This is a genomic window from Acinetobacter puyangensis, from assembly GCF_900096995.1.
Classification (GTDB): domain Bacteria; phylum Pseudomonadota; class Gammaproteobacteria; order Pseudomonadales; family Moraxellaceae; genus Acinetobacter; species Acinetobacter puyangensis.
In genome coordinates this window covers 288,358-346,028 of the sequence record NZ_OANT01000002.1, presented here as the reverse complement: position 1 = coordinate 346,028, position 57,671 = coordinate 288,358, and the positions used below count along the sequence as shown (strand labels likewise).

63 protein-coding genes and 2 tRNA genes (2 of these 65 only partly in view) are annotated in these 57,671 nt (G+C 40.8%); 21 read left to right on the top strand and 44 right to left on the bottom strand.

Annotation, left to right across the window (positions count from 1 at the left end; genetic code table 11):
• The 7 genes from CRO21_RS06070 to CRO21_RS06045 form a co-directional block, all read left to right on the top strand.
• On the top strand, positions 1 to 52 hold the final stretch of the coding sequence (locus CRO21_RS06070) for a YqaJ viral recombinase family nuclease (RefSeq protein WP_097078424.1). The gene continues 929 nt to the left of window position 1, outside the view; the window shows 52 of its 981 coding nt (coding positions 930–981); its start codon lies off the left edge, out of view; its stop codon occupies positions 50 to 52.
• Positions 53 to 63: 11 nt separating this feature from the next.
• On the top strand, positions 64 to 1,098 hold the full coding sequence (locus CRO21_RS06065) for a RecT family recombinase (RefSeq protein WP_097078423.1): 1,035 nt from the start codon (positions 64 to 66) through the stop codon (positions 1,096 to 1,098).
• A gap of 53 nt (positions 1,099 to 1,151) precedes the next feature.
• On the top strand, positions 1,152 to 2,657 hold the full coding sequence (locus CRO21_RS06060; protein WP_097078422.1) for a 3'-5' exonuclease: 1,506 nt from the start codon (positions 1,152 to 1,154) through the stop codon (positions 2,655 to 2,657).
• Between the two features lie 202 nt (positions 2,658 to 2,859).
• Positions 2,860 to 3,075: a helix-turn-helix domain-containing protein gene (locus tag CRO21_RS06055; protein WP_097078421.1), complete on the top strand. Its 216-nt coding sequence runs from the start codon at positions 2,860 to 2,862 to the stop codon at positions 3,073 to 3,075.
• Between the two features lie 11 nt (positions 3,076 to 3,086).
• Positions 3,087 to 3,368: a hypothetical protein gene (locus tag CRO21_RS06050; protein WP_097078420.1), complete on the top strand. Its 282-nt coding sequence runs from the start codon at positions 3,087 to 3,089 to the stop codon at positions 3,366 to 3,368.
• Between the two features lie 20 nt (positions 3,369 to 3,388).
• Positions 3,389 to 3,748, top strand: coding sequence for a hypothetical protein (locus CRO21_RS17645; RefSeq protein ID WP_228150372.1), 360 nt, complete (start codon positions 3,389 to 3,391; stop codon positions 3,746 to 3,748).
• Between the two features lie 23 nt (positions 3,749 to 3,771).
• Entirely contained in the window at positions 3,772 to 4,731 is a 960-nt protein-coding gene (locus CRO21_RS06045) for a tyrosine-type recombinase/integrase (RefSeq protein ID WP_228150371.1), read from the top strand.
• A gap of 119 nt (positions 4,732 to 4,850) precedes the next feature.
• Here CRO21_RS06045 and CRO21_RS06040 read toward each other — a convergent pair.
• The 10 genes from CRO21_RS06040 to CRO21_RS05995 form a co-directional block, all read right to left on the bottom strand.
• A tRNA-Trp gene (locus CRO21_RS06040) sits at positions 4,851 to 4,924 on the bottom strand.
• 89 nt (positions 4,925 to 5,013) lie between these two features.
• On the bottom strand, positions 5,014 to 6,894 hold the full coding sequence (locus CRO21_RS06035) for a M48 family metallopeptidase (protein ID WP_097078418.1): 1,881 nt from the start codon (positions 6,892 to 6,894) through the stop codon (positions 5,014 to 5,016).
• A gap of 97 nt (positions 6,895 to 6,991) precedes the next feature.
• Positions 6,992 to 8,536 (bottom strand): amidophosphoribosyltransferase, encoded by a 1,545-nt coding sequence (gene purF / locus CRO21_RS06030; protein WP_097078417.1) that lies wholly within the window; start codon positions 8,534 to 8,536, stop codon positions 6,992 to 6,994.
• 27 nt (positions 8,537 to 8,563) lie between these two features.
• Entirely contained in the window at positions 8,564 to 9,148 is a 585-nt protein-coding gene (locus CRO21_RS06025) for a CvpA family protein (RefSeq protein WP_097078416.1), read from the bottom strand.
• A gap of 15 nt (positions 9,149 to 9,163) precedes the next feature.
• Entirely contained in the window at positions 9,164 to 10,180 is a 1,017-nt protein-coding gene (locus CRO21_RS06020; protein WP_097078415.1) for a quinone-dependent dihydroorotate dehydrogenase, read from the bottom strand.
• A 96-nt stretch (positions 10,181 to 10,276) separates the two neighbouring features.
• A complete protein-coding gene (gene gspM / locus CRO21_RS06015; RefSeq protein WP_378234937.1) occupies positions 10,277 to 10,774 on the bottom strand; it encodes a type II secretion system protein GspM in 498 nt (165 codons plus the stop codon).
• Positions 10,775 to 10,776: 2 nt separating this feature from the next.
• Complete coding sequence (gene gspL, locus CRO21_RS06010; RefSeq protein ID WP_097078414.1) at positions 10,777 to 11,925, bottom strand: type II secretion system protein GspL; 1,149 nt, start codon at positions 11,923 to 11,925, stop codon at positions 10,777 to 10,779.
• 18 nt (positions 11,926 to 11,943) lie between these two features.
• Positions 11,944 to 12,405: a phosphohistidine phosphatase SixA gene (sixA, locus tag CRO21_RS06005; protein WP_097078413.1), complete on the bottom strand. Its 462-nt coding sequence runs from the start codon at positions 12,403 to 12,405 to the stop codon at positions 11,944 to 11,946.
• A gap of 42 nt (positions 12,406 to 12,447) precedes the next feature.
• Positions 12,448 to 13,530 (bottom strand): NAD(P)H-dependent glycerol-3-phosphate dehydrogenase, encoded by a 1,083-nt coding sequence (locus tag CRO21_RS06000; RefSeq protein ID WP_097078412.1) that lies wholly within the window; start codon positions 13,528 to 13,530, stop codon positions 12,448 to 12,450.
• Between the two features lie 119 nt (positions 13,531 to 13,649).
• Positions 13,650 to 14,225 (bottom strand): nitroreductase family protein, encoded by a 576-nt coding sequence (locus CRO21_RS05995; protein ID WP_097078411.1) that lies wholly within the window; start codon positions 14,223 to 14,225, stop codon positions 13,650 to 13,652.
• Positions 14,226 to 14,423: 198 nt separating this feature from the next.
• Between CRO21_RS05995 and CRO21_RS05990 the strand changes: the two genes are divergently transcribed.
• Positions 14,424 to 14,795, top strand: a complete 372-nt coding sequence (locus CRO21_RS05990) for a hypothetical protein (protein ID WP_097078410.1) — start codon at positions 14,424 to 14,426, stop codon at positions 14,793 to 14,795.
• A 24-nt stretch (positions 14,796 to 14,819) separates the two neighbouring features.
• Here the strand turns inward: CRO21_RS05990 and rhlB are convergent, their stop codons facing one another.
• Positions 14,820 to 15,971 carry an ATP-dependent RNA helicase RhlB gene (gene rhlB / locus CRO21_RS05985; protein WP_097078409.1) on the bottom strand — a complete coding sequence of 384 codons (1,152 nt, stop codon included), beginning with the start codon at positions 15,969 to 15,971 and terminating at the stop codon, positions 14,820 to 14,822.
• Between the two features lie 116 nt (positions 15,972 to 16,087).
• Positions 16,088 to 16,300 (bottom strand): cold-shock protein, encoded by a 213-nt coding sequence (locus tag CRO21_RS05980; protein WP_087620004.1) that lies wholly within the window; start codon positions 16,298 to 16,300, stop codon positions 16,088 to 16,090.
• Between the two features lie 371 nt (positions 16,301 to 16,671).
• On the opposite strand from CRO21_RS05980, the gene CRO21_RS05975 reads away from it, so the two are divergent.
• The 3 genes from CRO21_RS05975 to CRO21_RS05965 all read left to right on the top strand — a co-directional run bounded on the left by CRO21_RS05975 (position 16,672) and on the right by CRO21_RS05965 (position 18,560).
• Positions 16,672 to 16,747: transfer RNA gene (locus CRO21_RS05975), tRNA-Glu, on the top strand.
• A gap of 86 nt (positions 16,748 to 16,833) precedes the next feature.
• Positions 16,834 to 17,745, top strand: a complete 912-nt coding sequence (locus CRO21_RS05970) for a LysR family transcriptional regulator (RefSeq protein ID WP_097078408.1) — start codon at positions 16,834 to 16,836, stop codon at positions 17,743 to 17,745.
• Between the two features lie 221 nt (positions 17,746 to 17,966).
• Entirely contained in the window at positions 17,967 to 18,560 is a 594-nt protein-coding gene (locus CRO21_RS05965) for a nitroreductase family protein (RefSeq protein WP_097078407.1), read from the top strand.
• Positions 18,561 to 18,628: 68 nt separating this feature from the next.
• Here CRO21_RS05965 and trpB read toward each other — a convergent pair whose 3' ends face one another.
• The 9 genes from trpB to CRO21_RS05920 form a co-directional block, all read right to left on the bottom strand.
• Positions 18,629 to 19,837, bottom strand: coding sequence for a tryptophan synthase subunit beta (trpB, locus tag CRO21_RS05960; RefSeq protein WP_097078406.1), 1,209 nt, complete (start codon positions 19,835 to 19,837; stop codon positions 18,629 to 18,631).
• A gap of 63 nt (positions 19,838 to 19,900) precedes the next feature.
• Positions 19,901 to 21,088 (bottom strand): vWA domain-containing protein, encoded by a 1,188-nt coding sequence (locus CRO21_RS05955; RefSeq protein ID WP_097078405.1) that lies wholly within the window; start codon positions 21,086 to 21,088, stop codon positions 19,901 to 19,903.
• 11 nt (positions 21,089 to 21,099) lie between these two features.
• Positions 21,100 to 21,951, bottom strand: coding sequence for an AAA family ATPase (locus CRO21_RS05950; RefSeq protein WP_097078404.1), 852 nt, complete (start codon positions 21,949 to 21,951; stop codon positions 21,100 to 21,102).
• 68 nt (positions 21,952 to 22,019) lie between these two features.
• Positions 22,020 to 22,412: a hypothetical protein gene (locus tag CRO21_RS05945; protein WP_097078403.1), complete on the bottom strand. Its 393-nt coding sequence runs from the start codon at positions 22,410 to 22,412 to the stop codon at positions 22,020 to 22,022.
• A complete protein-coding gene (locus CRO21_RS05940; RefSeq protein ID WP_097078402.1) occupies positions 22,405 to 22,707 on the bottom strand; it encodes a YcgL domain-containing protein in 303 nt (100 codons plus the stop codon). Before CRO21_RS05940 ends, CRO21_RS05945 begins: the two co-directional genes overlap by 8 nt.
• Before the next feature lie 178 nt (positions 22,708 to 22,885).
• Entirely contained in the window at positions 22,886 to 24,004 is a 1,119-nt protein-coding gene (locus CRO21_RS05935; protein ID WP_097078401.1) for a ribonuclease D, read from the bottom strand.
• Between the two features lie 39 nt (positions 24,005 to 24,043).
• Positions 24,044 to 24,646 carry a recombination mediator RecR gene (recR, locus tag CRO21_RS05930; protein WP_087620013.1) on the bottom strand — a complete coding sequence of 201 codons (603 nt, stop codon included), beginning with the start codon at positions 24,644 to 24,646 and terminating at the stop codon, positions 24,044 to 24,046.
• Between the two features lie 94 nt (positions 24,647 to 24,740).
• Entirely contained in the window at positions 24,741 to 25,070 is a 330-nt protein-coding gene (locus tag CRO21_RS05925; RefSeq protein WP_097078400.1) for a YbaB/EbfC family nucleoid-associated protein, read from the bottom strand.
• Positions 25,071 to 25,129: 59 nt separating this feature from the next.
• Positions 25,130 to 26,338, bottom strand: a complete 1,209-nt coding sequence (locus CRO21_RS05920) for an O-succinylhomoserine sulfhydrylase (protein WP_097078399.1) — start codon at positions 26,336 to 26,338, stop codon at positions 25,130 to 25,132.
• Between the two features lie 135 nt (positions 26,339 to 26,473).
• On the opposite strand from CRO21_RS05920, the gene CRO21_RS05915 reads away from it, so the two are divergent.
• From CRO21_RS05915 to CRO21_RS05900, 4 genes are all read left to right on the top strand, one after another.
• On the top strand, positions 26,474 to 27,583 hold the full coding sequence (locus tag CRO21_RS05915; protein WP_228150370.1) for an alpha/beta fold hydrolase: 1,110 nt from the start codon (positions 26,474 to 26,476) through the stop codon (positions 27,581 to 27,583).
• Between the two features lie 16 nt (positions 27,584 to 27,599).
• Entirely contained in the window at positions 27,600 to 28,472 is an 873-nt protein-coding gene (locus CRO21_RS05910) for an NAD(P)-dependent oxidoreductase (RefSeq protein ID WP_097078398.1), read from the top strand.
• Positions 28,473 to 28,556: 84 nt separating this feature from the next.
• Positions 28,557 to 28,826, top strand: coding sequence for a YARHG domain-containing protein (locus CRO21_RS05905; RefSeq protein ID WP_378234952.1), 270 nt, complete (start codon positions 28,557 to 28,559; stop codon positions 28,824 to 28,826).
• A 10-nt stretch (positions 28,827 to 28,836) separates the two neighbouring features.
• Positions 28,837 to 29,256: an HIT family protein gene (locus tag CRO21_RS05900; protein ID WP_097078396.1), complete on the top strand. Its 420-nt coding sequence runs from the start codon at positions 28,837 to 28,839 to the stop codon at positions 29,254 to 29,256.
• 131 nt (positions 29,257 to 29,387) lie between these two features.
• Here the strand turns inward: CRO21_RS05900 and ygiD are convergent, their stop codons facing one another.
• The 3 genes from ygiD to CRO21_RS17520 all read right to left on the bottom strand — a co-directional run bounded on the left by ygiD (position 29,388) and on the right by CRO21_RS17520 (position 30,936).
• Positions 29,388 to 30,239 carry a 4,5-DOPA-extradiol-dioxygenase gene (gene ygiD / locus CRO21_RS05895; protein WP_097078395.1) on the bottom strand — a complete coding sequence of 284 codons (852 nt, stop codon included), beginning with the start codon at positions 30,237 to 30,239 and terminating at the stop codon, positions 29,388 to 29,390.
• A 255-nt stretch (positions 30,240 to 30,494) separates the two neighbouring features.
• Entirely contained in the window at positions 30,495 to 30,713 is a 219-nt protein-coding gene (locus CRO21_RS05890; protein ID WP_097078394.1) for a hypothetical protein, read from the bottom strand.
• A 61-nt stretch (positions 30,714 to 30,774) separates the two neighbouring features.
• Positions 30,775 to 30,936, bottom strand: a complete 162-nt coding sequence (locus CRO21_RS17520; protein WP_097078393.1) for a hypothetical protein — start codon at positions 30,934 to 30,936, stop codon at positions 30,775 to 30,777.
• A 490-nt stretch (positions 30,937 to 31,426) separates the two neighbouring features.
• On the opposite strand from CRO21_RS17520, the gene CRO21_RS05880 reads away from it, so the two are divergent.
• From CRO21_RS05880 to CRO21_RS05865, 4 genes are all read left to right on the top strand, one after another.
• Positions 31,427 to 31,606, top strand: coding sequence for a hypothetical protein (locus CRO21_RS05880; protein WP_097078392.1), 180 nt, complete (start codon positions 31,427 to 31,429; stop codon positions 31,604 to 31,606).
• Between the two features lie 336 nt (positions 31,607 to 31,942).
• Positions 31,943 to 33,118, top strand: coding sequence for a DUF1615 family protein (locus CRO21_RS05875; RefSeq protein WP_097078391.1), 1,176 nt, complete (start codon positions 31,943 to 31,945; stop codon positions 33,116 to 33,118).
• Positions 33,119 to 33,385: 267 nt separating this feature from the next.
• Positions 33,386 to 34,018, top strand: a complete 633-nt coding sequence (locus CRO21_RS05870) for an HAD-IB family hydrolase (protein WP_097078390.1) — start codon at positions 33,386 to 33,388, stop codon at positions 34,016 to 34,018.
• Positions 34,019 to 34,249: 231 nt separating this feature from the next.
• Positions 34,250 to 35,329, top strand: a complete 1,080-nt coding sequence (locus CRO21_RS05865; RefSeq protein WP_097078389.1) for an OmpW/AlkL family protein — start codon at positions 34,250 to 34,252, stop codon at positions 35,327 to 35,329.
• A 93-nt stretch (positions 35,330 to 35,422) separates the two neighbouring features.
• Here CRO21_RS05865 and rapA read toward each other — a convergent pair whose 3' ends face one another.
• From rapA to def, 9 genes are all read right to left on the bottom strand, one after another.
• Complete coding sequence (gene rapA / locus CRO21_RS05860; RefSeq protein ID WP_097078388.1) at positions 35,423 to 38,263, bottom strand: RNA polymerase-associated protein RapA; 2,841 nt, start codon at positions 38,261 to 38,263, stop codon at positions 35,423 to 35,425.
• A 132-nt stretch (positions 38,264 to 38,395) separates the two neighbouring features.
• Positions 38,396 to 39,040 carry an RluA family pseudouridine synthase gene (locus tag CRO21_RS05855; protein ID WP_097078533.1) on the bottom strand — a complete coding sequence of 215 codons (645 nt, stop codon included), beginning with the start codon at positions 39,038 to 39,040 and terminating at the stop codon, positions 38,396 to 38,398.
• Positions 39,041 to 39,239: 199 nt separating this feature from the next.
• The gene (locus CRO21_RS05850; RefSeq protein ID WP_097078387.1) at positions 39,240 to 40,013 is read right to left on the bottom strand and encodes a Rossmann-like and DUF2520 domain-containing protein; all 774 of its coding nucleotides are present in this window, start codon (positions 40,011 to 40,013) and stop codon (positions 39,240 to 39,242) included.
• A gap of 81 nt (positions 40,014 to 40,094) precedes the next feature.
• Positions 40,095 to 41,129 (bottom strand): alpha/beta hydrolase, encoded by a 1,035-nt coding sequence (locus tag CRO21_RS05845; protein ID WP_097078386.1) that lies wholly within the window; start codon positions 41,127 to 41,129, stop codon positions 40,095 to 40,097.
• A 3-nt stretch (positions 41,130 to 41,132) separates the two neighbouring features.
• Positions 41,133 to 42,251, bottom strand: coding sequence for a YdcF family protein (locus CRO21_RS05840; RefSeq protein ID WP_097078385.1), 1,119 nt, complete (start codon positions 42,249 to 42,251; stop codon positions 41,133 to 41,135).
• A 30-nt stretch (positions 42,252 to 42,281) separates the two neighbouring features.
• Positions 42,282 to 43,325: a UDP-N-acetylmuramate dehydrogenase gene (gene murB, locus CRO21_RS05835; protein WP_097078384.1), complete on the bottom strand. Its 1,044-nt coding sequence runs from the start codon at positions 43,323 to 43,325 to the stop codon at positions 42,282 to 42,284.
• A 95-nt stretch (positions 43,326 to 43,420) separates the two neighbouring features.
• On the bottom strand, positions 43,421 to 43,936 hold the full coding sequence (locus CRO21_RS05830) for a low molecular weight protein-tyrosine-phosphatase (RefSeq protein WP_097078383.1): 516 nt from the start codon (positions 43,934 to 43,936) through the stop codon (positions 43,421 to 43,423).
• Between the two features lie 63 nt (positions 43,937 to 43,999).
• The gene (gene dnaX, locus CRO21_RS05825) at positions 44,000 to 46,189 is read right to left on the bottom strand and encodes a DNA polymerase III subunit gamma/tau (RefSeq protein ID WP_097078382.1); all 2,190 of its coding nucleotides are present in this window, start codon (positions 46,187 to 46,189) and stop codon (positions 44,000 to 44,002) included.
• Positions 46,190 to 46,315: 126 nt separating this feature from the next.
• Positions 46,316 to 46,858: a peptide deformylase gene (gene def, locus CRO21_RS05820; RefSeq protein WP_097078381.1), complete on the bottom strand. Its 543-nt coding sequence runs from the start codon at positions 46,856 to 46,858 to the stop codon at positions 46,316 to 46,318.
• 457 nt (positions 46,859 to 47,315) lie between these two features.
• Here def and CRO21_RS05815 point away from each other — a divergent pair, with 457 nt between their 5' ends.
• Positions 47,316 to 47,762 carry a hypothetical protein gene (locus CRO21_RS05815; RefSeq protein ID WP_097078380.1) on the top strand — a complete coding sequence of 149 codons (447 nt, stop codon included), beginning with the start codon at positions 47,316 to 47,318 and terminating at the stop codon, positions 47,760 to 47,762.
• Positions 47,763 to 47,899: 137 nt separating this feature from the next.
• Complete coding sequence (locus tag CRO21_RS05810) at positions 47,900 to 49,333, top strand: NAD-dependent succinate-semialdehyde dehydrogenase (protein ID WP_097078379.1); 1,434 nt, start codon at positions 47,900 to 47,902, stop codon at positions 49,331 to 49,333.
• A 107-nt stretch (positions 49,334 to 49,440) separates the two neighbouring features.
• Here CRO21_RS05810 and pyrF read toward each other — a convergent pair whose 3' ends face one another.
• From pyrF to sthA, 11 genes are all read right to left on the bottom strand, one after another.
• The gene (gene pyrF, locus CRO21_RS05805) at positions 49,441 to 50,124 is read right to left on the bottom strand and encodes an orotidine-5'-phosphate decarboxylase (RefSeq protein WP_097078532.1); all 684 of its coding nucleotides are present in this window, start codon (positions 50,122 to 50,124) and stop codon (positions 49,441 to 49,443) included.
• 29 nt (positions 50,125 to 50,153) lie between these two features.
• Positions 50,154 to 50,513 (bottom strand): lipopolysaccharide assembly protein LapA domain-containing protein, encoded by a 360-nt coding sequence (locus tag CRO21_RS05800; RefSeq protein WP_097078378.1) that lies wholly within the window; start codon positions 50,511 to 50,513, stop codon positions 50,154 to 50,156.
• Between the two features lie 27 nt (positions 50,514 to 50,540).
• On the bottom strand, positions 50,541 to 50,846 hold the full coding sequence (locus CRO21_RS05795) for an integration host factor subunit beta (RefSeq protein ID WP_087620038.1): 306 nt from the start codon (positions 50,844 to 50,846) through the stop codon (positions 50,541 to 50,543).
• A 148-nt stretch (positions 50,847 to 50,994) separates the two neighbouring features.
• Entirely contained in the window at positions 50,995 to 52,677 is a 1,683-nt protein-coding gene (rpsA, locus tag CRO21_RS05790) for a 30S ribosomal protein S1 (protein ID WP_097078377.1), read from the bottom strand.
• A 116-nt stretch (positions 52,678 to 52,793) separates the two neighbouring features.
• Positions 52,794 to 53,477, bottom strand: a complete 684-nt coding sequence (gene cmk, locus CRO21_RS05785) for a (d)CMP kinase (protein ID WP_087620040.1) — start codon at positions 53,475 to 53,477, stop codon at positions 52,794 to 52,796.
• 25 nt (positions 53,478 to 53,502) lie between these two features.
• On the bottom strand, positions 53,503 to 53,940 hold the full coding sequence (locus CRO21_RS05780; protein WP_087620041.1) for an SRPBCC family protein: 438 nt from the start codon (positions 53,938 to 53,940) through the stop codon (positions 53,503 to 53,505).
• A gap of 8 nt (positions 53,941 to 53,948) precedes the next feature.
• On the bottom strand, positions 53,949 to 54,482 hold the full coding sequence (gene tadA, locus CRO21_RS05775) for a tRNA adenosine(34) deaminase TadA (RefSeq protein ID WP_087620042.1): 534 nt from the start codon (positions 54,480 to 54,482) through the stop codon (positions 53,949 to 53,951).
• Positions 54,482 to 55,603, bottom strand: coding sequence for an enoyl-CoA hydratase/isomerase family protein (locus tag CRO21_RS05770; RefSeq protein ID WP_087620043.1), 1,122 nt, complete (start codon positions 55,601 to 55,603; stop codon positions 54,482 to 54,484). The genes tadA and CRO21_RS05770 overlap by 1 nt, the downstream gene beginning before the upstream one ends.
• Positions 55,604 to 55,609: 6 nt before the next feature.
• Entirely contained in the window at positions 55,610 to 56,320 is a 711-nt protein-coding gene (ung, locus tag CRO21_RS05765) for a uracil-DNA glycosylase (protein ID WP_097078376.1), read from the bottom strand.
• A gap of 24 nt (positions 56,321 to 56,344) precedes the next feature.
• Complete coding sequence (locus CRO21_RS05760; RefSeq protein WP_097078375.1) at positions 56,345 to 56,941, bottom strand: 6-pyruvoyl trahydropterin synthase family protein; 597 nt, start codon at positions 56,939 to 56,941, stop codon at positions 56,345 to 56,347.
• Between the two features lie 155 nt (positions 56,942 to 57,096).
• Positions 57,097 to 57,671, bottom strand: the 3' portion of a protein-coding gene (sthA, locus tag CRO21_RS05755) for a Si-specific NAD(P)(+) transhydrogenase (RefSeq protein WP_097078374.1). The gene runs 844 nt beyond the window's last position; the window shows 575 of its 1,419 coding nt (coding positions 845–1,419); the start codon falls outside the window, past its right edge — the gene reads right to left on this strand; it ends in the stop codon at positions 57,097 to 57,099.

Sequence of the window (57,671 nt, the reverse complement as noted above, 5' to 3'; positions counted from 1 at the left end):
ATCCAGTACCCGTGTTTTCCGTATCTCAAACAAATTTAAAGAAACAATTTAAGGAATTTTATTATGAATACAGCAGTAAGCGTACCAAACAATACTATGCCAGCACCTATCACAGCTTTCGATATTATGATGAATCCCGAAATGATGTCTCGTTTCGAGAAGTTGGCTGAAACGATGGCATCGTCTAAGTTTTCTGTACCAAAGCACCTTCAGAATAACCCAAGTGACTGTCTTGCAGTAATTATGCAGTCCGTACAATGGCAAATGGACCCATTTGCAGTAGCGCAAAAAACACATCAAATCAATGGCACCCTTGGTTATGAAGCGCAGCTTGTAAATGCTGTAATCATTAACCGTGCACCAGTCACAGGTCGCTTGCAATTTGAGTGGTACGGCGATTGGGCAAAAATTAATGGGAAAGAAGATAAGTCGTGGGATAAAGGTGTAAAGGTCTGGGCAACATTAAAAGGTGAGACAACACCACGCGAAATCACTCTATCAATGGGACAAGTAGGTCCTGTTCGCAACTCACCATTATGGCTTGCTGATCCACGCCAACAACTTGCTTATTTAGCTATTAAGCGTTGGTCTCGTTTATATACACCGGATGTAATCCTAGGTGTTTACACCCCTGATGAAATCGTTGAACGTGAAGAAGTAGATGTTACACCTGCTCAATCACAAGTAAAAAAACATCAAGGTGCGGGTGGTCTCAAGGCTCAGATGGCTGAACGTGAGCAGCAACAGGAAGCTACTGTCATTGATATGGAATCTCAGGCACATGATAGTGCACCTTATGATGTAGATGGTGCAATAGATCACATTAAAAAATTGAATACCATTGCCGAACTCAAAGAGTTCTCAAAAGCAATTCCTAGCGATATTGCAGAAGATCAACAAGCCAAAATTAAAGAAACATACAGTACACAATATCGCTTTGTTCAGGTGCTTGATGGTATCGAAGCTGCAAAATCACTTGAAGCATTGGATGGAGTTATGGCTAAAAGCTTTGAACCACATTCCGCAAACTTTAATGATCCTCAGACTAATGCGATTAATTTGAGTTATGAGCAAAAACAAGCAGCTTTAACGGCTTAATCATTGGCATGCGGTGCCCTCAGTTTTGAGGGTGCCAATAGGAAGATAGGAATATGAACCCAACTATTGAACAACAAAATGCCATAGATATGGCATTACGTGGACAATCATGCAAAGTGACTGCCTATGCAGGTGCCGGTAAAACATCTACGCTTAAACTTATCGGGAATGCTAAAACCGGTCAGGCAGGCATGTACCTGGCATTTAACAAAGCTATCGCAACTGAAGCACAGGCAAAGTTTAACCAAAATGTAAAATGCAGAACTTTTCATAGCCTTGCTTATAATTCAGTTCCAAGATGGTTGACCAATAAATTAAAGAATCGTCGCTTGATGTCAAACCAATTGGCATCTCGTCATGATCTTGAAAATTATCAGGTGCCAGTGGCATTGGTCAAACAACGTGGTGAGGATGACCGGAAGCGTTTATTTAATTCTAAACATATGGCTACCGCAATGATGAACGCTGTGGGATATTTCTGCCGTTCCAACCATGTGGAGATCCAGTTAGCACAGGTCTATGCTGCACTACCCGACTGGATGGATGATACATACCGTGCTGAACTTGCCAACATTCTTTTACCTAAGGCTAATGATTACTGGAATGACATTTTAAATCCTGCTGGCATTAATCGTCTCGAACATGACCATTACCTAAAATATTGGGCATTGAGCAATCCAGTGATTAATGCCGACTTCATTTTATTTGACGAGGCACAGGATGCTGATCCAATCATGTTGAATGTTTTGAGCAAGCAACGTGCTCAAGTCATCTATGTAGGTGATCGTCACCAGCAAATCTATGCGTTTCGTGGTGCTGTCAATGCAATGCAATCACTGGAAATTGCTGAAACACGTTTAAGTCAGTCATTCCGTTTTGGTCAAAACATTGCCGACCTTGCCAACAAAATTTTGTTCAATGTGCTGGATGAGGAAATTCCACTACGTGGTTTTAAGCAGATCGATTCCCATGTTTGTGAAATTGGCAATGAAATTGCCGATGCATTTATCTATCGCACCAATGCCGCTGCCCTCTCCAACATGGTTGAGCTGGTCAAAATTGGACGTGAACCACGTCTTGAAGTTGATACAACATCATTATTAAAAAATATTGAAGATGCCAAAAAAGTTAAATCTGGTATCAAAGTACATGATGGTAGCGTGTTTGAAGGCTTTAGTAATTGGGAAGAAATCACTGAGTACACAAACGAAGTTACCGGAAATGATCTTAAACCGCTGGTCAGTCTGATTAATTCAGTAGGTGAAAATGCATTAATTGAAGCATTGCTCAAAAGCAACTCTAGCGATTATGACTGCATTGTCACCACAGCCCACAAATCTAAGGGTCTGGAATTTAACAAGGTCAAACTTGGTGATGACTTCTTCTATAAAGAATCCGCTAGTGATGGTGAGAAAGTCTTAACGGACGATGAAGCAAGACTTTTATATGTCGCTGCAACCAGAGCTAAAAAACAGCTTGATATTACGGCTCTAAATCCGTTGTTCAAAATTATTGGTGGTACCAAGATTCAGAAACTTAACCCTGAATTGGTCGAGTAATTCCACGTTAGCCAGAAAGGATGTTGGCTCTATCTAGGCCGTGTAGGAATCGTGAAAGGTGATCCTGACCAAGCCCACCACTGCAATGGTGCAAGCAAAGAGTAACGAGGTGGAACAACGGTTAGCCAAGCATTCATATTGCAGCATGCCCCACTGTGGCGATACGGGGTAACAGATTAATTTAAATAGATAGGTATTAAAAATGAAAGAAGCAATTTTAACTCATGCAAAGATTGATGAACTGATTCAATCAGATAGTAAAAACCTTTTTCGCGATGTTCTTGCAATTATCGAAAAACCCGTAATTGAGAGCGTTCTTATTCGATGCCGTGGCAATCAAACTGCCGCCGCTGAAATTCTTGGTTTAAACCGAGGCACCATGCGCCAAAAAATGAAAAAACTTGGCATGTTGAAGTGAGGGAAATACAGATGCCTAAAGTAAAAACAGAATATCTCCAAATTGGTGAAATCAGCGGTACACCGGATCAGGTTGCGAAACAGATTTATCATCGAATTATTGGTCCAATGGTAGAGGCAATGGATAAAGAAGATCCAGAACAGGCCAGATTATTTGCGATGCATATTTTCGGGTTAAGCACTTCAATGCTGGCTGATACTTTACCAACAAAGTCTTTTGAAAGATTTGTGACAACAACACGCGACACTGTAGTAGGAATACTCAAAAAAGAGCGTGGCGAGTTAAAAAATTAATTATTTTTTGAGGTGCTGTGATGCCAAATGAAATTTTAGAAGCATTGCTTGAGTTGGGTCTAACACCTATTGACTGGGTTGATGCAAGTCAATTTTCTAAACTCACTGGCATTGCCGAGGAAAAACTTAATCATCGTCGCAAAAAATGGCCACAAGATATAGTCTGGTCAAAACAAGACGGAAATATATATTTTTCGATAAAGGGTTATAATCAATGGCTGACAGAACAAGCCCAAAAGCGTTACCAACAGGCGTCCGGATACGCAATGGATCAATCCAAATCTACTTTGAACGTAAAGGAAAAGAATACAACATCACACTCCCGCACCCCACGACTGCGGAAGGTATTAGCGCAGCCAGTAAAATTAGAAGCGACCTAATTACTAAGGCTGAATGGGGTATTTTGACTGATGAAGACATTGCTAAAGCAAAAGGTATTACTGTAGAAAAAGAGAGCGTTATCGTAGGTAGTGGCGTTTTATTTCAAGAGGTTGCTCAAAAATATTTACGTTTATGGGATGGCGACCTTAATACCAAAAAAGGATATGTAAATACTCTAAATTTTCACTGGATGCCTCACCTTGCACTAGTACCTATTCACACCATATCTCACGACGACCTTAGGGAATTAATCGTATCTAAAGAGTTCACTACCGCCAAAACTTTAAATAACTGCTTGATTCCCCTCCGTGGTGTTTTTGAAACAGCCATGAAAAGTAAGATTATTACTGAGAATCCAATGGCTGGTATCGAAAATAAGAAAGTACAAATAGGCATTCCCGATCCATTCAGCCGTGAAGAAATGAATGCCCTTCTGGATTGGCTTGATAAAAATATGATCAGTGAGGATCGATTTTACTATTGGTATTTCGAGTTCGCATTCTGGTCCGGTTGTAGGCCGTCAGAAATGCTCGCCTTAAAATGGAATGATATAGATTGGTTTAACAGTACAGTCCGGATCAGTAAAAGCCGAGTAAGAGGTATTGAAAAACCTGTGACGAAAACACATACCATCAGGGATGTATGTCTGAATGAGAGATCTAAACAAGCCTTGACAGAAATACGCAATCTCAGACTTCATCCTAACTATGTAATGTATTGCCCTGAAACTGGTGAGCCTTTTTATAGTGAACAACCCGCACGTGATCGTTTGGTTGAAGCCATGCAAGGCTGTTTTATCCGGCACCGCCCTGCATACAATACCAGGCACACGTATGCCACAATGATGCTGATGGATGGGCTTAATCCGGTATTTGTCGCCTCGCAGCTTGGTCATAGCTTAGAGATGTTAATGAAAAGATACGCTAAGTGGATGAATGGCGATAAAAACAAAATCGAGATGTCAAAGCTGAATACAAATTAGATTTAATGAAGGGTTGCGAAATGCAGCCTTTCTTTTGAAGAGTTTAAAATTGAAATCCTGTCAAAAACCTGTCAGAAAAATATATAAATTTTTAAGTCTTTGTTTTTATTATTAAAAAGTGGCAGAGGATCAAGGACTCGAACCTTGACGAACGGTTTTGGAGACCGTCATGCTACCATTACACCAATCCTCTATTTCTATGTTGCTTGTTAAGCTGATGCGAAAGATACCATCAAAACTTTAGTCTGGCAAGTACCAAAAAATCAAATGCTTAATTAATCATCATAAAATCAATAAACTACTTTGTTTTAACATTCGATTGACCACTTCCTGTGTTTCAAAACCTAAGCGCCAATACAGTAACTCCAATACATCTAATTCATCTTGCGTAATTACTCTCTCAGACCAAAGTTCATGTTCAATTACACTTAATAAATATAGTTTTTCTCGGACTAGCAAGCCTGAAATCAAACGTAAACTATTAGAAAGATCCAGTGGTTGATCTGTAATTGCAGTATAATGTTGCAGCTCATCATGCATCAATATACGTTTAAGTATATTATGATGAATTCTTAATTGATTATGACTATTGATTTGCTGTACATGCAAGATCGCATCAACCAGATGCACAATTGCTTCGGTACAGTGCTTTCTGGAAACAATTAAGGCATCGTCCAGCATATTTTGTGTCGCCTTTACGCGTTCCAGTAACAAGCAATCGAGTAAACCAATCTCACCATCTGCCTGAATAATTTGTGAAATACGATTTAGAAATTGTCGACTGGCAATGGTTGGCATATTATCGATATGTCTAAGTGCTTCATAGAAAACCTGTATATGCACCCGTCCATCCAGTTTTAATAAAGCCTCTATAATGGCTTGACTGACCTGTGCATCTTCGGGGATAAACTCTCGATATTGTCGAATCATAAAGATCGCAACAATGACCTCACGACACCCTGTTGCAGTTTGCATGGCTCTTAATAACAGTTCCGGACGTTCCATTGATTGTCGAATTTCCGGACTTAATGCCCTTACGGCATCTTTTGTTGTAAAGCTAATCGGAGATAGCCTTAAATAAGGACGTTGCTGAGGCAGTTGCCAATGCTGTGCATCTAATGCATCGAGTAAAACCTCTTCATTGGTTGGCAACAATAATTTTGAAATCAGATTTTGCCAGTTTATTTCCGAAGGTTTACTTTCTCCCACTGCAATCCGGCTAAAATTTGGATGTAAATAATTAATGCGGCGGCTTAAAGATGGATGAATCTTAAACCAGCTTTGTTCACTCAAGGCATTCGCAAAGCAATAATGTGCAATCGATTCACCATCAGTACGATAGATATGTGAACCTTGATCGTGTACGTATATCCTTGTCAGCGCATGCAATAAATATTGCTGATCAACCAGTTCACATGCAGCTAAATCGGTTTTGAATTCACGATGATAAAAAATAATAAATTTTAAAATCCGGCTGGCAATTACCCCTAAACTGCCAAGTAGCCAGATAAAGCCACCTAGTGCTACATAGATTGCAGCAAAGATGCTATCAATCAATAAGGTTTTATGTTGTGTGCCCCGTACAATAAAATAGCTACCTAATTGACTAATCAGTAAAAATCCTGCTAAAAACACTTCAAGTTGGGTATGTTCGATATAGTCCTTTGCTATAATATGGCTATATTCATGCGCCAGCATACCCTTTAATTCATTCTGATTCATGGATTGTAAAGCACCCCATGTCAAAATAATGCTGACATCTTTTTCTGCATAACCCACAGTTAAGGCATTAATCCCCAGTTCTCGATCAAAGACATAAAGATGTGCAGGATAGACATTACAACTTTCTGCGAGTTCCAGATTAATTTTAAATGCCAAAGCTTCTTCTGGTACACAATTCACAAGTTCAATTTTTTTTGCCTGATGATATTTTGCAATGCGTTGTCCATTTTTTTGATAAGACCACGATTTAAATAAAGCAGAACCTAAAATAAGAATCAGCATCAAGATCACAACAATCGGACTGAGTATATGCCACCAGATGGATTGTGTCTGATCAAAGAAATGAACGATTAAACCAAAAATTAAATTAAGAATAGCTGTTACTGCCAGAGTAACAATCAAGAAGGAAAGAAATAATATTGTGATATTTTTTTTGGGCATTACGATCCTAAATTTCTTTTAAAATATTTTACTCCATTTCCTTTAATTTTTTGTCAATAAGATGAAGTGAATCAATCACTTCATCTTAAAACAAAGATTATGCATCTTCACGAATACCGGTTAAATCTACAGAAGCTGCATCGACATTGACATCAATATAGTTATCTTTAGACTTTTTCGCAATATCATTTCGATTTTTCTCAAGACGTGCCAGATAATTGGCATCGATCCCTTCAGTTACATACACACCATCAAAAACTGCACAATCAAACTCAGTAATATCAGGAACTTTAACGGTACGAACAGCCTCTTTTAGATCTTCCAAATCCTGAAAAATCAAACGATCTGCACCAATAATCTGACGAACTTCTTCGACAGTTCTGCCTGAGGCAATTAATTCAGATTTGGCCGGCATATCAATACCATAAACATTCGGATATTTGACCATGGGTGCTGCCGAAGCAAAATACACCTGTTTTGCACCCGAATCACGCGCCATCTGAATAATTTCTTCACAAGTGGTACCGCGTACAATTGAGTCATCTACCAGCAAGACATTTTTGCCTTTAAACTCCAGTTCAACTGGGTTTAATTTCTGACGTACTGATTTTTTACGTTGCTGCTGTCCCGGCATAATAAAGGTACGACCGATATAGCGATTTTTCATAAAGCCTTCACGGAATTTAACACCCAGCGTATTGGCCAATTCCAAAGCAGAGGTACGACTGGTATCCGGAATCGGAATCACCACATCAATATTATGTTGTTTGCCCCAGTCACGCAAAATTTTATGTGCAAGTTTTTCACCCATTTTCAGGCGGGCTTTATACACTGAGATACCATCAAGTGTAGCATCCGGACGGGCAAAATATACATATTCAAAAATACATGGGCGATATTTCGGATGTTCGGCACATTGCTTGGTAAATAGCTTGCCATTGGCATTAATAAAAATGGCTTCACCAGGTTCGATATCACGTTCGACTTTAAAGCCTAGTGCTGTAATTGCAACAGATTCTGATGCAATAATATATTCTTTTTCGCCAGCTTCGGTGGTACGTGAACCATAAATCAATGGACGAATTCCATTCGGATCACGAAAACCTACCAGACCATGTCCAGTGATTAATGACACCACACCATAAGCACCTTTACAACGCTCATGCACACGGGTTACGGCACCAAATACATCATGTTCACTTGGATCAACCCTGCCACATTTTTGCATTTCATGGGCAAACACATTTAACAAGACTTCAGAATCAGAATCTGTATTGATATGACGAAAATCAGCATTAAATAAATCCTTATGGATTTCAGCTGCATTGGTCAAATTACCATTATGCGCCAAAGAAATACCGTAAGGAGAATTGACATAAAAAGGTTGTGCTTCTGCACTACTTGAAGATCCTGCTGTCGGATAACGCACATGGCCAATACCATAATTACCGAGTAATGCACGCATATGACGGGTATGGAATACATCACGTACCATACCATTATCCTTACGTAAATACAGGCGACCTTCGTGACAAGTAATAATCCCTGCCGCATCTTGCCCACGATGTTGTAACATCGTTAAAGCATCGTACAACAATTGGTTTACAGGTGATTTACCAGCGATACCAACCACACCACACATAATGACCTCGCAGACCAGCTAGGGAGTTTACTGAAATGGATTATCAACCTGACTTTTGTTGTCAGTCGTTGAGTTTTGCATTATAACACCTTGACTGTGATTATTCTTATCAGATTGTTGATTTTCGAGCTTGTCAGTCGTTATTTGTACAAATTCTTTAGAGTAAGCTGTAGCAGGTGCTGCATAAGGCATCAATAAAGCAATCATTTTTGAACTTTTCCAAGTTTTACTTTCGGCAAACCATGGATCCAGCGTATGAATTAATACCAGAAATACCACCAGACTTTTTGCCAGGCCAAAACTGCCACCTGCCAGACGATTCAGCCATGATAATTTTAATTTTTTAAACACCTGATGCAGAAAATAGCCGGCAATCCAAGTTAGGAAAATCACCAGCATAACTATGACAGCAAAAGCCGCAATTTTTTGTACCGTAATATCATCGGTTAACAATGCCATCCAGGGCTGTACTTGTTCATTATAACGAATTGCCAGAATCAGCGCCAAAACCCAGCCGATCAAATTCGCCAGCGCATGAATTAAGCCCTGTCTTAAACCGTTTATACTGCTCAACAGTAACAATACCAAAATGACGAGATCAATGTTATTCATCGTTTAATATGTGCATTAGACGGAATGCATGGTTTTTACACAGTCTGCAATCAAATTAGGACCTGTATAAATCAATCCACTATATAACTGCACCAAACTTGCGCCAGAGGCCTGTTTCAAGGCAGCCTGATCACCGGATAAAATCCCGCCAACACCAATTAAGGGAATGCGGTCCTGCAAGATTTTGGAGAATTGTGTCAGGCAATGCGTACTTTTTTTGAAGACTGGTTCGCCGGATAGACCACCCTGTTCTTCAGCATGTTTTAAACCTTCAACCCCTTCACGACTTAAGGTGGTATTGGTCACAATCAATCCGTCAATCTGGAATCTTAATAATTCGCCCGCAATAAACTCAATGTCTTCATGTTCCAGATCAGGCGCGACTTTCAACACCAATGGTACATAAAAACCATATTTTTCAGCCAGTTCCAGCTGTCTATTCTTTAAGGTGTCAAGCAATTCAGTTAATGCATGACCACTTTGTAAACTGCGCAAACCTTTGGTATTTGGTGAGGAAATATTTACCGTTACATAAGAAGCATATTGATAGACTTTATCAAGACAAATCAGATAATCTTGAGTGGCATTTTCAACTGGTGTATCGGCATTTTTACCAATATTAATCCCTAATACGCCTTTGTATTGGGCAGCTTTTACATTTTCCACCAGTTTGTCAACGCCATCATTATTAAACCCCATACGATTAATGATTGCTTTTGCTTCAGGCAAACGGAATAAGCGAGGATGCGGATTACCCGGTTGTGGACGTGGTGTAATGGTACCAATCTCGATAAAACCAAAGCCTAACGCAGCCAAGGCATCAATATAATCACCGTTTTTATCCAATCCGGCTGCCAATCCCACTGGATTCGGAAAAGTAATACCCATACAAATCAAGGGTTTAAGATATTGTTTGTAGGTGGTTTGAATGAAGCCTAATTTATAGGACGTTTTTAATGCAGACAACGTCACCTCATGGGCACGTTCCGCTTCAAGTTTAAATAAAATAGGACGAGCTAAAGAATATAACATACCGTTTAATCAATAATTTTTGGCGTCAATGCTTTAATTATACGCTAGGCGAATGCTAAAAGGTATGCCTATTCATCAATATTCAGGACAACGAATCTATTGAATTGTTGCAATTAGTTTAATGACCCCATCACTTTGCTTCTGCATATCCATGGAAACAATGCTCAGTCCTTGCTGTGCAAGCTGGGTCAAAAAATTTGCCAGCACTGCATAATTCTGATGAGAAGTGGTGAGTTTAATCTGATTTTGATTATCCTGACTTTGTACACTTAGTCCTTGTTGCTGGGCAACACGCTGGACTTTTTCAGCTGCTGTTAATGCATCGGTACTTTCTGTCGACAGTTGTACGGCATTGGTTTGCATCCAATGAATAGTATCTTTTAACTCGGTTACTCTCTGTTGTTGTTTCAGGGCAGCCTGATGGGGAAACCATAACAAAGATACGATTGCTGCAACACTGAGAAAAAGTGCCAGAACAATGACTGCAATGCGTTCACGCGGCTGCAATTGATCCAGATAGTCTTCCACAAAAACCACAAGCGTATTCAAACGCCCACTCAGACCATTCAACATATTTGTTATGCGATTTGCCATCGTTATTGCACCTTTACCAAACCAATGACATTGCTGCCCTGATTACGTATTGCACCCAATTCCACTGCAAAACCTTGCTGTTTGAATTGCTCTGTCAAGCGAGTTAACACATCACTATTACGGGCGATTAAACTTAAATTTAGGACATTGTCCTGATAAGTGACTTGTTCTGCTGCAATATTGGCTTGTTGTAAAATGGGTCCAACCCTGCTAATTAACTGCAATACCTGACGATCGGCCGCAGCATTGCTACTTAATTTGGACTTAAAATTACTGTTTAAATTTTGCTCATTGATACGGCTTTCATTGGGAAACCACTGTTTATATTGATCAATTGCCAATTGTGCAGTTTGATTGGCAATGGACTGATATTTCCACCATTGCAAAGTATCATAAGTCACTTGCGCAATCACAGCCAGACACAATATTGCAGCACAAGCCTTCCAGTAATTCGCCCCGGAATTCTGTTTACGTTTGGTTTTTAACAAAGCATTGAAGGGATGTTGTTTAAAACGTGAAATGTTGATTTTATCCAGTGCAAGTACACGATAATCCACATCATCACCTATAATGGCTTTGACTGAAGCAGTCAAACCGTCATCTAGCTGATATAAATTGGCGATATTTACTGTCACTGGCAACTGTGCAAGTAAGGTGACATCATCAAAAGACCAGCCACGATAAAGCGACCAACGTACTAATTTTCGATCAAAAATCTGTGCAATATTACAATTGTCTTTATCGGGAACAGGCACAAGCAGAAAATCCGGTAATAATGCCAATACATGCCATGGCAACAATGCCAGACTTTTTTGATAGGTTTCCCGTGTCATTTGTGACATGGCCATAAAATTGACCTGATCATCATGAAAATCATGAAAAATCGCCAGATGATCAATCGGATCGATAGTGTATTCTTCAATTAAATAAGCAACACCCTGCTGTCCCAACTGTTTATACTGTGCCCGTGGCAGCGCCTGGGTAAAAAATTGTGCGCTTTGACTCGGGAAAAATACCACACAATCGATGCCTTTATATAAAATTTGCACAGTTTGAATGAGTTGATCTATAGAGTCCGCAACTTGCCATGCCCCGTCATCCAGTTGCCATAACCACTGTCCTTGTCCCTCAGGCATCGCTAGATATAACATTTTAATTCCTTCGTTTTTTTAATTTTGAACATGCGGTACAAAACGTGCTTTTTCCTGAGAAAGTCCAACCATAATCACAGGATGTTCAAAAACTCTGGCTTCTGCCAATGCAAAGCCTTCTGGAACATCTTCGGTTAATAATGCTGCGATATAGGCCACAATATTCATATGACAAACCACAACCACTGTTTCCTGGGTTAAATTTGAGAGCCATTGTAGCGCAGGCGCAGCAGGATCATCAGGCGTAATATCCTTATAGACTTGCATCGGCACATTTGGGAATTTTTGTTGTATATGGGCCAGTGTCTGTTGCGCCCGGATATAGGGACTGACCACAAACAAATCCGGCTGAAAATTCTCGGCAATATACTGTGCAGTCAACGCTGCCTGTTGATGACCTTTGTCTGTTAATTGCCGAGCAGAATCCAGACCACTTCGGTTTGGATCTGCTTCCCCATGACGTACCAATATCAAGCGCATAAATGATCAAACTCTCCAATAATATTTTATTTTAACAAATAATTATGACAATTGTTGATGTGGCAAAACAAATTCCACATCACTGCGATTACCATTTTTCATCAAGGATAAAGCGACATTAAGCGGCGGCGCGTGTTCAAAAATCACTTCATATAATGCACAGGTAATCGGCATATACACATCCAGTTCCTCGGCACGGGCACGGACTTGAACAATGGTATTAATTCCTTCCGCTGTTTGCCCCAATTCCTCAACTGCCTGTTGTAGCGATTTACCCTGCCCCAATGCATAACCGACCTGATAATTACGACTTAAGGGACTATTGCAGGTTGCAAATAAATCACCAACACCAGATAAGCCTAGGAATGTTAGCGGATTGGCACCCAGTTTTACCGCAAAACGACTCATTTCTGCCAAAGCACGGGTAATCAACATACTTTTACTGTTTTCACCGACGTTATATGCAGCCCCCATGCCCATGGCAACCGCATAAATATTTTTTAATGCCCCGCCCAGCTCCACACCATGCACATCATCACTGGCGAAAACCCGGAATAATGCACTATGCAAAGCATGTTGCACTGCGACACGCAATTGTTCGGAATGACTGGCGATGACCGTTCCTGCCGGCATACCCTGCATGATTTCCTTGGCAAGATTTGGACCTGACAATACACCGTAAGGCACTTCAGGCAATTCCTGACGAATAATATCACTCATAAAGTAAAAGGTATCTTTCTCAATGCCTTTGGTTAATGACACCACAACCTGCGCAGTGATCATTGGCGCAATTTGCTGCACCACATGTCGAAAGGCATGACTAGGAATTGCAATCAGGATAATGTCACGATCCCGAATGGCCAGTTCAAGATCAGAAACCACCTTTAAACTTTGCTCAAGCGTGAAATCTGGTAAATAGCGTTTATTGACCCGACTGTTCTGAATTTCTGTTGCAGAAGCAGCATCACGAATCCACATCATGGTATCGCAACCATTACGAGCGGCTAAATTTGCCATTGCAGTACCAAAACTGCCGCCGCCAAGTACAGTCACACGCAAATGCGGTTTTGCCTCTGGCTCCAATCCTTGTTCCTGAACAATTTCTGTAAAATTTGCTTGAGACACGAGTCAACCTTTCCAAAATCATTAAATAATAAAACTTGCACCATCTCGCCAACAACACAATGCTTAAAAATCCACACACTGACAGATGACTTTGTGAAAAATAAGTACATGAACAGACATTATGCCTGCCATTGAGTTAAAAATTCTGATACAGCAAGTTTTTGACGGGGCGCAATTGCTTTGGGCGAGGTACCAATATACACCAAACCGGCAATTTCATCTGTGACATTACAGCCTAAAATTCTTTTAAAATGCGCAGACTCAGCCACTGCTCCAGAACGCCACATGCTTGCAAAGCCCTGTGCTTGTAACACCAGAAGTAGATTTTGAATGGCTGCACCACAACTTAATACCTGCTCATAGTGTGGCACTTTCGGATGTGGATGATATTGCATGACACAAACCAGTAATAACGGTGCTCTTAAAGGATGGTGTTTGACACGCTCAAGTTGATTCTCATCAGTTTCACCATCTTCACGCAAACTATGCGCAAGTAGCTCTCCAAAAGCTGCGCGCTGCTCTCCCTGAACCACAATAAAGCGCCATGGATGCAAACGATGATGATCAGGTGCTGTTAAGGCTGCCTCAATTGCGAGTTCCAATTGTGCTGGTGTCGGTGCCGGTTCGACAAGATGGCCAATTGACTGGCGACTGTTAATGAATTGTACAACCTGTTCGGTGGTTAAATCCTGCATCTTATATATCTTTCATAAATGATTCCCTGTGCAATGTATCATAGCAAAAATATGAAGAACACAAGATAAGTGTGTCTGATTTTGTCTAAACAGAAAAATTTCAAAACAGATAAGTTACAGTTTTTCCATATTTTATTTTTATGCTCAGGCTATGATAAACAAGTATCAAGAAAATGAATTTACAGCTGAGATGAGAAAATGAAAAATACGATTAAACCGATAATGATCACTTTATCAATCTGTGCGGCCATCGGATTGACCGCCTGTGCAACACAACCCACATCAAGCCTTGCTATTCAAAAAGAAAATAATCAATACCAAGTGACAGGTATTGGCAAAAATAAAATTACCGCACAAAACAATGCCGTCAAAGCAGCACAAAATACGTGTAAACGAGGAACTGCACCGGTGGTCAGCAATGAATCAACTCAATATAATGGTGTGGTCGATGAAAGCACAGGCAAAATCATTAATCAGGCTGGCTCAATTGCCGGTGCAATTTTAGGCAAAGACGTCAATATTAGTCAGGATACCGACTATAATGTTACTTTGGATTTTTATTGTAAATAAGCAGTTATAACAACACATTGAAGGCTAGCAATAGCCTTCAATCCGAGTAAGAGGCAATTTTTGTCCAATTGCTTTTTCAATATTTGGCAAATTAAATCCATCATCTTCAGATAGAAAACTGATACTGATGCCTTGTGCGCCAGCACGACCTGTACGGCCAATACGATGCACATAATCATCTGATTGTTCAGGCAAAGTAAAATTAATCACATGGGATACGCCATCCACATGAATGCCTCGACCCGCAACATCGGTTGCAATCATGATGGTCACTTTACCTTTTTTAAAATTATCCAGCATTTTCAGACGCTTGTCTTGTGTAATCTCACCTGACAGCATGCCAACTTGATAGCCATCTGCTTTTAAACGATCATATAATTTTCTGACCTGATCACGACGATTGGCAAAAATCATGACTTTTTCGATCGGTTCATTTTTCAGCACATCTTCGAGCAAGCGATATTTATCCTGATTGGACACCATGTAAATCCGCTGTTCCACATCGGCATTGGTTTTCTTTTCTGGTTCAATTTCAACAGTAATCGGCTGATGCAGCCATTGATACGCCAGATTCAATACATCAATATTAAATGTTGCAGAAAAGAATAAGGTCTGACGAGATTCTTTAGGCGGTGCATAACGAATAATGCGCTTGATTGCAGGAATAAAACCCATATCCAGCAATCGATCTGCTTCATCAATCACTAGAAATTCAAGTTGATCCAGCCAGATTTCTTTTTGTTCAACAAAATCGATTAAACGCCCTGGTGTTGCAACCACAATATCGACATAATCGCTGGCCAATTGCTGTTTTTGTTTGTCAAAGTCCACACCACCCAACAAGGTCACAAGATGCAGATTTGAAAATTTTGTCAGAGACTTCGCATCTGCCTCAATTTGTAAGGCAAGCTCTCGTGTCGGTGCAAGAATCAATGCTCTCGGTTCACCCCGGTAGCGTTGTGTCTGAATAGGATTATTCAATAAATCATTAATCACACTAATCAGGAAAGCAGCTGTTTTACCTGTTCCTGTTTGCGCCCTTCCTATTGCATCATGCCCAGCCAAAGTAAATGTTAAAACCTTTTGCTGTATAGGGGTCATTTGCGTGTAACCTAAAGCATCAATTGCCTGCTGAAGCTCGGGGTGCAAATTTAAAGCATCAAAGTCACAAACCATAATGTTGATTGTCTATCCAAAATACGAAAATAATATTATATATAAAACTAATATACATACAAAAAACGCCTCAATAAGAGCTATCAAGGCGTTTTCTCATTACTCAATTTCAAAAATTAATCTACAGCGCGAACTTCTTCTGCTTGTAAACCTTTTTGACCTTGTGCAACTGTAAATTCTACACGTTGACCGTCACGTAAAGAACGGTGACCATCAGATTGAATCGCACGGAAATGTACGAATACATCTTCACCGTTGCTGCGTTGGATAAAACCAAAGCCTTTAGTATCGTTAAACCACTTTACAACACCTTGTTCACGTGCTGACATAACAATTCCTCATCGATTTTTTAATAAATAAGGAGGCACAGGTGTTGCTAACAGCAGAGAAACACGAAACAAAAACAGTGTTGTTTTCTTATCTATCGTTGTCATTCTGAAAAACTTTCAACATCAACCTATCCACATCCATTAGTAATTTTGATTTATATATTATGCCCTAGAATTAAAGCAACAATTGTATAAATCCGTACATTACAATCTTAGCTTAACACGCTACTTCAAAGATTGATACTTATTTTTTTAAGGAATTTTTCATAACCTTATCTATTATCTTGATACAACTGACCCACTTGCAGCATATATTAATATTTTAATTGACAATAAATTTCACTCTCTGTACTATACGCACACCTCGCAACGTCCCTATCGTCTAGAGGCCTAGGACATCGCCCTTTCACGGCGGTAACCGGGGTTCGAATCCCCGTAGGGACGCCATCATCTGCTTTGCATCAGCGCTTCTTCCTTTATTTTTTTTAAATTTCAGTTACAATTAATTTCCTGCCCAGATCTATTTTTCTTAAATGATTTCACATTTTGATGATTTTTATTGCTTTGCTGTCGTGGTTGAACATGGTGGCTTTAGTGCAGCAGAACGCGCAACAGATATTCCAAAATCCAAACTTAGTCGTCGAATACTAAATCTGGAGCAATATCTAGGCGTTCGCTTAATTCATCGCAATTCCCGGCAGTTTTCTGTCACTGATATGGGAATGAAAATCTACGAACAAGCAAAAATCATGTTGAATGCAGCACAAGCTGCACAGGACATCGTACATAAACTTAGTGAAACACCTCGCGGAACGGTAAAAATCAGTACACCAACCTCGATTGCACAACATGAACTGGCAAAAATACTGCCCAATTTTTTAAAACAATATCCAGAAATTCAGATTCAGTTATTCATTAGCAATCGCAGATATGATGTTATTAATGAGGGAATTGATATTGCATTGCGAGTACGTAGTCAACTTGACAACGATACCGGACTGATCGTACGACGATTTGCCAAAATTCAACAACATCTTTGTGCCAGTCAAGCCTATCTCAATCAATTCGGTACGCCTCGTCATCCAGATGAATTAGCACAACATCGTTTATTAAGCATGATGGAACATGTGATCCGGCATGATCTGGAACTCAATTCAAATCATGGTGAATCCTTTAAAATTAAAATTGAACCACATGTATTAGGTCTGGATTTTGTGATGCTGAATCAACTGGCCAAAGAGGACTGTGGAATCGTATTACTGCCCGATTCCATCAGTGCAGATGCCATTCAATCGGGTGAACTGGTTTATGTATTACCAGAATGGCATGCTCCACATGGTATTTTCCACATGGTTTACCCAAGTCGGCAAGGTATATTACCCGCAGTAAAAGTTTTTATCGATTATCTGGTTGAGCAATTAACCGAAACCGATCACATCATTTAAACCTGTATATGATTTAGAATGTGGCTCAATTTCAAGTCATCGATTTTCGTTTCAATTTTAGAACAATCCATCTTAAATCTAAGGCTAACACTGCTTTTAAGTTTTAATTATACTGAACCACAAGATTGAAAACTTATGCATGTACGGGACTATCATTTTATGATCGTATATTCATAAGCCTTTATTTAACTTTACAAAAATTTCGAAAAGAGGAAATCAACATGTCATTTATTGATCATATTAAAAAACGTCGTACAATCTATGCAATCGGTAAAAATATTCAACAAACTCCGGATCAATTAAATGAAGTTATTCAGACGGCTGTTAAATATGCGCCTTCTTCATTTAACTCGCAATCCTCTCGTGTGGTTTCATTATTTGGTGACTCCCACCATAAATTCTGGGAAATTGTACGTGAAACCTTAAGAAAAATCGTACCAGCCGAAGCTTTTGCTGCAACCAATGCAAAAATTGATAGCTTTTCTGCGGGCTATGCCACAGTTTTGTTCTATGAAGATCAGGCAGTAATTGAAGGCTTACAAAATCAATTCCCTGCTTATGCCGATAACTTCCCGGTTTGGTCCGAACATTCCACAGCAATTGCACAATTTGCAGTTTGGACTGCCCTGTCTGAAATTGGTGTAGGTGCATCATTGCAACACTACAATCCGATTATCGATGAAGAAGTGGCACAAACCTTTGATATTCCAGCAACCTGGAAATTACGTGCACAACTTGTGATTGGTTCAATTGAAGCTCCGGCTGGTGAAAAAACCTTTATTGCCGACAGCGAACGTTTTAAAACATTTAACTAATTTTCAGTTTCTTTATCGAAAAAGCGCATCCAAATTGATGCGCTTTTCTCTTTCTATATTGCGATGGATTATAAACCTAATTTTTCAGCCACATAATCTGCATCTTTATCCCCACGACCCGATACATTTACCACAATGTTAATATTTTTAGGTAATTTTCCTGCTTCACGAATCGCCCATGCCACAGCATGTGAACTTTCCAATGCCGGAATAATCCCTTCTACACGGGATAATGTCATAAAAGCGTCCAGACATTCCTGATCGGTCGCTGTTTCATACTGCACCCGACCAATATCCTTTAAATAGCTATGTTGTGGACCCACACCCGGATAATCCAGCCCTGAAGCAATTGAATGAACAGGCAGAGGTTCACCTTTCTCATCTTCCAACACATAACATGCCATACCATGAATCTGACCCGGTTTACCCAAGGTTAAAGTTGCAGAGTGTTGTGTGGTTTGTAGACCATGACCTGCCGGTTCGACACCGATCAGCTTCACCTGATCATCCGCCAGAAACTCACTAAATGCCCCCATGGCATTAGAACCACCACCCACACAAGCCACGATGTAATCCGGTAACTGCTTAAATTGTGTTTGTGCTTGTTGTCTAATTTCCTTGCCAATAATGGCTTGGAAGTCACGGACCATTTTTGGAAAAGGATGCGGACCAACCACCGAACCAATGGCATAAATATAATTTTCAGGGTCTTTGAGATATTCCTCAAACGCACTGTCAACCGCATCTTTTAAAGTTGCAGTCCCGCGCGTTACCGTAATCAGAGTAGCGCCCAAAATTTTCATTTTGACGACATTTGGATGTTCTTTTTCAATATCAACTTGTCCCATATGAATTTCACAGGGAATACCGACCAATGCACAGGCTGTTGCCAGTGCAACACCATGCTGTCCTGCACCTGTTTCGGCAATCACTTTGGTTTTGCCCATATATTTGGCCAGTAAAGCTTCACCCAAACAATGATTGATTTTATGTGCACCGGTATGGTTTAAATCTTCACGTTTTAAATAGATCTGTGCCCCACCCAGTTGCTCGGATAGCCGTCTAGCATGAAACAAAGGGCTCGGACGACCCACATAATAGGTGAATAAATCTTGTAGTTCTTGCTGAAATTCCGGTTGTTGGCGAATTTCCTCATAAGCTACATTAATGTCATCCATGGCTTTCTTTAAATGTGGCGGAATAAACTGACCACCATATTCACCAAAAAAGCCCTGTTCGTTTGGGAGTGCAACTCCATTTAAATGATATTCTGTCATGGCAATGCCCTGATGATAAAAGACTGAATAAAAACAACAGTAAATATAAGGTCGATTGACACCTTATCGGGATAAATAACGCGTCAAATCCTCGATGCCCTTTAAGCTCATCGGATACATGTGATCTTCAAAAACTTGTTTGATCACTTGAATCGTTTGGGTGTATTGCCAATATCCTTGTTCTTCAGGATTTAGCCATGCCACTTTATCAAAGTGCTGCCTTAGACGTTGCAGCCAGACGATACCCGCTTCGTCATTCATATATTCTACCGAACCACCGACCGATGTCAGCTCATATGGTGCCATACTGGCATCACCGACAATGATCACCCGATAATCCTTGCCATATTTATGAAAAAGATCGAAAGTTTCCATTCGGGTGTTTTGACGACGGTGATTATCTTTCCAGACATAATCGTACAGGCAATTATGGAAATAAAAATATTCCAGTGTTTTAAACTCAAACTTTGCCGCAGTAAATAACTTTTGACATTGGGCTATATAGGCATCCATCGAGCCGCCCACATCAAACAGCATTAATACTTTGATACGGTTACGTCGCTCTGGCACCATTTGTACATCCAATATGCCTTTTTGGGCAGTTTTTTGAATGGTTGTACCAATGTCCAGTTCTTCGGCAGCACCTTGTCTGGCAAATTTTCTCAGCCGACGCAATGCCATTTGCATTTGACGGGTGCCCAACATCTGATCATCATCGAGATTTTGATACTTACGCTGTTCCCATACTTTGACCGCAGATTTTTTACGGCCGGGACCACCAATACGCACACCTTCCGGATGATCACCAAAAGCACCAAACGGCGAAGTCCCACCGGTACCGACCATGCGATTACCACCCTGATGCTTTTTATGCTGTTCACGTAAACGTTCTTCCAGCATTTTCATCAGTTCTTCCAGTGAACCTGCTTTTTGTAATGCTTCACGCTGTTCCGGGCTAAGATGCTTTTCCAGCAATTCCAGATCGAACCAGTCTTTTGGTAAATGCTTGACCTGATTAAGTAAATCATCAATATCGAAGCTTTCTATTCCTTCAAAATAGTCCTTGAACGCACGATCAAATTTATCAAAGTATCGTTCATCTTTGACCATGACAGTACGTGCCAGCTGATAAAACTGTTCCTGATCGGCAAACACCACACCGGAAGCTACTGCCTGATTGAGATCTATCAATTCTCTGGTTGTCACAGGAACGCCATATTTTCGCAGCGTGTAAAATAAACGGATAAACATTTAGCTGCTCCCTATCGACGGGACATAAAGGCTAAACGCTCCAATAACTGTACATCTTGTTCATTCTTAATCAGTGCACCATACATCGGTGGAATAGCCGCAGTCCGGTCACGATTACGCAAGATATCTTCCGGTACTTCATCTGCCATCAGTAAACGTAACCAGTCAATCAATTCACTGGTAGAAGGCGGTTTTTTTAATCCCGGAATATCGCGCAGTTTAAAGAATATTTGTAAGGCTTCCGAAACAAGCATGTGATTAATATTGGGAAAATGCACATCGATGATTTGTCGCATGGTGGCTTCATCAGGAAATTCGATGTAGTGAAAGAAGCAGCGGCGTAAAAATGCATCAGGTAATTCTTTTTCATTATTTGAGGTAATAATCACAATCGGACGCTGAGTAGCCGAAATGGTTTCACCAGTTTCATAGACATAAAATGCCATTTTATCGAGTTCATGTAATAAGTCATTCGGAAACTCGATATCTGCCTTATCAATTTCATCAATCAATAATACACAGCGCTCTTCACTGGTAAATGCCTCCCAGAGCTTGCCCGGCTTAATATAGTTGGCAATCTCATAGACACGATCATCACCTAGCTGACTATCACGCAGTCGGGATACTGCATCATATTCATACAAACCCTGTTGGGCTTTGGTGGTTGATTTTATATGCCAGGTAATCAGTTTGAGCCCAAGACTTTGTGCAACTTGCTCGGCCAATAAGGTTTTCCCTGTGCCGGGTTCACCTTTAACCAACAATGGCTTTTGTAAAATTCTTGCAGCATGAACTGCAAGTTTTAAACCCTCTGTTGCAATATATTGAGAGGTACTTTCAAACTTATTTTCTTGAGTAGACATACATCTTCCTAATGTGAATCCAAAATCATTCTCAGCATTTACCAATCATTTTTAGATACTTGCTATGTTTATGAAGAAACCGTCTGGTCTTCTTTATTGGCTTGATACTTTGACCAGCAATAACCAATAAAGAAACCAAGCCCAGCAACCACCAAGATGTACAGAAGATTGGATAAAATCAATGGCTCTTCCTTGGTTAATACCCCGAAGATTAGGCCAATGATTGCAGGTGCAATACCTGCATTGTCACCTTCAGAAACTGTGGGTGTCGCCAAAAGCGCAAACAGAATAATCCAGCTGATTCCACCGAATGGACTCGGCAAGCGTTTGGCAATTCCGTACCATGCCCATAAAGCGATCAGCGTTCCGCCAATATAGACAGTCACTGCGATTGAGTCTTCCGGAATGGCATCAAAGATACTTAGGAAGCTGTGCCACCATACTGTTAATTGATCAAGCACCTCTTAAACCCTCTGGCGCAGTTGCATTGGGATTAATTAATCCTTCCGGTGGCAACTGCATAAAATAGCCTTTGGTTGTTAATGCATCGAGAACATGCAATACCGATACACGGGCAAGTTTACGTGTTTCATGTAATTCAAGATGCATCACAAATGTCGGGCGGCCAAAGGCGACCTGTAATAAATCCGGCACATCGGCAAAAGGTTCTTTGGCTTCATCATTTGGGTAATCAGGGCGAGCAACGTAAAGATACATTTCATCCTTTTTACTCGATCTATAAATGTCACAATGCATATTCTTACACCTTGTTTAGGCTTACACTTGCTTGGCAGTTTGCATTTAGCATACACAATTTTATCTGCTGATGCGAAACTTGCGGGTTATTTTATTGCAAAAATAAATATTCTAGACAATGAAAAAAATCAATGTCTGCTCAACTGTACTATTTGGCTTTGTTAAGGCTAAACTTATTTTAACGACGAGCTTTATCCTGTTGCAGAATATCGATCAATGGCAAAGTGACTTCCTGATAACGCCAACCACGCAAATATGGGTTTAATTGATTGATATCCTGCATATCATGAAACACAAAGGTATTTAATTGGGTTAACCATTTTTTACGCATTAATACTTCACCAGGAATCTGCCATGTTTGACTGAGATCAGCAATTTTTTGCTCAATCCGTTCCTTGGTCCCGTCGAGATAACGATAAGGTCGTTCCAGACGTTGCGGCCACACGGTCTGCTCAGGTAATTCATTTAATAATCTTAGAATTTCCTTACCATGCTCGCGTAATACGGCTGGTTTTAGCTCGTGGGTGTTTGCCAGTTGCTGCATGGTTTTGGGTGTACGTTCAATCAGTTTGTTAATGCTATTGTTTTTTATAATATAACTGCGTGGTTTGTTCTGTGCAATGGCAAGCTGTTCCCTCCACGTGGCGATTTGTTTTAACTGCATTAATTGCCGGGAAGTATGCCGATAATTGGCAATATCCAAATAAACATCATTAAGAGGTAATTGCTCGGCCAAAGAAGCACAATAGTTACGGCAATCTTCTAAAACATAGGCATATAAATTTTTGTTTTTAAGCTGTTCAATTAAATGATCTGCCAAATCCTGAAGATAATAAACATCCGAAGCCGCATAACGAACCTGCTCTTCACTCAGTGGCCGTGCCAGCCAATCTGAACGGGTTTGGTCCTTATCAACATGGATTCCCAAAATCTTCTCAATCGCAGATTGATAACTGATCTGCATGCCGTGACCTAAAAATGCCATAGCAACTTGTGTATCTAATACATTATTCAAGGCATTCTGTTTGGAGTAATGATAAATTAAATCAATATCCTCACCACAGGCGTGAAATATGTTGAGTTTGGCTTGAAATAGACTATCCCACACTGCTGATAGTTCCAGCACGCCATCAATCAAATACACCTGCTGATTCACATTGACCTGTAACACACCCAGTTTTGGATAAAGCGTATCAACCTTGATAAATTCGGTGTCTAGTGCATTCGCCGGACTGTGCTGTAATTGTTCAACAATGGGCTGTAATTGTGCTTGTTGGGCGATCCATTGATAATGCATAAGATTTCCTGAAGACTAACCAGCAGTTTTGTCTGGCAATTAGTCCTGATTTAACAATAATCGGTGTGTTAATGCCTGATGTAAGGTATGGCTATCGACATATTCCAATTCGCCGCCTTGTGGTACGCCCTGTGCAATACGGGTAATTCGAATCGGCAAATGTTTACAAGCTTCAACCAGATAATGCGCAGTTGCCTGCCCTTCAACGGTGGCATTGGTTGCCAAAATCACTTCTTTAATCTGACCTTGAGATAAGCGCTGCAATAGATGTGGAATACCGACTTCTTCCGGTCCAATACCATCAAGTGGTGACAAATGACCATGCAAAACATGGTACTTACCTTTAAAGCTGCCACTGTGTTCTATGGCAAATACATCGGCTGGTGATTCCACCACACACAACAGGGCATCATCACGCTCACTGTCCTGACAAATTTCACAGACCTCAAGCTCGGTTAACGCATGGCACACCGAACATTCATGAATATGTTCAACTGCATCCTGTATGGCCTGAGCAAGTTCAAGCGCCCCAGTGCGTTGTCGCATCAATAAATGTAATGCCATACGCTGAGCAGATTTTGAACCCACACTTGGTAGTAAGCGTAACTTTTGTACCAGTATATTGAAGCGGTCACTATACACGCTTTACAACCTCAAATTTTAATTCGATTCAATTCTTCGGCACCAAACAATGAGTAGGTGAAAGAAAAACTGAACCGTTTTCATAAAAACAAAATTAGAATAAGCCAGACAAACCTGGTGGTAATCCCATGCCGCTATTGGCAGTTTTTAAACGCTCATCGGCAATCGCTTCGGCCTGACGTACAGCATCATTAACCGCAGCAGCAATCAGGTCTTCGATCATATCCGGTTCGTCCTGCAATAATTCAGGACTGATTTCGATGCGTTTAACCACAAAACGACAAGTCATGGTCACTTTGACCAAACCACCACCCGCTTCTGCCTGGACTTCTGTTTGTCCCAACTGCGCCTTGGTTTTTTTGACGTTTTCTTCCATATCTTTTTGCATACGCTGTGCTTGTTGCATCAACATATTAATATTCATAAGGCTATCCTTCTAAACAATCTGTGGCAGTTGCCATCATACAACTGCCCTTAAGCCAATCAAATCTGATCTAAACCACGTTTCAGATCGGCAATAATATCATCAATATCTTCAAGTCCAACAGAAACACGAATTAAACCTTCGCTAATCCCTGCCGCAGCTTTGGCTTCAGGCGACAACTTACCGTGTGTGGTGGTTGCCGGATGGGTAATGGTTGATTTCACATCGCCCAAATTTCCGGTAATGGAAATAAAACGGGTCGAATCAATCACTTTCCATGCGCCATCTCGTTCGCCTTTAACTTCAAAGGTGACAATACCACCAAAGCCGGCCTGTTGCGATTTTGCCAGTTCATGTCCTTTATGCGCTGGCAAGCCTGTATAAAATACTTTATTGACGTTTGGATGCTGATCCAGCCATTCAGCCAGTTTCTGTGCATTATCACAGTGGGCATACATACGGAGTTTCAGCGTTTCCAGACCTTTAAGGAAAATCCATGCATTAAATGGACTCATGCTTGGACCCAAGGTACGCACCACACCAAACACTTCTTCCAGCAATTGATGTGAACCGACCACTGCACCACCCAGTGCACGTCCCTGACCATCAATATATTTGGTCGCAGAGTAAATCGCCAGATCGGCACCCAATGCAATTGGACGCTGTAAAATCGGTGTACAAAAACTGTTGTCTACCGCAAGTAAAGCATCATGCTGATGTGCTAATTCTGCTAATGCACGAATATCGGCAATTTCAGACAAAGGATTGGACGGTGATTCAAGGAACAATAATTTGGTCCGTCCGGGTTGAATCGCCTGCTGCCAAGCATTTAAATCTTCCAGATCAACAAAATCGATGTCTACGCCAAACTTACGCACATATTTATCAAACAGGGACACACTAGAACCGAACATGGCACGGGAACATACCACATGATCACCGGTTTTAAGAAATGCCAGCACGATTGAGATAATTGCCGCCATACCGGAACTGGTGGCCACTGCACGTTCTGCACCATCAAGTGCTGCCAAACGTTTTTCAAACATGGCCACTGTCGGATTGGTAAAGCGCGAATAAATATTACCCGGCTCTGCACCAGAAAACTTGGCCGCAGCTTCTGCGGCATTTTCATAGACAAATGATGAGGTCAGGAAAATGGGCTCACTATGCTCACCTTCATGGGTTCGATCATGTCCGGTACGAATGGCCAAAGTTGCTAATTGGTACTCATGCTGCAAATCATCTTGCTGGTCAGTGTGCTGACTCATACTATTTTCAGTCCGAAAACTGCCCTATCTAAAAACCTGACCACATTTTGCTAGTCATGGGTTTTTTGGTCAAGGCAAAATCAGGGTTTATCCCCTAAAATTATCAATTAGTTTGTTATTTTCTGAGCAAAGGCTGTGAAAACAAAATATTTGAAACCTCAACCTTTGGTAAAACAAAGCTATCAACATCTTAAACGCCGTCTTTTTGATCGTAAAAGCCTGATTCTTTCTGAGCAATTGCCTTATCAGGTAATTGCACATTTTGATAAAGCCACAGTGCGCCATTATCCGGCCAAACACCATCAGCAGCAACGCATTCCTTTGGTACTGGTTGCACCACTGGCTGTAAAAATGGCGATTTATGATTTATTCCCCTATCGCTCGCTGGTACGTTACCTGACGGATAGTGGTTTTGACATTTATCTGATTGACTGGGGACAACTGAATCGAAACGATGCCGATCTAGATTTTAATTATTTTGTCTTTCAAGCATTGCCCGCCCTAATCAAGGACATCAAACAATATACCGATTGTGATGAGATTTCTTTACAGGGCTGGAGTATGGCTGGTATTTTTTGTTTGCTATATGCGGCATCGGGTCTGGATCAGGGTATCCGCAATTTATTAATTTTCGCCAGTCCAATTGATGCCTATGCATCAGGTCGTATTGGTTTGGGATATCAACTTGCCAATCGTTTGATCGAACAAAGTCCATTATCGCTACAACAAATCCTGCTGCTCAAGCATCTTCCCAATCGCATCATTCACTCTCCAGGCAAACTCAATGCACTGGGCTTTAAACTTCTTAATCCACTGGGAATTCTGCAAGGACATTTACAACTTCTTAAACGACTATCCAATCTGGAAGATGTCAAATCCCATGCCACGCTCGGTGATTTTTTAAATGATATGATTGATTATCCGGGCGCCATCAATCGCGATATGTTGCTATGGATCTGGCTAAAGAACCCCCTAAATCAAGGTAAATTTTCGTATAAGGGCCGCACACTAGATATTAACAACATCAAATCTTCATTATTAATCGGTGCCGGTGACAGTGATGGCATGGTCACACCAGCATCAGTACAACCCTTAACACATTTAACCTCGAGTCAAGATGTATGCTTTAAACTGATTCCCGGCGGACATATGGGCTTGATGTGTAGTCAGGCCAGTAGCATACAATTCTGGCCATTCTTGACAAATTGGCTAGAACAGCGTTCTATGATCAGCCAACACCATTAAGTTTAAGGATTTTAATATGTCTGTGTCTGTTGCTTTTATTGGTTTGGGTGCAATGGGTTATCGTATGGCAGCCCATTTGCCTAAAGCATTTCAATCGGTATGGGTCTGGAATCGCAGCTTTGAAAAAGCCGAACAACATGCCAAAACCTACGGCACACAAGCTGTATCCATAGAACAGGCAACACAGGCAGACATTATTTTTTCATGTTTACCAACCAGTCGGCAGGTTGAAGACATCATTCAAGCCCATCCACCCAAAGCAGGCGCAATCTGGGTGGACTGCACCAGTGGCGAACCAGAATCTGCCAAACGCATGGTAGAGTTTTTAAAAACATATCAGGCGGACTTTCTTGACGCGCCGGTTTCGGGACAAACCATTGGCGCAGAAAAAGGCACGCTCACCGTAATGATTGGTGGTGATCAGGCTGCCTTTGAACGTGCTTATCCTGCCATTGAAACCTTTGGCGGATTGATCAAGCATGTCGGTGACGCTGGTGCAGGTTTTGCAGTAAAAGCTGTCAATAATATGTTACTGGCTGTGCATCTATGGGCTGCCGCAGAAGGCTTTACCGCGCTTAAAGCCAGTGGGGTCGATTTAAACAGTGCACTGGAATGTATCAACGCATCCAGCGGAAAAAGCGGTGTAACCGAAACTACATTACCGCAACGGATTTTAAATCGTAGTTTTCCTTTGACCTTTGCGCTGCCTTTACTGGCCAAAGATACAGGCATCGCCTTAAATCTGGCACAACAGGCCAAACTGCCAACGCCACTACTTAGCCTCATCCAGAATTTAATTCAGGCGGCAAATTTAACCGCAGCACCGGATAGTGACTTTTCGGCAGCAGTGAAACTGTATGAGGACTGGACTAAAATTACCATACAATAACAATTTGATTGTTTTTAATAGTGGTTATCCCCATGTATATCATATAATCGCACTAGGTTCATACCTGAAAAAGGAAACCCAATGATGAAATTAATTGTAAAATGCTCTATCTTCGGTCTGTTACTAACAGGTTTAACATCAGCCTATGCAGATGATGCAAAATGCAAACAGCTACAAGATCAAAAAAATCTGATCTATGCAGCACATGGTTACTGTTTTAAAGATCCAGATGCGCAAAAACAGTATGGTGCAGATTGCCATACCAAAAAACCTAAATTCAGCGATGCAGAAAGCAAACGTCTGGCACAAATCGAAGACAGTCAAAAATCGTTGAACTGCCCTAAAAAGGATTAAGGAAAGTTTTATGATGTATAACGATCAGAATATTTTTGCCAAAATTATTCGTGGTGAACTGCCTGTCATTAAAATTTATGAAGATGATAAAACACTGGCGTTTATGGACATCATGCCACAGGCAGATGGTCATGCATTGGTGATCCCCAAAACATCAGCGGTTACTTTATTGGATTTGCCGGGTGACGATGCAGCCTATACGATTCAGATCGTGCAAAAAGTTGCTCGTGCCATTGAAAAAGCACTGGATAAACAAGGCATCATTCTGATGCAACTGTCTGGTGAAGCAGCAGGCCAAACTGTTCCCCATGTGCACTTCCACCTGATTCCTAGCAATGTGCATCAATTGGGTAAGCATGCTGCACAAATGGGTGATCAAGACAAAATCAAAGCCTTTGCTGAACAAATTAAAGCGGTGCTTGACGCTTAAAGCTTTGGGTCTTAGATGATCTATTTATAGACACTGCGACATACGAAAATGCCTCACTCGATTGATTCAAGTGAGGCATTTTTATTTTTTAATACTTATGCTCTGAATTGTGTATCTGTTGCACATGATCTTTAAGCGGCATTTAAAATAAATGAGGTCATACTTAAAGAGCCCATCGTAGTATGCGCATTAAAGAGCGACAACTGATCCTGATCGGTCTGCAAACCTAGCGCATATAGCATAGGATAATAATGATCGGGCGTTGGAATTGCCAGTTTAAATGCCGGCCCCTGCTTATCCCAATCAATCAAGGCATCATGTTGATGCGCTAGCAACATGTTTTGCATTGTTGCATCTGCCTCCAGTGCCCAGTCATAGCCATAATGTAAATCACCAGTTTCATACCATGCAACCATACGCAAATTATGAATTAAATTACCACTGGCAATGATCAATACACCTTTTTGTCGCAATGCTGACAGCTCTTTTGCCAGTGCATAGTGATAGGTGGCATCCTGACTATAATCCACACTCAACTGCACCACCGGAATATTGGCATCTGGAAACATATGAATTAATACACCCCAAGTGCCATGATCCAGCCCCCAACTTAAATCGGGCTGTACTTCAGTACTGTGTATGGCAGTCATTGTTTCTTTGACCAAATCCTGATTGCCAGATGCCGGATATTGCACATCAAACAATGCTTGCGGGAATCCACCAAAATCATGAATGGTTTTTGGTGCTGGCATGGCGGTAATGGCTGTACCACCTTGTGTCAACCAATGTGCAGAAATACATAAAATTGCAGCGGGTTGTGGCTGTAAATTTTTTCCAATACTCTGCCATTTTTGTGCAAACTCATTATCTTCAATAGCATTCATGGGTGTGCCATGTCCGACAAAAATTACCGGCATCGTGCTACTATTCGGCAAAGATTTTGTCCATGCCGATAAGTCCTGTAAATGATTTAAATTATTCATATTGCCCCCTTATCTGATCAAAATTATGGGGCCTTCTCTTACAGATTTAAACCCTGAATAAATCAACACATCGTTGCATTTTTAACTATAAAATTAATTTTAGATAAAAATTAGAGATTAGATTTAAATCTTATAAAGCAACACGCTAAATTTTTATAGAAACTTCAAGTTTCAATATTAATATTAACTACCATGCAATTATATTTTAAATATTTTTATACTATATTTTTTATTTAGCAAACCACATATATTAAATTATAATTTACTCTGTTCAAATTCGTCCTGAACAAAATAAACCTCTTCAGCATTTGGCAAAGACCATTGATAAGTACCCAATATTCTAAATAATTGCTGATTATAATTATTAAATAACTCCATCAATTGATGATCCAAATATATACCGACAAATATAATTTTCTCGTTGCTTCGATATTCATGATACATTTGATGGGCTTGTACAACATGTATGCTCATATTATCACATCCAAAAAATGGAAGGTGCTTTCGCCCCTTCCAGATTTAATTTATAACCTAATTATTTAGGTTGTTCATTATTTTGTTGCGGTTGGTTTTGGTTCGGTTGTTTTGGTTCATTTTGACCCGGAGATGGGCGAAACTCTTTACCATCATTTTGCTGTTGTTGTTGCTGTTTCGATTTATCCTGAGATGTATTGGTATTACCTTGATTCTGAGACATGAGAGTCTTCCTGTATAATGATGTGGAGATCATTCTCTACCACTAAATTCAGCATAGGCTTTTAAAAATAAAATAGATAGCATTTAGATGTGTGGCTGAGGTAATTAGTGTAAGTCAAAAATTATTAATTTTAAGTAATCTACTGTTATTTAATATTTAAATATCAAAACCATCATTACATATTTAAATCAATCTAAAATAAATAAGCTAATCTGTTTTAGATATATTAAAATTCTTATCTTTTAAAATGCATTTAAACTTACTTAAAATAATTTACAATTTCAATGTTGCTTTTATGTAGATTAAATATCAGCGATCTATTTTAATTAAGTGATAGCTTACAATGAAATAGACATTATTTATCGATAAAATGGAAAATTTATCATGGCTTAATATACATATCGGTACATATTACGCTCACAACACCCTTAGTATAAGTTGATTAACCGCCTATGATAGCAACTCAATAATGAAATCAAAGGACATCAACATGACGACCGAAAATAAAGGCTTTAAGGCTTTCGCCAACCAGACCAGTCATCTGAATAACACATCAAAAGCGGATGAACATAGCGAAGTCAAACCAGTTGAAGTTCCTGGAAAACCAGCGGTTAGCGATCAATCGGATAAAGCAGTACAACCAAACCACAATACAGCAAAACCGCAATAAATTTTAATATACGCTACAATTTGATCTGGCCTATAACATTTCCGAATGTTATAGGCTTAATTTTTTCCGATAACAAACAATAATATTTTGAATCAGCCTAAACATATTTTTGATGCGTTTAATAGAGATCATTAAGTTTTATTATGTTCATCGATTAACTTACTTTCTTTATGAAATTTCGCGTTTTATTCAGCGGAAATACCAGATGTATATTCTATGTATTTTCTATAAGATAAAGATCAATATACATAGCAAATTTTTTCAAGATACCCTAACATAGCAGATTGAAGTCCAATCCCTCAACTGCGCTTTTGCGTATTTTGTATAGATGTGCCTATGAATCATCGCTATCGCCAAATTCATATCCCCCTGATTTGTGCCTTATCTTTGTCTATCACAGCCTGTGATGGCAAATTTTTTAACACAGAAAAAGATTCAAAACTCAGTGCTGAACACGTCAGTAAGCTCATTCCTGCCCGGGTCAAGGATCGTGATTCATGGGCAAATGATATTATTCAGATCACTGATGAATTAAAAATCACGCAGGATGCGCAAAATATCTGTACGATTATTGCTGTGGTAGATCAAGAATCCAATTTTATTGCCGATCCTGTTGTACCGGGATTGGGAGATAAAGCTGCTAAAGAAATTAACCAGCGTCTGGAAGACAAACTTGGCACAAAAATGGCTGGATATTTTGAGACCATGCTCAAAACCAAACCCACCCCTGAAGATAATTATTTAAATCAGATTCGTAAAGTCAAAACCGAACGTGAGTTGGATCAACTGTATCGGGAAATGTTTGATTATTACAGCAAACAATATCATGTCAGCCTATTGGCAGGCGCGGCCAAACTGGTTGGGCAAGATGTAGCCGAGAATTTCAACCCGATCACTACACTAGGCTCAATGCAGGTACATATTCATTATGCCAAAGCGCATAAGCGTAGCTTTATGACAATTAATCAGCTGCGGGATAACCTCTACACGCAAAATGGTGGTTTATATTATGGTATTCACCGTTTAATGATGTATCCGGCAAAATATGATAAACCCCTGTATCGTTTTGCCGATTACAACTCTGGCATGTATTCTAGTCGCAATGCTGCATTTCAAAAAATGATCAATAAATTGGCCGATACGAAATTAGATTTGGATGGCGATTTATTACTTTATAATAAAGACGGTGACGCCAAACTACAAAAAAGCAGTACCGAAGTCGCATTGATTCAATATTTCTCTACCGATCCCACTGCGCCTTCAGCACGCACGATTCGTAGTGATCTCAAGGATGAGAAATCTCAGGCCTTTGAGGACAGCGTAACTTATCAATATATCGTCAAACAATATGAAGCAAAAACTGGACAGACCGCCCCTTATGCAGTGATGCCAAAAGTGGTTATTTCCGGGCCGAAATTAAGCCGAGACTATAATACCAACTGGTTTGCCGAGCGTGTTAATGGTCGTTATACGCAATGTATGTCCCGAGCCAAACATTTAAAGTTAACCTAGGGTCTGTTGACATTTGATAAATAGATTGCGTTGTAGGCTAAAATTTCTTCAGACTAGGCACAAAGCGAAGGCAATGGCTATTCCCTTGTCGAGCTTTGTAACGACGTATGGGGGAATTTTAGCCACAACCCTTTGGGACTGGGTTGTTTTCCTTGCGGCGCAGTGCGCCTCATACTGCGTTATGAATAGTTTATTTAGAATAACTAAATTTCACTATTCATGCCTTGTATTGCCTAAAAAACAACCATTGTCGCAATCATAGACGAAATGCCAACAGACCCTAATATGACTGCACTCGCCCTGTTTGATTTCGATGGCACATTATGTAAACAGGATAGTTTTACAGGGTTTATGCAAAGTGCATTGCCCAAACATTCTTTTTACCGCAAATGTCTCAAGATCAGCCCACAAATTGCAGCATATTATCTTAAACTTTATCCAGCAAATCGAATGCGACCATTATTATTTAAAACCGTATTTAAGGATGAAAATGCGCATAAGGTTCATTTAATTGGTCAGAATTATGCCAAATATCTGGTCGAACACTGCTTAAATCCGGAAGTTTTAGCACGTTTAAAATGGCATCAGCAGCAACAGCATGATGTGGTCATTGTTTCTGCTTCTCTCAATTTATATTTACAGCCTGTGGCTAAGTTATTAAATGTCGAATTGATCTGCACTCAGGTCGATGCCGATCATCACGTGCTAACAGGTGCGTATCGTAGTGCAGATTGCAGTTGCAAGGAAAAAGTCTGTCGTTTAAAACAGCATTATGATCTGAATACATTCACCAAAATTTATGCCTATGGTAATAGCCATGAAGATATCCATATGCTGAAAGTGGCGACACATGCTTACTGGATTAATCAAAAACACCAGCTTCAGCCATTTTTGGGTTAAATTGTTATGGCAACAAGCCTATCGACAACATAAAACTTAAATTGCTTTAAAAAATCTCACACAATGTCGACTAAATTCACCTAAAAACTACATTTTCATCTTCACCTTTACATTTTTATGTAAAAAGCATATTCAGCCTATACTTATTTAATAAAAATTAGCTTTCGTAAAGTCAGTCATCTCGATAACACTAGCAGCGCAAGGAAAATCCAATGGACATGGAGTAAATGGATGAGAAAAATAATAGTGCTCGCCTGCACAATATCTGGCCCCTTATTGATGAGTCAAATCACCTATGCAGGATATGATTTTTTTAAAAGTGACGGTAATTTTAAACGTTTTTCGGTATCCGCAGGTTGGTTACATGCCATGCCACAAGGCAAAGCCAATAATATGAAAAACAGTACTGTTATTGTAGATGGCACCACAGCAGAAAATGGCAGTATCAGCAAAAAGGAGTTTCTGAATGCAGTTGATCCCGACTATCCACTAGAAAACTGGAAACTCGGTGCGATCAACTTTTTTTTCCCAAATGATGATTCTGATTTAAGCAGTGTTTCAGGCACAAGCACAATCAATGGCCTGCAAAACTGGGAAAGTGCCAATACCGGACTGGAAGCCAAAGATGTAGATACGCTTGGCATCATGATGAATTATCATATTAATGACAACTGGGCGGTAGAATTAAAAGCTGGTATTCCGCCTAAAGTGGATATCATGGGAAAAGGACAAGTCTATGCACCATTTAGTGGTACCGTCAAACCCGATGGTATTGGCACTGTATTGGGCGATATCAAGTTAAAAAAAGATATTTCAATTACCAATCTGGAACAAAGCGACACGGCTGCCACCGCAAGAGCATGGTTACCTGCGGCAGAAATCCATTATCAGTTTGGCAAGTCCGGTATTAACAAGTTCCGCCCTTATGTCGGAGCTGGCGTATTGTATGCTTATTTCAATGACATCAAAATAAATTCAGGGATTATCAAGGATCTGGAAAATGCCGGCCATAAGATCCAAAATATTAAAGATGGCCAAGCTGGTGGTGCATTGGAAGGCCGCGAGTCTAGCGCTAACATGAAAGTCAAGGTGAAAACTGATGATGCTTTTGCCCCGATTGTTACATTAGGTGCAACCTATGACTTTAATGACAAATGGTTTGCGGTTGGCTCAGTGTCTTATGCCAAACTCAGCAATGATACAACCATTACCGTCAAAAATGAAAATACTGGCGAAAGCTTAATTAAAGCCAGTACCACCATTGATATTGATCCTATTATCACCTACGCAGGGCTTGGCTATCGTTTTTAATAGACATTTAATTTTCCAAGTATAAAAAAACGCATGTTGTATTGCACAGCATGCGTTTTTGTTTGCTTTTAATGTAGATCAAAAAACAGCATATTAATTCGCTTTCACGACCACCAACACACGTATCGCTTCCGGCGTAATCGCCACCTGATCTAGCGCATCCAAGCCTTCTTGCTTTAACTTTTCCAAACGATCAATTTCATCCTGACGGATACTTGGATTGTGCTGTTTAAGATAATTTAAACGGTCAATCTCACGCTGCCAGCGTTGCTGGTACTGATTTTGAGCTTCCTTACTAATTTCCGGCAGTTTTGCTTTTGCCAGATCAAATGCCTGTTGATAGCGCTCTTCTATGATTTCCCGACGAGCTTTAATCACCTGACGAGAATTATTACCATCGAGATGATGGATATACGGTTGCAATACATGTGCAGCCACTTTTTCTGTTAAATCCTGACCATTTTCCGTCAACAGCACACGAATCAACTGTTTTGGCAGGCTGGCCTGTACATTCAATACCTTTGGTGCAATCACCTCAACCTTAAACCATAGCTCAAGTAAAATCGAACCCTGTTTGATGGCATTACTTTTTAGTAAAGCAACATTGGCACTTCCAAAAGACTGGGTGTTGATCAGTTCCATCACGCTTTCTACAAATGGGTGTTCCAGCGTTAAAAACTGTGAATCCTCACGGATTTGAGCCTGATCACGATAGAAGGTTGCAGTGATGCCATCTTCATCGAGTTGTAGACCCTGTACCTGTGTATGATCGGTTGGACGGATAATCACCGTACCATTGCTTTGTTCATCAAAATCAATATTGGTCGATGCCATAAAGCGTTTGATAAAATCAGGGAGTAGAGAATTGTCTTCATACTCTTCGAGTGCATGAATAATACGTTTCGCCACTTGCGGACGACAGGAGTTGTATTCGAGCAAACGATCCCGACCTTGTTGCAAATCTGCTTCAAGTTGTAAGCGCTGTTCATTAACCTGTTCCAGTAAAGGCTCAAATTTCTCCGGTAAATCGGCCAGCAAACACTCTTTTAAGTCAACAATAAAGTTTTCCTGTAAGGTTTGTGCTGCTGGTGAAATATTACTGAAAATATTTAACGCTTCATTGTACCAGCGGAACATACGCTCCTGCGCTGTACCTTCCACATATGGCACATGGATTTGAATACGATTTTCTTGGCCAATCCGATCCAACCGCCCAATTCGTTGCTCAAGCACATCGGGATTGGCGGGTAAATCGAATAAAATCAAATCACTGGCAAATTGAAAATTACGACCTTCAGATCCAATTTCAGAACAAAGTAATATTTGTGCGCCATAGCCTTCTTCGGCAAAATAGGCTGCGGCCTGATCACGCTCCAGCAAACTCATGCCTTCATGGAACATGGCTGTACGGATACCAGCATGAATACGCAAAGCATTTTCCAGTGCTTCTACCACAGGACCACTACGGGCAATCAGCAATACTTTTTTATGCTTTAAATCTTTACGTAAAATCTCCATCAACCATTTTACGCGCGGATCATGCTCCATCCATGCACCATCAAGCTGTGCTTCTTCCGGCCACATTTGTTCACGTAATTTACCACTGATATTCCAGCCTTCCGGACGAGGCAACGCCACAGGCAAACAATCCCTGCCGGGAAAACCCTGAATCGCTTCACGGGTGTTACGGAATAGAATACGTCCTGTACCATGACGATCTAGCAACTCGTGAATGGCACGATAACGCTGCTCAGGTTCATCTTCAATACTATGCCCGAGCAAGGTTTCTAGCGCTTGTATTTGTTCTGCTTCAAGCGGTAAATCAGACATCAAGACTTCAGCGATTTTTGCAGTTTGCTGATACTGTTCTTCTTCTGCCAGAAACTGATCCAGATCATTAAAGCGTTGCTGATCCAGTAAACGTAAGCGGGCAAAATGACTTTCCACACCCAGTTGTTCTGGTGTTGCTGTCAGCAATAAGACCCCTGGGGTTTTATTGGCAAAGTCTTCAACCAAATTATAGCGGTCGTTGCCGCCTTCTTCTTCATTCCACATCAAATGATGTGCTTCATCCACCACCAGTAAATCAAAGCCTGCTTCGATGGCTTGCTCATGCAAATCCGGATGATCAAGCATCAGATCGATACTGGCAATAATCAGTTGTTCGGTTAAAAATGGATTCAGCTCTGGATCATGCTCTTTAATCGAAGCAGTCCGGGTCAAATCAAATAGGGAAAAATGTAAATTGAAACGACGACGCATTTCAATCATCCATTGATATTGCAAAGAATCCGGCACCAGAATCAGGATCCGTTCACTGCGACCAGTTTTCAGTTGCTGGTGAATAATCAGTCCGGCTTCAATGGTTTTACCCAAGCCGACTTCATCTGCCAATAAAACACGGGGTGCCAGACGCGTACCCACTTCATTGGCAATATAAAGTTGGTGTGGAATCAGTCCAACTCTAGCACCTAATAGTCCACGCAATGGGCTACGTTTCATTTGTGCCTGCATCAGCAAGGCCTGAATACGCAGGTCATACCATTCTTTATAATCAATCTGGCTGGCCAGCAATCGTTCTAGTGGTCTGGATAACTGGATATGCGCGCCCAGACGGGTTTCATTTAAATCTTTAACAATGTCTTGTCCATTGGCATCAATGCGTTTGGCACGATAGCGCAACACATCATGACGCTCTTCAACAGCTTCGACAGTCCATTCCACCCCTTCCTGGTCCTGAATGGCATCACCGACATTAAAAACAATACGGGATAAAGGTGCATTATTGCGTGCATAAACACGGGTTTCGTCACTTTTTGGAAATAATATGCTGACTGATCTCTCATCTACATCGATAAGTACACCCAAACCAAGTTCGGATTCCGTATCTGATAGCCAACGCTGTCCAATAGCAAACTGTTGCAATTTTTTCACCTTACCAATTAAATTTAAAAGTACCCAAATGTCGTTTTATAAAATCGTATCCACATTTCGTCATCATACAGCAAGCGTCATAATAACCATTATACCGAACACAACCTGATGAATACATCATCAATTCTAAAACTAAAATGGTGGCGGACAAACAAACTTCAATGTCTGCCCTGTTACTGGATGTATAAAACTTAATTCTGTCGCATGTAAACACAGACGATCAGATAAACTTTGCCCTACAGGTGTGGCATATAAAGTATCACCAATAATTGGATGATCAATATATTGCATATGTACACGTAATTGATGTGAACGACCAGTAATTGGCGTCAATGCCACTCTGGAGACAAGACGATCCTTGATCTGGAACTGATCCAATACCCTAAAATAGGTTAATGCAGATTTTGAATAATCGGGATCGGCAATATGTAAAGGCGGATTTTGCGGATCATAACAGACTGGTATATCAACCTGTCCCTGATCAACTGGCTGTCCTTCAACAATCGCCTGATATAATTTTTTGGTTTGTCGATCTTGAAATTGACGAGAAATATGACTTTGTGCCGGACGGTTCAATGCAAATACCAGCAACCCCGAGGTATCACGATCCAGACGATGTACCAGTAATGTTTTTGCTTCAATGGCTTGTAAACGGCTAAGGACACTATCAAACAGTGCATCACCTTTACCTGGAACGCTGAGCAGACCTGCTGGTTTGTTGATAACCAAAAGATCATCATCACGATAGACCAGACATTCTTCCAAGAAATTACTCAACGCGACAACCACATTATAATTTTGCAAGTGGCAAATAATAGTGATTTCAGCGCGCCGCCGCAATTATTTTTTGCAAAAGTAAGCAAAAAATATGATCTTTTGCTTTTATTCTCCAATCTGCATCATAAAAGTACATTGATGATAGTTAAATGCCAAACAGTCCTGATCATCATTAAGATCAAACACTACATCTTGACATTCAAGATATCGGATGACGTTGTTTAATCGCAGTACTTAGCATGGCATAAATTTCCTGCCACTCCGGATGTGGTTTTAACATATCCAGATGCAAAGCTATGATATTTTGATCATGTCGCCGTGCAGGTCCGGTCTGGTTTTGCCGTGCCGAAGCATATTGCAATTTTTGTGCAGTCTGTAACACCAATGGCAGAATCAAATGTTGATCGACCTGATGCTGCTGCAAAATTTGCTCGGCAATATCATAGCAATAATTGCTGAAATTTGAGGCAAAAACCCCAGCCAAGTGCAATGATAGACGCTGATTGGAATCATAATGATAGATTTGTTCTGATAATACACCAGCCAGCCTATCCAGTTTTTGTAAATCGAACTGCTGCGTTGCTTCCAGAAAAAATGGCGTACTATCCCAATCAATTGTCTGATCAAAGCTAAAACTCTGTAGAGGATAAAACACCCCTGCCTGTAAGTTTTCACCTTGTAAAACCTGAAGATGGGTACTGCCGGAAGTATGCGCCACCAAACCGGAGTAATTGATCGCTGCCAGTTGTCTGGCGACAGTTGCAATTTGCGCATCACTGACTGCAATCAATACAACATCTGCTTGTGTTAAGTGCTCAATACGATCCAGTGCAATCGCTTCTACTTGTTGTGCCAGATGCTCTGCGTTCGCAATATTTCGACTGACAATATGCTGAATCTGAATATTTTTAGCATAAAACGCTGTTGCCAGATGCGTTGCCACTCGACCTGCGCCAATCAATGAAACTTTCATGTTTATCCTATTATAAAAACTGTCCTGTTAAAATTGAGACTCTATTTTTCACCACAGTTTATTCTTTACCGGAAAAACATCTTATTGATAATACTGGCGTTTATATTTTGCATTTAAAAAAGCCGGAATTAAGCCTGTTAAAGCGGCACGGATATCGGCACGTTCATTAATCAACTGATGTGACCCTTCTTCCAGAATCAGTGACGTTTGCAAACGAAACTTACGCCGAATATATTCAATGTTATAACGCCAGTCTACGGTCTGATCCAGTGCACCTTGTGCCAACCAGACCGGAATACGACAGGCCGGACGTCCTTCCATTTTCACCATCCAGCGTGACATCGCCAAAATCCAGTTCATACTCATAGTTCTGGGTTGTAAGGGATCCTGTAAACGCACAAAACGTAAAAATTCCGGATTATGATTATTGCGTTTAAAATGACGCGGTACCTGACGTTTGATGCGGCGTACAATGCCTAGACCAATTGAATTATGCCACCATGCCGACTTTGCCGGACGAATCAACGGTGAGAGTAATAAAACCCGATCGACCATCGGTTCCTGCCGCTGCTCGGCATATTCCAGAATATGATGCATCCAGATTGCCCCACCGGTGCTTTGCCCGACACCCAACCATGGTTTAGGTAACTGCGCTGCTGCTTCTACCGCAGCTTTAATCCCCAAAAGTACATCCTGATAATCATCAAAATCTTCAATACCAGCGACCGTACCATTACTTAAACCATGGCCCGGTAAATCAAAAGTCAGGACACTAAAACCTTGTTCCAGTATTTCCTGAATAATCGGCTGATAAATTCCACTATGTTCCAGATAACCATGTAACAACCAGACCGATCCCTTAACTGTTTCGGCCTGTTTCGGTTCAAATACCTGCACATGAATACGAAATTTCGCCACATCAACAAAGCCTTGCCAATGATGACAATCCAGAAGATTTAAACCATATAATAGCTGATAACCTTCCAAAACTGGATTTAGCAAAGTCGGTTCGGATAAATCCAATTGGTTAAGTGCCGTCGGTGTATCTTCACGATTGGGTACCGGCAAATCTTGTGCCTGTAATACCACAGGATTCATAAAAGGGATATTTGCCATAACTTAAGGAATCTCCCGACAATTACGTTCGCCAAGTAACTTATTATAAATCAAAGCCAACAGTTCATAATTGGCACGGCGGCTATGCATCCAGTTTTGTCGGCTGGGCTGCCATGGGGTTAAAGCATTGGGTAAAGGAGAAACAACCGGAATGGTACGAATACCATTTTTTGCAAATAACTCACGTGATCGCGGCATATGATAAGCATCGGTGATCAAAAATACCGTTGGCGCCCCACCTTGCTTTTGTAATAACAAAGAACTGAATCGTGTATTCTCACAGGTATTCATACTACGATTTTCTAGGAATTGTGCCTGAATATGATGCTGATCCAGCCATTTTTGCATATACGGGGCTTCCACACCACTGAGTAAAATCGGCAAATGATGCGAGTTATAAATCTGTACTGCCTGTTCCAGACGTTTGACCGTATAAAGATTCGGTACAATATCGTGTTTATCTTTGCCGATAGTTAATCCACCGCCTAAAATAACAATCGCATGTGGCTGGTAAGCCGGCCGTTGTAGCACATAAGGCGATTCAAACTTTTCTTGCACATTATTACCGTGTAAATTTGTAATATGTGTCAGATTTTCATTCTTGGTTAAAAATTCCCGATATTGCTGAAACAGTGGTTCATTTTCATCCTGCTGAAACTGCTGCATAAAGTCGATGGCTGGTGGCTCTTCCTCATTACTGTTTTCATCAGAACTATTTTCATCAGAATCTTGTGCTTGCGCCTCCAGTTTTAATTCTGGCGTCGCCTCTTCCAGCTTTTGCTCAGCAATCATTTGTTGTAGCATTTCATAACGCTGTTGTAATTCTATAAAATTTTCAGCATGACCATCTTGTAAGGATTGATTGACTTCATACAAATATGCCCGTCTAGCCACCCATTCAGGCGAACCGGGTTCCAGATTACTTTCCAGACTTAAACGACCAGTTTTCTGACTTTGTGCAGCAATCGGATCGACCTGAACATTGACGGCATGATTAAGTACCCACAGAATCGTTTTGGCATAAAATGGCGAATAGACAAAAACCGTCAACACTGCCGCAAGAAAAATAAGCGCAATGAGCCAACGTAATAAACGAACTATTGCGTGAGCTTTTTCTGCCATATTTGCGACCTTTTTATCCCAGTATAAAGATTAGCATGCGGAAACATGAGGGGAAATTTCCCCTGATTCATTTAATAATACAGGCTCAGGTTCTAAACGAATAGCAAATTTTTGATATATATCTGTTTGAATTTGTTCATAAGTACGCTGAACATCTTGCAAACTCGCCTGACCATAATTGACCAGCACCAAGGCCTGCCGTTCAAACATGCCCACATCACCGAGTCTTTTTCCTTTCCAACCGGCTTGATCAATCAACCAACCTGCGGCAACTTTTTGCATATCATTATTTTGCGGATAATGCGGGACACGGGGATAATGTTCAATCAAATCAGAAAATTGTTGGGCGGCAAGCACAGGATTTTTAAAAAAACTGCCAACATTGGGAAAGTGTTCTGGTTGGGGTAATTTTTGCCGACGAATATGGATAATAGTTTGCAGTAATTTTTCTGGCGTTGCCTCATCACCTACCTGCTGTGCCACATCAGCATATTTTAATTGTAACTGCGCATGCTTGAATAGTTTAAAACTCACAGCATAAATAATGTAACGCCCTGCCTGCTGTTTAAAGATACTGTCACGATAGCCAAAATCACATTGTGCTGCTTTAAATTCAATATGTTGGTCTTGTTTTAAATCATAAGCCCAAATGGTTTCTATAAATTCACCAGCTTCCACACCGTAAGCACCAATATTCTGAATAGGCGCTGCACCGACTCGTCCAGGAATCAAAGCTAGATTTTCCAGTCCATGATAGCCCTTAGCACAGCAATCACAAACAAAATCATGCCAGATTTCACCTGCCTGTACCTTAATCACCACCTCATCATCATTTTCAGACAGAATTTCTTTGCCCTGCGTGAGGATATGAATGGTTAAAGCCCGAAATTTTTCAGGCAATAATAAATTACTGCCACCTGACAATACAAAAATATTAAGCTGATGCGCTCTAGCATAATCAATGGCTTGTTCAAGATCATGATGATCAGTTAACGCCACATAATCACTACATTGGCTTTTTAGGGCAAGGGTATTAAATGCTGTTAAATCAAAATTATGCTGTACTGAAATCACTGATATTCCAACTGTAAAATATTATTCGAGATAAGGTTCTAAAGAGGACCAGTCTTATCTAAAAAAATGATTATTGAAAACCATTTTTTAAATCATTATGCTTTAAAATCATACTTTTGCCAGTAACGAATCCATGCCTGACTGCTAGATTCACACTGGCGAATGACACGTTCAAAGTCCTTGGCATCACCATAATAAGGATCAGGTATGGCTTGCTGTGGAAAGTCCAAATCATGTTGACTCATCAATGCCAGATGGGCGCGAACCGAACCCTGTTTTAATGTCTTGTCGGATTGTCGCATCAATAATTCTATATTGCCCAGATTTTCATGGTCCATAGCCAGAATTAAATCAAACTGTTCGAAATCTTGCGCTTGAATCTGTCTAGCACGTAAATGACTTAAATCATAGCCCTGCTCTCTGGCATATTTTTGACTTCTTGCATCAGGTGGCTGATTGGGGTGGTAATTACTGGTTCCGGCAGAATCGACCATAATATTTAGCCCGGCCTTGTCAATATGTTGCTGTAAAACAACTTCCGCTGTCGGCGATCGACAGATATTTCCCAGACAAACACACAAAACTTTATACGGTACAGATGATTGTGACATGTGCTAAAAAATTTTCCCAATCCATATATTCATAAAATTACCATATGATGGCAACATACCAAATCAGCTTTTAAATTTTAAATCCACAACATCGGCAGAAAATGCATTGACCAGATCAGCAACAACCGGATGCGATAAAATTTGCTTTTCTGCCAACGTATAGGCGCGCTGTTTGCGTAACTGCTGCAAATGCAAAGGTGTATTTTGCTCAATAGTCTGATAGACCACCTGCAAATTCAGGTTTTGGTTTAATTCACTTAACTGAACTTTGATATTTTCGACAAAAGCCTCAAAAATTCGTTGATAACTTGGATCAATGGTCAGTTGGCATGCCCCTTCAATATGGCCGTCCATTGCTGCATGCTGCGCCAGCTCCTTAACTGCGGGAGAAAGCGCAGATTGCCGCAACCAGTAATCCCATTTTTCTACGGTCCATTCCCCCGTTAAATCTTGCGGTTGAGGCTGCAATAAATCTCTAGGATCAATATTATCAATTGTTTGATCCAGACCAATAGCGTTTTCAGGAGATAAAGTTTCGACCTGCGATCCTTGATCATCAGGTAATATTTGCTGGGCTTGTTGTACTACCTTGTGTTCTCTCGTTACTGTAGCATCCGATTCAGAAGATGACGGTAAAACATTTTGCGCTAACAACGTATGCTGTGAATCATCTGATAATTGTTCAATCTCTACTGCATCGTCCTGTGACACAGACATATTTGTGCCAACCTGATCAGCCATGCTGGAATCCAGCGCAATATTTTCATCTTGTTCAGTCTGTTGATGTTCTGGTGTTTGTTCCAAGAGATTAGTTTGTTGCCGGACATCCATTGGCTCTGAAACAGCATAGGATTGATCAGTCAACTGTATCGATTCAGATGGCAGAATATCCACCTGTTGATCTGGTATTTCATGTGATTCCGCTAGTGGAGCAGATGGTATTTGCAAATCTGAATCAGAAGACGCAACCTGTGCATTTTTAGCTTCATCTAGAGAGGGTTGCATAGATGTTGAAGATACGGAAGTGTGCCCAGCAGTTGACTGCGATATCGATTGAGTATCTTGGTTTGCTTGCGCATCTTGTGGTGATTGTAACTCTTGTGTTGTATTTAGCTGTGATACCGTAGACTGCGGAATTGCGACGGGCTGTTCAATCACCTCGCCACTCGCCACTGGTCGAAATGCCAGCAAGCGCATCATACACATTTCAAAACCTTGTTCCGGTGTTAGGGCCAATGCCAAATCGGCACGCCCCTGAATGGCAATCTGGTAATAAAGTTGTACATCCTGCGAATTGATCACTTGGGCAAGTTGTGCTTTACGCTGCTCTTCTTCAATTTGCGTTTGTTCGCCAGATTGCCCTAGACACTGAATAATCGCCACTTCATGTAAGGTGCTAATCAACTGCTCTAACACATGCATGACATCAATCGCTTGTTGCCGCATATCCTGAATCAGACTAGCCACAAGTGCCCGATTGTCCTGATGAATTGCGATCAACAAATCAAAAATCAGGCTCTTATCAATCAGCCCCAGCATTTCCTTGACATCATTTTTCAGTACTTGTCCCTGACCATAAGCAATCGCCTGATCAGTCAAAGACAGCGCATCACGCAATGAGCCTTGCGCAGATTCCGCCAGTTGCCATAAAGCCTCCGGTTGATGCACAATCTCTTCAGTTTCCAGAATTTGGTCAAGATGATGAAAAATTTCATCTTTTGCCAAAGGACGCAGGGTAAATTGTAAACAACGGGAAATCACGGTAATCGGTAATTTTTGTGGATCAGTCGTCGCAAATAAGAATTTTACATGTTCAGGGGGTTCTTCCAGCGTTTTTAACAATGCATTAAAGCTATGCGTTGACAGCATATGCACTTCATCGATCAAATAGACTTTATAACGCCCCTGCGTCGGTGCATACGGTACATTATCCAGTAATTCCCGTGTATCTTCGACACGGGTACGGGAAGCTGCATCAATCTCGATCAAATCGATAAAACGCCCTTCATTCACCGCTTTACAGACAGAACACTGCTCACATGGGGTTGCTGTTACCCCGGTTTCACAGTTTAAACATTTGGCGAGAATACGTGCGATCGTGGTTTTACCAACACCACGCGTCCCTGTAAACAAATAGGCATGGTGTAAACGTCTATTCGCCAGTGCACTGCTTAACGCCTTGGCAACATGGGTTTGACCCACTAACTGACTAAAATTACGTGGACGATATTTTCTCGCAAGTACTTGATACATGTATGCTCCTTTTCCAAGTGCTAGCATACTGTTTTTTTCCATTTTAGTGAATGAAATGTCCGCTAAAAATAAAACAAAGCGACAAATTATGGCTTGTCAGTCGCATCTTTGTTCACATCCTATCAATCATCTTTGATGACTAAGGGCTAATTTTGACGGATCAATAGGGATTAATTGGTCTTGCAAAGTCGTTGTACGTTCTACAAATAAAATTCCGTTCAGATGATCCACCTCATGTTGCACAATTCTTGCCGGAAAACCTTCAAAACTGCGTTGTACCACTTCACCTTCTAGCGTCAAATAACGCACAGTTACAGCTTGTGCCCGTTCAACTTGCCGGCGTAAATCTGCAACACTCAGACAACCTTCTTCTCCCATACAGGTTTCTGTGGAATGCTCAATAATTTCCGGATTGATCATCACAATCGCGGCCATCTCCGGTGCTTCCGGATAACGGGGGTTTGGCCTTGAGGCAACGATAATCACACGTTTGGATACATAGACCTGCGGCGCAGCAATACCTACACCATTACGCTCAAGCATGGTATTCAGCATTGCACTTGCCAGTTGTTTAAGCCATTGGCTATTTAATTCAGCCTGAGCCACAGGCGCTGCTTGTAGCGTTAAAATCTGCTCGCCACGTTGTGCAACCGGTAAAATAACGCGCATAATCATTTCCAATGAATTTCATATTTTAGATGAGTATTTAAAGATCAATACTAAAATTACAACATTTCCAATCAGTTATGCTAAACAGGCAAAATTTGCTAAATCGCTTACATTTTTTAGAAGTTATCATCGCTTGCCAGCCTCATGTTGTTGCATAAATTTGTATTGTCTTCGCCCAATATCAGCATGAGCAGATTTTTCTAACATAACACCAATTCGGGCAGGAATCACTATCACTTAATGCAGCTTCAAATATTAGGGTTTATGCTCATTTGTTTAATTCTTTCCAGCTTTTAACCTATATTTCAAGGCAATAAATCTTGCTCTTTGTTTTCAACATATCTTGCAAGATGCTATTTTTCTTGTTATTTTCATTATAAGAAAAATGTCTAAGTAATTAGACCGTGTGGATTTAACCAACTTGCCAGCACAAAAATGGCTAAACCGGAGCATCATGATGAGCACATTATCAGTGTCTGAAATTTTTAATCACTTTGATTTTTATCAAAAAAATTATCAAGCTATTTTACTTGACTCGACACAATACTATATTGCTGTGGAAGATGCCTATCTCCAATTACCTTTTTCTGTGAAAATTCCCTTATTTCTAGGTGATTTATTACAGTTATGGTGTAGCCAGCAATGGGTTGATCATACTATAGATGCCTATTTATTTAATCCGCAAGACATTCCATTTAAGATCAATACAGATCGCAATCTATATTATCTTTACCAGATTGATTGTAGAAAATTAAGCAACAATTTTGCAAAAACTCACTCAATACAAAGTCAGCAACAAGATATTGCCCTGCATTTAGGTCAGATACTTCAATATCTAAGCACCTATAAACTTTTAACCAGACCTCAACCTGCCTACTTTAATGATATCAAGCATGTAGTATGATGAGAAAAAAGGATATTAATTACCAGATTAGAGCAATCGTATCACGAAGTGAGATAACATTAACAATTCCCTTCTTTTCATTAATTCTTACAATCCATTAAGATAAATTACTCATGCTTATTACAGGACGAAAGAGAATGTATCCAAACACACAGCTTTATATCAATGGACAATGGACAGATGCACTAGACCACACGACTTTGGATGTGATCAATCCTGCTGATGAAAGTACCATTGGATCGGTTGCCAAAGCCAGTAAAGCTGATCTGGATCTGGCACTAGATGCCGCAGCACAAGGCTTTGATGTTTGGAAAAATACTCCTGCCAGTAAACGCAGTAAAATCATGCAACAAGCCGCACAGATTTTAAGAGAACGTGCTGATGCTATTGCTAAAATCATGACACTGGAACAAGGTAAACCACTGGCTCAATCCAAATCAGAAACGTTGGGCGCAGCTGACACCATAGACTGGTTTGCAGGTGAGGCTTTACGGGCTTATGGTCGTATTGTGCCGCCTCGTGCCATTGATGTGCAATCGCTAGTGGTGAAATCTCCAGTTGGTGTAGTTGCAGCCTTTACCCCGTGGAATTTCCCACTTAATCAAGTGGTACGTAAATTATCTGCGGCTTTGGCTGCGGGTTGTTCAATCATCATCAAAGGCCCAGAAGATACGCCTGCTTCACCGGCGCAACTGATTCAGGCTTTTCATGATGCTGGTGTACCAAAAGGTGTGATCAATCTGGTGTATGGCGTTCCTTCCGAAATTTCCGAGTATCTAATCCCTCATCCAACAGTCAAAAAGATTTCCTTTACTGGTTCTACGCCAGTGGGGAAACAACTGGCCAGTCTGGCAGGGTTACACATGAAAAAGGTCACCATGGAACTCGGTGGTCATGCGCCAGTACTCATTTTTAAAGATGCAGATCTGGATACGGCAGCCAAGGAAATCGTTGCCGCCAAGTTTCGTAATGCCGGACAGGTCTGTATTGCACCAACGCGTTTTATTATTGCACGAGAAGTGTATGAGCAATTTACCCAAAAACTGGTTGATCAGGTCAAACAATTAAAAGTTGCCAACGGATTGGAAGAAGGTACAGACATTGGTCCGATGATTCATGCGCGTGGTTTTAAAAATATTCAGCGTCTGATTGAGAATGCGGTTACGAAAGGTGCAAAACTTTGCTTCGGTGGCAAGGCATTAGACGGCAAAGGCTTTTTTATGCAACCGACCATTTTAAAAGATGTGCCATTGGATGCAGACTGCATGCGTAATGAACCATTTGGGCCATTGATTCTATGTATTCCATTCGATCATTATGAAGAAGCCATTCAGGAAGCGAATCGCCTGCCATTCGGTCTGGCTGCCTATGCTTATTCGGAAAGTAATACAACCTGTATGGCACTCGGACGTGATATTGAAGCGGGAATGTTGACCATTAACTATATTGGTTTAAGTGTTCCAGAATTGCCTTTCGGTGGTGTAAATGATTCCGGCTATGGTTCAGAAGGTGGCAGCGAAGCCATTGAAGCCTACCTGAATACCCGTCTTGTCACGATTGCAGGGCGCTAATAGGAATTTGAAATAAAGATTTGAGCTACTAAAAACACAAAAGCCATGTAAATCATGGCTTTTGTTGATTAATGATATTTTTAATCAGAAAAACATATCTTTAATACTTAATGAATACTCTGATAAATTTGTTGTAATGTCTGCTGCGGATTTTGAGCCTGAGTGATCGGACGACCAATGACCAGATGTGTCGCACCATCCTGTATAGCCTGTTGTGGCGTCACAATACGTTTTTGATCATCGGCATTACTGCCCAAAGGTCGAATACCTGGTGTAATAAGCTGAAACTCAGAACCGAGTTCTTTACGTAGTAATGGTGCTTCCTGAGCAGAACACACCACCCCATCAAGCCCACAATCCTGTGTCAACTTTGCTAGTCTTAGCACATGATCCTGTGGTTCAACATCTAATCCCAATTCCAATAAATCTTCTTTGCCAATTGAGGTTAACACAGTTACTGCAATCAAAATGGTTTGATGATCGTGTTGCTGTAAACGCTCGGCACAGGTGGTCATCATTTTACGACCACCCATGGCATGTACATTCACCATCCATACCCCAAGATCGGCAGCAGCCAATACAGCCTGTGCTGTGGTATTGGGAATATCATGAAATTTTAAGTCGAGAAATACTTCAAAACCACGATCATGCAATGCTTTTAATACTTGTGGCCCGGCCAAAGTAAACAGCTCTTTACCCACTTTAAGGCGACATAATTTGGGATCAAGTTGATCAGCCAATGCCAATGCCTGATCTTGACTGTGTACATCTAGCGCAACAATAATACTCAACGCAACTTTCCCGTCTAAAAAAAAGCCCATTATAATGGGCTTTTATCATCTTGGTGAATATCTAAAATAGTTTTTTCATGCCTTGCAGCAGCGGCAGCCTCGGCAGCAGCAGTTTGGGCATTTTGTATTTGCTCTTTGCGTAAATGCTCAATATCTTTACGCAAACGTTTAATTTCCCAACCTTTTTGAATAACTTTAAATACCAATATACCGAGTAGCAATCCAATAATCACACCCAATACAATAGTTAATAGTAACAATAAACCCAGACGCATTTCTGGCACTTGAGTAAAGAGTAAATCTACCTGCAATTCTGCCGGGTTTTGTAAAACCAAAGCGAGAGCATAAGCAAAAATTGCAATAAGTAAAGCAATTAAAAATATACGCATTTGAATATAACCTTTTTATTTAAAGTATTATTTTCCTGCTTGCTCATTCACCGCATCACGTAAAGCTTTACCAGGTTTGAAGTGTGGTACAGCCTTAGCTGAAACACTCACCTTTTCACCTGTTTTAGGATTACGACCTAAACGAGGTTGACGGTGATGCAGTGCAAAACTACCAAATCCGCGAATTTCAATGCGCTGATTGGTCGATAAAGCAGAAATCATATGATCGATCATGATTTTAACAGCTTCTTCTACAATAGGCTCTGCTAAATGTGGATTTTTTTCAGAAATCTTTAAAATTAAATCTGATTTATTCAGTGCTTCTGTGGTCATGAGAATTGATCCTCGTCGCTTATTCTTATTAGATAATAACCTGTTTAAATACAAAAAGGTAGCATTAGATTGGTATCTAATGCCACCTTTTACATATTTATAATAATTTTTTTGCAAAAATTACTACAAAAAGCATCACAAAATGCAATTATTTATTTTGTGCAGCTTTAATCAAATCACCAAGTGTCTTCGGACCATTGGTTTCAGCTGGTTGAGCTGCTGCTTGACGCGCATTGCTCAAGGCTTCTTTCTCTTCCGCTTCGTCTTTCGCTTTGATTGACAAGTTAATTGTGCGAGATTTACGATCTACATTAATGATCTTCGCTTCAACTTCCTGACCAACTTCAAGGAACTTCGTTGCATCTTCAACGCGATCACGGTTGATTTCAGATGCTTTTAACTGTGCTTCAACTTCATCAGCCAACTTCACAGTTGCACCTTTGGCATCAACAGCAGTCACAGTACCTTTAACCAAAGCACCACGTTCGTTCACAGCAAGGAAATCGTTGAATGGATCGCTATTTAACTGTTTGATACCCAAGCTAATACGGTTACCTTCAGCATCAACAGACAGAATCACAGCTTCAACAGTGTCACCTTTCTTGTAACGACGGATTGCATCTTCACCCACTTCATTCCAAGAAATGTCAGACAAGTGAACAAGACCATCAATACCGCCTGGTAAACCAATGAAGATACCAAAGTCAGTGATTGATTTGATTGAACCAGAAACTTTTTCACCTTTCTCATGGTTTTTCGCAAACTCTTCCCATGGGTTAGCACGAGTTTGTTTGATACCCAGAGAAATACGACGACGTTCTTCATCAACTTCAAGCACCATCACATCAACTTCGTCACCGATCTGAACAACTTTAGACGGGTGGATGTTTTTGTTGGTATGATCCATTTCTGAAACGTGAACAAGACCTTCAACGCCTTCAGCGATTTCTGCAAAGCAACCATAATCAGTTAAGTTGGTTACACGTGCTTTAACAATTGAGCCTTTTGGATAACGGCTCATGATTTCCATCCAAGGATCTTGACCTAATTGTTTCAGACCCAAAGATACACGGTTACGTTCTTTGTCAAACTTAAGGACTTTAACAGTCACTTCCTGTCCAACTTCAACTACTTCAGATGGATGTTTGATACGTTTCCAAGCCATATCTGTGATGTGTAATAAACCATCGATACCGCCAAGATCAACGAATGCACCGTAATCTGTAAGATTTTTAATTGTACCTGTAACAGTTTGGCCTTCTTCCAGTTGAGAAAGAAGCGCTTCACGATCCGCAGAAGATTCTGCTTCCATTACAGCACGACGAGATACAACAACGTTATTACGTTTTGCATCAAGTTTGATCACTTTAAATTCTAACTCTTTGCCTTCAAGGTGAGTTGTGTCACGGATTGGACGAGTGTCTACCAATGAACCTGGCAAGAACGCACGAACTGGACCGATGTCCACAGTGAAACCACCTTTCACTTTACCAGAAATAACACCGGTAACGATTTCGCCATCATCGAAGATTTTTTCAAGTTTAGTCCATGTTTCAGCACGTTTAGCTTTTTCACGGGATAAAACAGTTTGACCCATACCGTTGTCAAGCGCTTCAACAACAACATCTACAGTATCGCCAACAGCGACTTCAAGTTCGCGTTGATCGTTTAAGAATTCTGCACGGTCAACAACACCTTCAGATTTAAGGCCAGTGTCAACTGTTACCCAGTCGTCATCAATGCTAACAACTGTACCTTGGATGACTGCACCCTTTTCTACGTTAAGATTTAATTCACTTTCTTCAAAGAGGGCTGCAAAAGATTCGGTCATGTGATACCTAGTAATATCAATATAGGGCTTGGATCAGAACAAGTCCGGCTTGGTTACACAATACGCTGGATCATAATTCTGACCAACCCAGCATATGCTATATAAAAATTTGTAAACTAATGAGACAAGCACTGATCGATATAAATCGTCATTTGTTCAAACACTTGCGCAATACTCAAATCTGAGCTATCAATAATTTTTGCATTGATCGCAGGCTTAAGCGGCGCAACTGAACGCTCCATATCGCGTTTATCACGTGCTTCTATATTAGCTAAAATGGTGCTTATATTAGCATCAACACCCATCGTCTGCAACTGTTTTACTCGTCTGGCTGCACGGGACTCGGCCGAGGCGGTCAGAAATATTTTGACTTTTGCTTGAGGGAAAACCGTCGTTGCCATATCTCTTCCATCTGCAACCAGACCTGGCAACTGGGCAAAATCACGCTGTCTTTGTAATAATGCAGCACGTAATGCAGGAACCGCTGCAACACGTGATGCATATTCCCCCACGATTTCGGTACGAATTTCCTGACTAACGTTTCGTCCTTCCAATCGCACTTCAAGCCCTTGTTCGCTGCCCTGAAACTGGATATCCAGATCGGTTGCAACTTGCACACAGGCATCAATATTGTGCTCAAGCTGATCCAGCAATTGCCGATGGAATAGACTTAATCCTAATAAACGATAAATTGCACCGGAATCCAACAAATGATAACCATAATGTTGTGCGATTTTTGCAGCCAGCGTACCTTTGCCGGAACCGCTGGGACCATCAATGGTAATAATATTTACAGTCATATCTGTACCGAAAGTTTATACGAAATTATTTCAGGGATTTGGCAAATTTCGCCATCCCCGTACTAATGGCAAATTTAAGCTGTGACAACACAATTGCACTTACAAATGGTAGTTTAGCATCAAATTCAATATCATACGTCACTAGTGTTGTATTCTCAGTCAATGCTTTAAAAGTTATATATCCGACATGATGCTTAACCAGCGGGTTATCAATGATTTTATATTCGATAGACTGATTTTCTTCCAGACGGGTAATTTGTTCCTGAAGTGGCTTAATCCTGCCAAAGCCCAGTTTACGCACAGAACCCACGCCATCTGGACGTTGTGGATCGGCAGCATCCTTGACTCGAACCACTTGAACCGGCCAGAACATTTTATTATAAGTGGCATGTTTGGCAAATAATTCAAATACTTGATCAATAGGTCGATTGAATTTTTGTTGCATGGTGATCTTTTTATTCATGATTTATCTCAAATCTGACTATTTGGATTGTCAAGTTTAGCAGACTTTGCTTGTGCTCGTCGATTTTTAAAAAACTGTTTTAACATTGCCCCGCTTTCCTGTGCCAGACAACCACCCTGATAGGCAAAATAATGATTATAAAACCCTTGTTGCAACAGCTGTCTGGCACTGACCAATGATCCGGCCCGAGGCTCAAATGCAGCAAAAACAACCCGGGAAATCCGGGCATGTATTAACGCCCCAACACATTGAGTACAGGGTTCCAGTGTGACATATAAAGTAGAATCTTCAGGCAAGCGATAATTATTGATATTTTTACATGCGTCACGAATCGCTTGAACTTCGGCATGTGCCGTGGGGTCGGATAGCAGGATTGGGCAATTATAGCCACGACCAATAATTTGACCGTCATGTACAATTACCGCACCCACTGGCACCTCATGATGCGTCAAGGCCAAAGCCGCTTGCGCTAGAGCCTGATGCATCCAGTCCATATCTTCTGGAGAGAAATCGCTAAAATCCTCTATAACGCTCTCTGACATTAATGTTGCAAAACACCATATTGACGTAGCAATGCATTCCAGCTATCGACCTTATCACTTACAGGGGCATGCTCACCAAATAAATCCTGCAAATTTTTCACAGTTTTTACCTGCCAGTCTGGCTGTAAATCTTTATCAACCAAACGGGCACGCACACCCTCAATAAAATCTGCATGCTGGATTTTCCATGCCGAAATATCTTCTTCCAGTGCAAACACATCATCCCATGAGCGATGTTGTCTTGCCCATTGCCACAATAACCATGTTAATCCGGCAGTCGTTGGCGAACCATTGGTCAGGTTTTCACTGGCCTGACGTAACCAGTCACTTCTGGCACTGGCCAAACCACAAATGGCCTGATAATCCTGCACAAAATCCTGTCCACGACAAACACTATGAATGACATCTAGAGAATTTTGCAAAGGACCCGCAGCAAGCGGACGATGCAGGCTATTTAGCGTATCGTCAATGGCGCGAAAATCCCCTGCCGGATAATCCTGCCAGTGAATATTGCTTAAACGATTAAGCACTACATCACGACCTTGCTCACAAATATGCGTCGCCCAGCCAATTCCATAAGCACCTGCCGCCGTCATAATTGATCCAGTTAAACCGATAAATAATCCAATGGGCCCACGATCGGCCAGAAAACGTGTGGCACCAACATCTGGATATAAACCAATATTAATTTCCGGCATTGCCAGACGGGAATGCGGCGTGACCAGCCTGAAAGGTGCAGCCATAAATAAGCCCAGACCACCACCCATTACATAGCCCTCACCCCAAACCACCACTGGCTTGGCATAATGATGCAATAAGCGATCCAGCGCATATTCATGCTTAAAAAATTGTTTGGCCTGTTCAACTTCATCATTAATGACTAACTGCCGTAATTTTCGGACATCCCCGCCCGCACAAAAAGCTTTTGGTGTAGTTGAGTCAAACCAGATGGCTTTGACATTATTATTTTGATGCAAATATTCAAAGATGGAATATAAGGCCACCACAATCTGCTCATCCAGCGCATGCAATGACTTTGGGCGATTAAGTCGGACCGCCCACCAGCCATTTTTGACTTCTTCCACCATAACATCGGGATGGGAAATATAATCTGTATTCATCGTTATTTATGCGTCCAATTGCCAATTAATCGGTTCGATGCCATGCTGTATAAGATATTGATTGGTTTTAGAAAACACTTTACATCCAAAAAAACCACCACGATTTGCAGACAGTGGTGATGGATGTGCCGCCTTTAAAACCAGATGCTTACGGGTATCGATACGCTGTCCTTTACGTTGCGCATACGCTCCCCACAATATAAATACAACAGATTGACGCTGTTCATTAATCACATCAATTACTGCATCGGTAAATTCTTCCCAACCTTGTTTTTGGTGTGATGTTGGCTGCGCCTGCTCTACAGTCAGCACACTGTTTAACAATAACACACCTTGTTTTGCCCAGGCTGACAAATCCCCATGTTGTGGGGGTTGAATACCCAGATCAGTTTTTAATTCATGATAAATATTACGTAAAGATGGCGGTAATGCAATGCCTTTATTCACAGAAAAGCTTAGTCCATTGGCCTGTCCCACCCCATGATAGGGATCTTGCCCGAGGATAACTGCCTTAACCTGATTTAGTGGAGTATCATTTAATGCTCGAAAAATCTGTGGATTAGGCGGATAAACAACTTTTTGCTGTCTTTTTGTATCGGCCAGAAACGCCCGCAAATTCGCCATCCGATCACTCAGCAATACGGGTGCCAGTGCCGTTTTCCAGCTTTCATCTAGTTTTACACGCGCTAATTGTTCTATTGCTGCTTGATCCTGCATCCGCTGAAATCTACCTTGATCTTTTTAAAGTTTAACTTGCAATTCTACCATAGGATTTTCAAAAATCTGACCATTCTTTAATCGATCGTATAAATCCACAGAACTCCATTCTGTTTGAACCTGCTCGGAAAACTCAATTTCATCTAATGACAAAATGCCCATTTGCGGATTTTCAATATCTTCTAAAAAGCACTGCGCATAACCCGTATCCGTTTCATGTACAATCACTGAATTGATCTTGACATCCCCTTCACCATTTTGCGTCTGGGTATGTTTTAGCACTTCGGAAGCCAAGAAAAAGAAAATTCGTGAAAATTGTTCTGCCGAAGGCGACACAGGTAAAGAAATCCAGCGTGCACTAAATGCTTTACATGCGTCTATATAAGCAGCATCGTCTTTATTCCAGAAAGTAATGGCATGATCAAAACTGTCGATCAAATCCTTAATCACACCTTTTAACAAGCCAAAGTCGTAGACCATCTGACCATGATCCAGTCGATGGGCTTCAAGCAAAATTTCCACTTTATAACTATGCCCGTGAATCGAACGTTTACATCGATCCGAAGTACAGTTACGCACGATGTGTGCATTTTCAAATTTAAATAATTTTCGAATAATCATAATTGCATCTAAATATACCTAGTATTCGACTCAAGTATAAAACAAGAATCACCAATGTGAAAAATCTTTATGTGATCTTGAAAAAAAATTCAACATAAATGCTCAGACAAAAAAATAAGGCGCAAGTTGCACCTTATTTTGCTTCACAAACAATTTTAAAATAGACGATTCATACCATTTAATGCTGCCACGCGATACGCTTCTGCCATGGTCGGATAGTTAAAGGTGGTTTCTGCAAAGTATTTTAAGGAATTGTTTGGGTTTTGCATCACGGCTTGCCCGATATGGATAATTTCCGAAGCATTATTACCAAAGCAATGAATCCCTAAAATTTCCAAAGTCTCGCGATGGAAAAGAATTTTCAGCATACCCACGGTATCGCCAGTAATCTGCGCACGTGCCAGATGACGGAAAAAAGACTGACCGACTTCATAAGGGATTTTTTCTTCGGTTAATTGCTGCTCGGTTTTACCGACCGAAGAAATCTCCGGAATGGTATAAATCCCAGTGGGAATATCGGTGACAGGTTTAACATTTTCCTCACCGACCATATTGGCCCCGGCACAACGCCCCTGATCATACGCAGCCGAAGCAAGCGATGGCCAGCCAATCACATCACCAGCGGCATAAATCGTTTCAACATCAGTTTGATAACGCTCATTGACTGCAAGTTGGCCACGACTGTTTGGTTTCAATCCAACATTCTCAAGTCCAAGACCATCGGTATTGC

Coding starts and splice junctions, on each gene's coding strand:
- CRO21_RS05940 (WP_097078402.1), bottom strand. CDS start 22,707: ATGCATTGTGACATTTATAGATCGAGTAAAAAGGATGAAATGTATCTT.
- CRO21_RS05875 (WP_097078391.1), top strand. CDS start 31,943: ATGAATCATCGCTATCGCCAAATTCATATCCCCCTGATTTGTGCCTTA.
- cmk (WP_087620040.1), bottom strand. CDS start 53,477: ATGACTGTAAATATTATTACCATTGATGGTCCCAGCGGTTCCGGCAAA.
- gspM (WP_378234937.1), bottom strand. CDS start 10,774: ATGGCAAATCGCATAACAAATATGTTGAATGGTCTGAGTGGGCGTTTG.
- dnaX (WP_097078382.1), bottom strand. CDS start 46,189: ATGTATCAAGTACTTGCGAGAAAATATCGTCCACGTAATTTTAGTCAG.
- CRO21_RS05865 (WP_097078389.1), top strand. CDS start 34,250: ATGAGAAAAATAATAGTGCTCGCCTGCACAATATCTGGCCCCTTATTG.
- rpsA (WP_097078377.1), bottom strand. CDS start 52,677: ATGACCGAATCTTTTGCAGCCCTCTTTGAAGAAAGTGAATTAAATCTT.
- CRO21_RS17520 (WP_097078393.1), bottom strand. CDS start 30,936: ATGTCTCAGAATCAAGGTAATACCAATACATCTCAGGATAAATCGAAA.
- CRO21_RS05760 (WP_097078375.1), bottom strand. CDS start 56,941: ATGATTATTCGAAAATTATTTAAATTTGAAAATGCACACATCGTGCGT.
- CRO21_RS05970 (WP_097078408.1), top strand. CDS start 16,834: ATGATTTCACATTTTGATGATTTTTATTGCTTTGCTGTCGTGGTTGAA.
- CRO21_RS05900 (WP_097078396.1), top strand. CDS start 28,837: ATGATGTATAACGATCAGAATATTTTTGCCAAAATTATTCGTGGTGAA.
- CRO21_RS05920 (WP_097078399.1), bottom strand. CDS start 26,338: ATGAGTCAGCACACTGACCAGCAAGATGATTTGCAGCATGAGTACCAA.
- CRO21_RS05815 (WP_097078380.1), top strand. CDS start 47,316: ATGAGCACATTATCAGTGTCTGAAATTTTTAATCACTTTGATTTTTAT.
- CRO21_RS06065 (WP_097078423.1), top strand. CDS start 64: ATGAATACAGCAGTAAGCGTACCAAACAATACTATGCCAGCACCTATC.
- ygiD (WP_097078395.1), bottom strand. CDS start 30,239: ATGAATAATTTAAATCATTTACAGGACTTATCGGCATGGACAAAATCT.
- CRO21_RS06035 (WP_097078418.1), bottom strand. CDS start 6,894: ATGCCCAAAAAAAATATCACAATATTATTTCTTTCCTTCTTGATTGTT.
- CRO21_RS05770 (WP_087620043.1), bottom strand. CDS start 55,603: ATGAATACAGATTATATTTCCCATCCCGATGTTATGGTGGAAGAAGTC.
- CRO21_RS05850 (WP_097078387.1), bottom strand. CDS start 40,013: ATGAAAGTTTCATTGATTGGCGCAGGTCGAGTGGCAACGCATCTGGCA.
- CRO21_RS05845 (WP_097078386.1), bottom strand. CDS start 41,129: ATGGCAAATATCCCTTTTATGAATCCTGTGGTATTACAGGCACAAGAT.
- CRO21_RS05980 (WP_087620004.1), bottom strand. CDS start 16,300: ATGTCAGCACGTGAACAAGGTGTTGTAAAGTGGTTTAACGATACTAAA.
- CRO21_RS06025 (WP_097078416.1), bottom strand. CDS start 9,148: ATGAATAACATTGATCTCGTCATTTTGGTATTGTTACTGTTGAGCAGT.
- CRO21_RS05905 (WP_378234952.1), top strand. CDS start 28,557: ATGAAATTAATTGTAAAATGCTCTATCTTCGGTCTGTTACTAACAGGT.
- gspL (WP_097078414.1), bottom strand. CDS start 11,925: ATGTTATATCTAGCGATGCCTGAGGGACAAGGACAGTGGTTATGGCAA.
- CRO21_RS05800 (WP_097078378.1), bottom strand. CDS start 50,513: ATGCGTATATTTTTAATTGCTTTACTTATTGCAATTTTTGCTTATGCT.
- CRO21_RS06060 (WP_097078422.1), top strand. CDS start 1,152: ATGAACCCAACTATTGAACAACAAAATGCCATAGATATGGCATTACGT.
- CRO21_RS06055 (WP_097078421.1), top strand. CDS start 2,860: ATGAAAGAAGCAATTTTAACTCATGCAAAGATTGATGAACTGATTCAA.
- def (WP_097078381.1), bottom strand. CDS start 46,858: ATGCGCGTTATTTTACCGGTTGCACAACGTGGCGAGCAGATTTTAACG.
- CRO21_RS05780 (WP_087620041.1), bottom strand. CDS start 53,940: ATGAATAAAAAGATCACCATGCAACAAAAATTCAATCGACCTATTGAT.
- CRO21_RS05950 (WP_097078404.1), bottom strand. CDS start 21,951: ATGTCTACTCAAGAAAATAAGTTTGAAAGTACCTCTCAATATATTGCA.
- CRO21_RS05925 (WP_097078400.1), bottom strand. CDS start 25,070: ATGAATATTAATATGTTGATGCAACAAGCACAGCGTATGCAAAAAGAT.
- CRO21_RS05830 (WP_097078383.1), bottom strand. CDS start 43,936: ATGTCACAATCATCTGTACCGTATAAAGTTTTGTGTGTTTGTCTGGGA.
- CRO21_RS06050 (WP_097078420.1), top strand. CDS start 3,087: ATGCCTAAAGTAAAAACAGAATATCTCCAAATTGGTGAAATCAGCGGT.
- CRO21_RS05795 (WP_087620038.1), bottom strand. CDS start 50,846: ATGACCACAGAAGCACTGAATAAATCAGATTTAATTTTAAAGATTTCT.
- CRO21_RS05910 (WP_097078398.1), top strand. CDS start 27,600: ATGTCTGTGTCTGTTGCTTTTATTGGTTTGGGTGCAATGGGTTATCGT.
- CRO21_RS05995 (WP_097078411.1), bottom strand. CDS start 14,225: ATGCAGGATTTAACCACCGAACAGGTTGTACAATTCATTAACAGTCGC.
- CRO21_RS05935 (WP_097078401.1), bottom strand. CDS start 24,004: ATGCATTATCAATGGATCGCCCAACAAGCACAATTACAGCCCATTGTT.
- CRO21_RS05990 (WP_097078410.1), top strand. CDS start 14,424: ATGAAAAATACGATTAAACCGATAATGATCACTTTATCAATCTGTGCG.
- tadA (WP_087620042.1), bottom strand. CDS start 54,482: ATGTCAGAGAGCGTTATAGAGGATTTTAGCGATTTCTCTCCAGAAGAT.
- CRO21_RS05840 (WP_097078385.1), bottom strand. CDS start 42,251: ATGGCAGAAAAAGCTCACGCAATAGTTCGTTTATTACGTTGGCTCATT.
- CRO21_RS05870 (WP_097078390.1), top strand. CDS start 33,386: ATGCCAACAGACCCTAATATGACTGCACTCGCCCTGTTTGATTTCGAT.
- rhlB (WP_097078409.1), bottom strand. CDS start 15,971: ATGGTTTGTGACTTTGATGCTTTAAATTTGCACCCCGAGCTTCAGCAG.
- sixA (WP_097078413.1), bottom strand. CDS start 12,405: ATGCGCTTGATATTGGTACGTCATGGGGAAGCAGATCCAAACCGAAGT.
- CRO21_RS17645 (WP_228150372.1), top strand. CDS start 3,389: ATGCCAAATGAAATTTTAGAAGCATTGCTTGAGTTGGGTCTAACACCT.
- CRO21_RS05880 (WP_097078392.1), top strand. CDS start 31,427: ATGACGACCGAAAATAAAGGCTTTAAGGCTTTCGCCAACCAGACCAGT.
- CRO21_RS05955 (WP_097078405.1), bottom strand. CDS start 21,088: ATGTTTATCCGTTTATTTTACACGCTGCGAAAATATGGCGTTCCTGTG.
- CRO21_RS05810 (WP_097078379.1), top strand. CDS start 47,900: ATGTATCCAAACACACAGCTTTATATCAATGGACAATGGACAGATGCA.
- trpB (WP_097078406.1), bottom strand. CDS start 19,837: ATGACAGAATATCATTTAAATGGAGTTGCACTCCCAAACGAACAGGGC.
- ung (WP_097078376.1), bottom strand. CDS start 56,320: ATGCAGGATCAAGCAGCAATAGAACAATTAGCGCGTGTAAAACTAGAT.
- CRO21_RS05965 (WP_097078407.1), top strand. CDS start 17,967: ATGTCATTTATTGATCATATTAAAAAACGTCGTACAATCTATGCAATC.
- CRO21_RS05890 (WP_097078394.1), bottom strand. CDS start 30,713: ATGAGCATACATGTTGTACAAGCCCATCAAATGTATCATGAATATCGA.
- purF (WP_097078417.1), bottom strand. CDS start 8,536: ATGTGTGGTGTGGTTGGTATCGCTGGTAAATCACCTGTAAACCAATTG.
- CRO21_RS06020 (WP_097078415.1), bottom strand. CDS start 10,180: ATGTTATATTCTTTAGCTCGTCCTATTTTATTTAAACTTGAAGCGGAA.